Origin of the sequence: Arthrobacter gyeryongensis (assembly GCF_039543785.1) — a bacterium.
Taxonomy (GTDB): domain Bacteria; phylum Actinomycetota; class Actinomycetes; order Actinomycetales; family Micrococcaceae; genus Arthrobacter; species Arthrobacter gyeryongensis.
Genome location: NZ_BAABKK010000010.1, coordinates 514,141 through 562,876 on the forward strand (window position 1 = coordinate 514,141; position 48,736 = coordinate 562,876).

38 protein-coding genes and 1 tRNA gene (1 of these 39 cut by a window edge) are annotated in these 48,736 nt (G+C 63.5%); 23 read left to right on the forward strand and 16 right to left on the reverse strand.

The genetic code is table 11. The features are described from left to right. A protein-coding gene (locus ABEA18_RS09160; RefSeq protein WP_345449037.1) for an MFS transporter crosses the window boundary here: on the reverse strand, positions 1-90 show its 5' end (the start). 1,080 nt of this gene lie to the left of the window's left edge; only the first 90 of its 1,170 coding nucleotides appear in the window; it begins with the start codon at positions 88-90; the stop codon falls past the left edge of the window. Between the two features lie 421 nt (positions 91-511). Between ABEA18_RS09160 and acs the strand changes: the two genes are divergently transcribed. The 6 genes from acs to ABEA18_RS09190 all read left to right on the forward strand — a co-directional run bounded on the left by acs (position 512) and on the right by ABEA18_RS09190 (position 8,855). After that, a complete protein-coding gene (acs, locus tag ABEA18_RS09165) occupies positions 512-2,548 on the forward strand; it encodes an acetate--CoA ligase (protein WP_345449038.1) in 2,037 nt (678 codons plus the stop codon). Between the two features lie 197 nt (positions 2,549-2,745). After that, positions 2,746-4,062: an ABC transporter substrate-binding protein gene (locus ABEA18_RS09170; protein WP_306873382.1), complete on the forward strand. Its 1,317-nt coding sequence runs from the start codon at positions 2,746-2,748 to the stop codon at positions 4,060-4,062. Between the two features lie 14 nt (positions 4,063-4,076). Continuing rightward, complete coding sequence (locus ABEA18_RS09175; protein ID WP_345449039.1) at positions 4,077-5,081, forward strand: carbohydrate ABC transporter permease; 1,005 nt, start codon at positions 4,077-4,079, stop codon at positions 5,079-5,081. Continuing rightward, the gene (locus tag ABEA18_RS09180) at positions 5,078-5,986 is read left to right on the forward strand and encodes a carbohydrate ABC transporter permease (protein ID WP_345449040.1); all 909 of its coding nucleotides are present in this window, start codon (positions 5,078-5,080) and stop codon (positions 5,984-5,986) included. Before ABEA18_RS09175 ends, ABEA18_RS09180 begins: the two co-directional genes overlap by 4 nt. A gap of 5 nt (positions 5,987-5,991) precedes the next feature. Further along, entirely contained in the window at positions 5,992-8,046 is a 2,055-nt protein-coding gene (locus ABEA18_RS09185; RefSeq protein ID WP_345449041.1) for a beta-galactosidase, read from the forward strand. Positions 8,047-8,075: 29 nt separating this feature from the next. After that, complete coding sequence (locus ABEA18_RS09190) at positions 8,076-8,855, forward strand: DeoR/GlpR family DNA-binding transcription regulator (RefSeq protein WP_345449042.1); 780 nt, start codon at positions 8,076-8,078, stop codon at positions 8,853-8,855. A 12-nt stretch (positions 8,856-8,867) separates the two neighbouring features. Here the strand turns inward: ABEA18_RS09190 and ABEA18_RS09195 are convergent, their stop codons facing one another. Together ABEA18_RS09195 and ABEA18_RS09200 are read right to left on the reverse strand one after the other, a co-directional pair. Then, a complete protein-coding gene (locus tag ABEA18_RS09195) occupies positions 8,868-9,887 on the reverse strand; it encodes a LacI family DNA-binding transcriptional regulator (protein WP_345449043.1) in 1,020 nt (339 codons plus the stop codon). A 13-nt stretch (positions 9,888-9,900) separates the two neighbouring features. Continuing rightward, a complete protein-coding gene (locus ABEA18_RS09200; RefSeq protein WP_345449044.1) occupies positions 9,901-11,103 on the reverse strand; it encodes a Gfo/Idh/MocA family protein in 1,203 nt (400 codons plus the stop codon). Between the two features lie 227 nt (positions 11,104-11,330). Between ABEA18_RS09200 and ABEA18_RS09205 the strand changes: the two genes are divergently transcribed. The 5 genes from ABEA18_RS09205 (at position 11,331) to aroQ (ending at position 17,573) form a co-directional block, all read left to right on the forward strand. Further along, positions 11,331-12,302, forward strand: a complete 972-nt coding sequence (locus ABEA18_RS09205; protein WP_425550501.1) for a carbohydrate ABC transporter permease — start codon at positions 11,331-11,333, stop codon at positions 12,300-12,302. A gap of 9 nt (positions 12,303-12,311) precedes the next feature. Next, a complete protein-coding gene (locus tag ABEA18_RS09210; RefSeq protein ID WP_345449045.1) occupies positions 12,312-13,226 on the forward strand; it encodes a carbohydrate ABC transporter permease in 915 nt (304 codons plus the stop codon). Between the two features lie 74 nt (positions 13,227-13,300). Then, on the forward strand, positions 13,301-14,653 hold the full coding sequence (locus ABEA18_RS09215; protein ID WP_345449046.1) for an ABC transporter substrate-binding protein: 1,353 nt from the start codon (positions 13,301-13,303) through the stop codon (positions 14,651-14,653). A 168-nt stretch (positions 14,654-14,821) separates the two neighbouring features. Further along, positions 14,822-17,011, forward strand: coding sequence for an alpha-galactosidase (locus ABEA18_RS09220; protein WP_345449086.1), 2,190 nt, complete (start codon positions 14,822-14,824; stop codon positions 17,009-17,011). Positions 17,012-17,108: 97 nt separating this feature from the next. Next, entirely contained in the window at positions 17,109-17,573 is a 465-nt protein-coding gene (aroQ, locus tag ABEA18_RS09225; RefSeq protein WP_345449047.1) for a type II 3-dehydroquinate dehydratase, read from the forward strand. Positions 17,574-17,609: 36 nt separating this feature from the next. Here the strand turns inward: aroQ and ABEA18_RS09230 are convergent, their stop codons facing one another. After that, on the reverse strand, positions 17,610-18,794 hold the full coding sequence (locus tag ABEA18_RS09230; protein WP_345449048.1) for a MarP family serine protease: 1,185 nt from the start codon (positions 18,792-18,794) through the stop codon (positions 17,610-17,612). Between the two features lie 247 nt (positions 18,795-19,041). Here ABEA18_RS09230 and ABEA18_RS09235 point away from each other — a divergent pair, with 247 nt between their 5' ends. Then, complete coding sequence (locus ABEA18_RS09235; protein ID WP_011775987.1) at positions 19,042-19,719, forward strand: Crp/Fnr family transcriptional regulator; 678 nt, start codon at positions 19,042-19,044, stop codon at positions 19,717-19,719. Positions 19,720-19,817: 98 nt separating this feature from the next. Here ABEA18_RS09235 and ABEA18_RS09240 read toward each other — a convergent pair whose 3' ends face one another. The 3 genes from ABEA18_RS09240 to sp36 are packed head-to-tail and all read right to left on the reverse strand — an operon-like array spanning position 19,818 to position 21,441. Continuing rightward, on the reverse strand, positions 19,818-20,729 hold the full coding sequence (locus ABEA18_RS09240; RefSeq protein WP_345449049.1) for an NUDIX hydrolase: 912 nt from the start codon (positions 20,727-20,729) through the stop codon (positions 19,818-19,820). A gap of 17 nt (positions 20,730-20,746) precedes the next feature. Next, positions 20,747-21,283, reverse strand: coding sequence for a RidA family protein (locus ABEA18_RS09245; RefSeq protein ID WP_345449050.1), 537 nt, complete (start codon positions 21,281-21,283; stop codon positions 20,747-20,749). A gap of 2 nt (positions 21,284-21,285) precedes the next feature. After that, positions 21,286-21,441 carry a Sp36 family protein gene (sp36, locus tag ABEA18_RS09250; RefSeq protein WP_009359196.1) on the reverse strand — a complete coding sequence of 52 codons (156 nt, stop codon included), beginning with the start codon at positions 21,439-21,441 and terminating at the stop codon, positions 21,286-21,288. On the opposite strand from sp36, the gene ABEA18_RS09255 reads away from it, so the two are divergent. From ABEA18_RS09255 to ABEA18_RS09275, 5 genes are all read left to right on the forward strand, one after another. Beyond that, a complete protein-coding gene (locus ABEA18_RS09255; RefSeq protein ID WP_345449051.1) occupies positions 21,440-23,761 on the forward strand; it encodes a transglycosylase domain-containing protein in 2,322 nt (773 codons plus the stop codon). The genes sp36 and ABEA18_RS09255 overlap by 2 nt on opposite strands. Next, positions 23,754-24,716 carry a metallophosphoesterase gene (locus ABEA18_RS09260; RefSeq protein WP_345449052.1) on the forward strand — a complete coding sequence of 321 codons (963 nt, stop codon included), beginning with the start codon at positions 23,754-23,756 and terminating at the stop codon, positions 24,714-24,716. The genes ABEA18_RS09255 and ABEA18_RS09260 overlap by 8 nt, the downstream gene beginning before the upstream one ends. Positions 24,717-24,929: 213 nt before the next feature. Next, on the forward strand, positions 24,930-26,759 hold the full coding sequence (locus ABEA18_RS09265; RefSeq protein ID WP_345449053.1) for an ABC transporter ATP-binding protein: 1,830 nt from the start codon (positions 24,930-24,932) through the stop codon (positions 26,757-26,759). Next, positions 26,756-28,573 (forward strand): ABC transporter ATP-binding protein, encoded by a 1,818-nt coding sequence (locus ABEA18_RS09270; protein ID WP_345449054.1) that lies wholly within the window; start codon positions 26,756-26,758, stop codon positions 28,571-28,573. Before ABEA18_RS09265 ends, ABEA18_RS09270 begins: the two co-directional genes overlap by 4 nt. Positions 28,574-28,659: 86 nt before the next feature. After that, a tRNA-Pro gene (locus ABEA18_RS09275) sits at positions 28,660-28,736 on the forward strand. Between the two features lie 288 nt (positions 28,737-29,024). Here ABEA18_RS09275 and ABEA18_RS09280 read toward each other — a convergent pair. Next, positions 29,025-29,288 carry a hypothetical protein gene (locus ABEA18_RS09280; RefSeq protein ID WP_345449055.1) on the reverse strand — a complete coding sequence of 88 codons (264 nt, stop codon included), beginning with the start codon at positions 29,286-29,288 and terminating at the stop codon, positions 29,025-29,027. A 138-nt stretch (positions 29,289-29,426) separates the two neighbouring features. Here ABEA18_RS09280 and ABEA18_RS09285 point away from each other — a divergent pair, with 138 nt between their 5' ends. Beyond that, positions 29,427-30,713 carry a helix-turn-helix domain-containing protein gene (locus tag ABEA18_RS09285; protein WP_078107616.1) on the forward strand — a complete coding sequence of 429 codons (1,287 nt, stop codon included), beginning with the start codon at positions 29,427-29,429 and terminating at the stop codon, positions 30,711-30,713. Positions 30,714-30,776: 63 nt separating this feature from the next. On the opposite strand, the gene ABEA18_RS09290 is transcribed toward ABEA18_RS09285, so the two are convergent. Both ABEA18_RS09290 and purD read right to left on the reverse strand, forming a co-directional pair. Next, positions 30,777-31,712 (reverse strand): phosphoribosylaminoimidazolesuccinocarboxamide synthase, encoded by a 936-nt coding sequence (locus ABEA18_RS09290; protein WP_345449056.1) that lies wholly within the window; start codon positions 31,710-31,712, stop codon positions 30,777-30,779. Positions 31,713-31,715: 3 nt separating this feature from the next. Further along, positions 31,716-33,026 carry a phosphoribosylamine--glycine ligase gene (gene purD / locus ABEA18_RS09295; RefSeq protein ID WP_345449087.1) on the reverse strand — a complete coding sequence of 437 codons (1,311 nt, stop codon included), beginning with the start codon at positions 33,024-33,026 and terminating at the stop codon, positions 31,716-31,718. 133 nt (positions 33,027-33,159) lie between these two features. Here purD and ABEA18_RS09300 point away from each other — a divergent pair, with 133 nt between their 5' ends. Genes ABEA18_RS09300 through ABEA18_RS09310 form a run of 3 tightly spaced genes read left to right on the forward strand, consistent with a single transcriptional unit; the run spans position 33,160 to position 36,208 of the window. Further along, complete coding sequence (locus ABEA18_RS09300; RefSeq protein WP_345449057.1) at positions 33,160-34,737, forward strand: molybdopterin-dependent oxidoreductase; 1,578 nt, start codon at positions 33,160-33,162, stop codon at positions 34,735-34,737. A 36-nt stretch (positions 34,738-34,773) separates the two neighbouring features. Next, a complete protein-coding gene (locus tag ABEA18_RS09305) occupies positions 34,774-35,790 on the forward strand; it encodes an asparaginase (protein ID WP_345449058.1) in 1,017 nt (338 codons plus the stop codon). Between the two features lie 16 nt (positions 35,791-35,806). Then, the gene (locus ABEA18_RS09310; protein WP_345449059.1) at positions 35,807-36,208 is read left to right on the forward strand and encodes a sterol carrier family protein; all 402 of its coding nucleotides are present in this window, start codon (positions 35,807-35,809) and stop codon (positions 36,206-36,208) included. A gap of 64 nt (positions 36,209-36,272) precedes the next feature. Here ABEA18_RS09310 and ABEA18_RS09315 read toward each other — a convergent pair whose 3' ends face one another. The 3 genes from ABEA18_RS09315 to ABEA18_RS09325 form a co-directional block, all read right to left on the reverse strand. After that, positions 36,273-37,763, reverse strand: a complete 1,491-nt coding sequence (locus tag ABEA18_RS09315; RefSeq protein WP_345449061.1) for a cation:dicarboxylate symporter family transporter — start codon at positions 37,761-37,763, stop codon at positions 36,273-36,275. 123 nt (positions 37,764-37,886) lie between these two features. Next, entirely contained in the window at positions 37,887-40,667 is a 2,781-nt protein-coding gene (locus tag ABEA18_RS09320) for an aminotransferase class I/II-fold pyridoxal phosphate-dependent enzyme (RefSeq protein WP_345449063.1), read from the reverse strand. A gap of 41 nt (positions 40,668-40,708) precedes the next feature. After that, a complete protein-coding gene (locus ABEA18_RS09325) occupies positions 40,709-42,307 on the reverse strand; it encodes an amino acid permease (protein WP_345449064.1) in 1,599 nt (532 codons plus the stop codon). 272 nt (positions 42,308-42,579) lie between these two features. On the opposite strand from ABEA18_RS09325, the gene ABEA18_RS09330 reads away from it, so the two are divergent. Further along, entirely contained in the window at positions 42,580-44,196 is a 1,617-nt protein-coding gene (locus ABEA18_RS09330) for a PucR family transcriptional regulator (protein ID WP_345449065.1), read from the forward strand. A 5-nt stretch (positions 44,197-44,201) separates the two neighbouring features. Beyond that, positions 44,202-45,113, forward strand: coding sequence for a glutaminase (locus ABEA18_RS09335; RefSeq protein ID WP_345449066.1), 912 nt, complete (start codon positions 44,202-44,204; stop codon positions 45,111-45,113). A 27-nt stretch (positions 45,114-45,140) separates the two neighbouring features. On the opposite strand, the gene ABEA18_RS09340 is transcribed toward ABEA18_RS09335, so the two are convergent. From ABEA18_RS09340 to ABEA18_RS09350, 3 genes are all read right to left on the reverse strand, one after another. Then, positions 45,141-45,905 carry an SDR family oxidoreductase gene (locus ABEA18_RS09340; protein WP_345449068.1) on the reverse strand — a complete coding sequence of 255 codons (765 nt, stop codon included), beginning with the start codon at positions 45,903-45,905 and terminating at the stop codon, positions 45,141-45,143. 21 nt (positions 45,906-45,926) lie between these two features. Next, positions 45,927-46,685 (reverse strand): aspartate/glutamate racemase family protein, encoded by a 759-nt coding sequence (locus ABEA18_RS09345; RefSeq protein WP_345449069.1) that lies wholly within the window; start codon positions 46,683-46,685, stop codon positions 45,927-45,929. An 84-nt stretch (positions 46,686-46,769) separates the two neighbouring features. Then, positions 46,770-48,338, reverse strand: a complete 1,569-nt coding sequence (locus ABEA18_RS09350; protein WP_345449071.1) for an NCS1 family nucleobase:cation symporter-1 — start codon at positions 48,336-48,338, stop codon at positions 46,770-46,772. Positions 48,339-48,736 lie beyond the last annotated feature (398 nt).

Here is a 48,736-nt window from a genome sequence, read left to right on the forward strand (position 1 = left end):
GGGCTCTGGCGCCCCGGATCCAGCTGCTGCTTCGGGGGCCGATCCAGGCGCGATTGCACCGTATTTCGGACCTTGGCTCGTCTGGTTCATATGCAAATCTCCTTTGTACGGCGGTGCCCGGTACGCTGCCACCCGAGGCTGTACCCCGTGTTTTCGGGCCCCGCCAAGCGGCAAGTTTTCGCGTCTCCAGACGCCTTCAGCCTATGCCACGCGTCTGACAGTCCACTAGTTGGCACGGGCGCGGAGGCAGGCATGCTGCGCCGTAATATTCCCCGCGGTGGGCGCCAGGCGAAAGCCTTCAGCGCCGTTCGGCGCGAATCACCAGCCGCTCACGGTCCGGATTGTGACCGCGGACACCTGTTGTCGGCTCAAAACGCTAAGGTGGGTTCCGGAAAAGCTCTTTGCGGAATCCCGTGAGGCGCCGCAGCCCAACGTCGTGCAAGATTGGCAGGTGGGGCGGCCCCGCTACGGGACAACCGCGCGGCAGAGATCGATGAATGATGAGGTTCACATGTCCCAGGACGCCAATGGATCGACGACCACCGCTGCACCCGGATCTGACGGGGCAGGCAACGGCGACGCCCTCGAAAATCTTCTCCATGAGAACCGGAAGTTCGCGCCCACCCCTGAGTTCGCCGCCAACGCGGTAGTCGGCGCCGAAGTCTATGAGGAAGCGAATGCGGACCGTCCCGCGTTCTGGGCGAAGCAGGCCCGGGAACTGCTGAGTTGGGACACGGACTTCACCGAGGCCCTGGACTGGTCCGACCCGCCGTTCGCGAAGTGGTTCGTCGGCGGGCAGGTCAACGCCGCGTACAACGCCCTGGACCGGCACGTCGAGAACGGTCTCGGTGACCGGGTGGCCATCCATTTTGAAGGCGAACCGGGCGACACCCGCTCCTACACCTACGCCCAGCTCACCGACGAGGTGAAGAAGGCCGCGAACGCGTTCGAGTCCCTCGGCGTGGCCAAGGGTGACCGGGTGGCCGTGTACCTGCCGATGATCCCGGAAGCGGTGATCACGATGCTGGCCTGCGCACGCATCGGGGCCGTGCATTCGGTGGTGTTCGGCGGCTTCTCCGCCGATGCCCTGCGTTCGAGGATCGATGATGCCGAGGCCAAGCTCGTGGTCACCGCGGACGGCACGTACCGGCGCGGCAAGCCCAGCCCGCTCAAGCCGGCAGTGGACCAGGCCCTGTCCAGGGAGGGACATTCGGTCCGGAACGTCGTGGTGGTCAAGCGCAACGGCGAACCCGTGGACTGGCACGAGGGGCGGGACCACTGGTGGGAGGACACCGTCGGCGCCGCCTCGGGCGAGCACACCGCCGTCGGGCATGACGCCGAACACCCGCTCTTCATCCTCTACACCTCCGGGACCACGGGCAAGCCCAAGGGCATCCTGCACACCACCGGCGGCTACCTCACCCAGACCGCGTACACGCACAAGGCGGTCTTCGACCTGCACCCGGAGACGGATGTGTTCTGGTGCACCGCCGACGTCGGTTGGGTCACCGGCCACTCCTACGTCGCCTACGCCCCGCTCGTCAACGGCGCCACCCAGGTGATGTACGAGGGCACCCCGGACTCCCCGCACCAGGGCCGCTGGTGGGAAATCGTGGAGAAGTACAAGGTTTCCATCCTCTACACCGCCCCCACGGCGATCCGGACGTTCATGAAGTGGGGCCGGGAGATCCCGGGCAAGTACGATCTGTCCTCGATCCGGGTCCTGGGTTCGGTGGGTGAGCCCATCAACCCCGAGGCCTGGATGTGGTACCGGGACGTCATCGGCGCCAACGCCGGCAAGAACGGGGAAAAGAAGGATCACCCTGCCCCGATCGTGGACACCTGGTGGCAGACCGAGACCGGCGCCCAGATGATCGCCCCCCTGCCCGGGGTCACGGCGACCAAGCCAGGCTCCGCGCAGGTGGCGCTGCCGGGCATCGCGATCGACGTCGTGGACGAGGCCGGAGAGTCCGTCCCCGACGGGCACGGAGGCTACCTCGTGGTCCGCGAACCCTGGCCCGCGATGCTGCGCGGCATCTGGGGGGACCCGGAACGGTTCAAGGACACCTACTGGTCCCGCTTCGAGGGCATGTACTTCGCCGGGGACGGGGCCAAGAAGGACGAAGACGGCGACATCTGGCTCCTGGGCCGGGTGGATGACGTCATGAACATCTCCGGGCACCGGCTCTCCACCACCGAAATCGAATCCGCGCTCGTGTCCCACCCCTGGGTGGCGGAGGCCGCCGTCGTCGGGGCCTCCGACGAAACCACCGGCCAGGCCGTGGTCGCGTTCGTGATCCTGCGCGGGGACGCAGTAAACGACGGCGACGCCACCGTCGCCGAACTGCGCAACCACGTCGGCAAGGAAATCGGCCCCATCGCCAAACCCAAGCACATCCTCGTGGTTCCCGAACTGCCCAAGACCCGCTCGGGCAAGATCATGCGCCGCCTCCTCAAGGACGTTGCCGAAGGCCGCGAACCCGGTGACGCCACCACCCTCTCCGATCCCACCATCATGGCCCAGATCGCGCAGTCGCTGAAGAAGTAGGCTCACGCCCAAACCACGCGGCGCCACGCCACTACGCAAGGGCGGCGGTTCTCTGCAAAGAGGACCGCCGCTTTTTGTGTCAAAAACCCTCCGTCGCAAGGATGTTATATTTAGTTCTTTCATGTTCTCTTTTGAGCGGTTATAGTCGAGTTCTACGTGAGAAAACTCACAAGCACCACGCTTTCAAGGGAGAGAACATGGCAGCGAATCTTGACCCGTTCCAGTCGGCCCACAACGCTGGCCCTGGACGCCGCACCATCCTGAAGACGCTCGGTATCGGCGCTGCGGGGCTCGCCGGCATTCCGCTGCTGGCTGCCTGCACCGGTGGCTCCGGGCCGGCTCCCGGGGCCTCCTCGAACAGCCTGACCTTCGGCTCGGGCTCCTCGGACGATGTTCCCAAGGCCGCCTACAAAGCCGTGACCGATGCCTTCACCAAGAAGTCCGGCATCACGGTGGCCACCAACGTCGTCCCGCACAACGACTTCCAGAACAAGATCAACTCCTACCTCCAGGGCAGCCCGGACGACGCCTTCACTTGGTTCGCCGGCTACCGCATGCAGTACTACGCGGGCAAGGGCCTCCTGGCTCCCGTGGATGACGTGTGGGCAACGATCGGCAGCAACTTCTCCGACGCCATGAAGAAGGCCTCCACCGGGCCCGACGGCAAGATGTACCTGGTCCCCAACTACAACTACCCTTGGGGCTTCTTCTACCGGAAGAGCTTCTGGGCCGAAAAGGGCTACGCAGTCCCCAAGACGTTCGATGAGCTGAAGACCTTGGCCACCAAGATGAAGTCCGACGGCATCATCCCCATCGGCTTCGCCGACAAGGACGGCTGGCCCGCCATGGGCACCTTCGACTACATCAACATGCGCCTCAACGGCTACCAATTCCACGTGGACCTGACCGCCCACAAGGAAAGCTGGGACCAGAAGAAGGTCAGCGACGTCTTCGACACCTGGAAGGCCCTCCTGCCGTTCCAAGACCCCAATGCCCTCGGCCAGACCTGGCAGGACGCGGCCAAGGCCCTCGAAGCCAAAAAGACCGGTATGTACCTGCTGGGTTCGTTCGTGACCCAGCAATTCACGGATCCCGCCGTACTGGCGGACATCGACTTCTTCCCGTTCCCGGAAATCGCCGTGGAAGGCACCGACGCCGTCGAAGCCCCCATCGACGGACTGCTCCTGTCCAAGAAGGGCGGCGACAACAAGGCGGCGCACGACTTCCTGGCGTTCATGGGATCCGCCGAAGGCCAGAATGCCTACTCAGCCGTGGATGGCTCCAACATCGCCACCGTCAAGGGCGCCGACACGTCGAAGTTCACCCCGCTGAACAAGAAGTGCGCGGACACCATCGCCAATGCCAAGTACATCAGCCAGTTCCTGGACCGTGACGCCCTCCCTGCCATGGCCAACAACGTAATGATCCCCGCGCTGCAGTCCTTCATCAAGGACGGCACCGTGGACGTCAAGAACCTTGAAGCGCAGGCCAAGACCCTTTACGCAGCCCAGTAGCTGAAGGAATCCCCATGAGTACTACCGCCGAGAAACCGGCAGCACCGGACAGCGAGCCCGGTGCTGCCAGGCGAACGATTGCCGGCAAGAGCCGGCCCGGCACCGGCAGGCGGACCCGCAAAGCAGGCAGGGTCCGCCGCCTCACCCGCCGCGACAAATTCATCCTCGCGATCATGGTGGGCGTGCCTACCCTGATCCAGCTCCTGCTTGTCTGGCTGCCCACGCTCTTCTCCATTGCGCTGAGCTTCACCCGCTGGAACGGCCTGGACCTGAAGGACATCAAGGCCGCAGGGACGGACAACTACCGATACGTGGTCCAGGACTATCCTCCGTTCTGGCCGGCCATCCAACACAACGTCCTCTGGCTCGTCTTCCTGGCCCTGATCGCGACGCCCCTCGGCCTGCTGCTGGCCGTGCTCCTGGACCAGAAGATCCGCGGCAGCAAGATCTACCAGAGCATCTTCTTCACACCCGTCATGTTGTCCCTGGCCCTCATCGGCATCATCTGGCAGCTGTTCTACAACCGGGACAGCGGGCTGCTGAACTACCTCCTGGGCACGGCGGGCACACCGCAAGCCGTGGACTGGTTCGGAAATTCCAACGTCAACATCTGGGCGGCGATGGTTGCGGCAACCTGGCGTCACGCGGGCTACGTCATGATCCTGTACTTGGCCGGGCTGAAGGGCGTGGACCCCTCGCTGAAGGAAGCGGCGTCGATCGACGGCGCCAACGCGGCGCAGACGTTCTTCCGCATCGTCTTCCCGGCAATGCGCCCCGTGAACATCGTGATCGTGGTGATCACGATCATCGAGTCGCTGCGTGCCTTTGACATTGTGTACGTCATCAACCGAGGGACCAACGGGCTTGAATTGATCAGCGCCCTGGTGATCCAGAACTTGATCGGCGAAGGCCAGGTGATCGGAGTCGGTTCGTCCCTCGCGGTGATTCTCCTGGTCATCTCGCTGATTCCCATCGTCTTCTACCTCATCCGCACCTTCGGCAAGGAGAGCAAGGCATGAGCACCCTCGCCAACCCCATCCCGCGCACGGCAGCCGCAGGCGGAACCCGGACCTCCGGGAAGCGCCACTACGGGACCCATATTTTCCTGACTGTCATGGCAATAATGTGGCTGATTCCGCTGGGTTGGTCCTTGTTCACGGCGTTGCGTCCCAAGGCGGATACGGACAAATACGGCTACTTCAGCCTTGGCGGCACCTTCAATTTCGACAACTTCATCCAGGCCTGGACCCAAGGCGGATTCTCGAAGTACCTGCTGAACTCAGTGATCATCACGGTCCCGGCGGTGCTCCTGACCCTGTTCTTTGCCTCGATGATGGCATTCGCCGTCTCCAGGGTGAGTTGGAAGTTCAACGTCACCCTCCTGATCATGTTCACCGCCGGCAACCTCCTGCCCCCGCAGGTCCTGGCAGCCCCGTTGTTCGAGATGTTCAAACACGTCACGCTGCCCTACTCCTTCAGCGATTCGGGCAACCTGCTCAACACCTACATCTCGGTGATCGCGGTGGACACTGCGTTCCAGATCGGTTTTTGCACCTTCGTGCTCTCCAACTACATGAAGGCCCTCTCGTCCGATCTGACGGAGGCCGCACTGGTGGACGGTGCCGGGATCTGGCGGCAGTACTGGAATATCATCCTGCCGTTGTGCCGTCCGGCCCTCGCTGCGCTCGGGACCCTGGAAGTCATCTTCATCTACAACGATTTCTTCTGGCCGCTGCTCTTCATCCAAAGCGGCAACCGGCTGCCGATCACTACCGCCATCAATAACCTGCAGGGCGAATTCCTCAGCAACTACAACCTGCTGGCGGCCGGCGCCACCATCACCGTGATACCCACCCTGATCATCTACCTCGTGCTGCAGCGCCAATTCGTGGCCGGTCTCACGCTCGGTTCCAGCAAAGGATAAACCGCATGGCAATGGATTACATCGTGGACAAGCTGGGCGGCCGGATCGCGTTCGGCGGCGACTACAACCCGGAACAATGGCCCGAAGAGGTCTGGAAACACGACGTCGCCCTGATGAAGGAAGCCGGGGTGAACCTGGTTAGTGTCGGCATCTTCAGTTGGGCCCTTCTGGAGCCTGAGGAAGGACGGTACGAATTCGGCTGGCTCGACAGGATCCTGGACCTGCTCCACAGCAACGGCATCAGCGTGGACCTCGCGAACGCGAGTGCTTCTCCCCCGCCGTGGTTCAGCCGCAAGTACCCCGATTCACTCCCTGTGGATGCCGACGGCGTCCGGCAAAGTTACGGTTCGCGGCAGGCCTTCGCGGCGTGCTCGCCTGACTATCGCAGGGCGGCAGCAGCCCTGACGACGGCGATCGTGCAGCGCTACGCGGGGCACCCCGCCGTCGTGATGTGGCATGTCCACAACGAGTACGGCTGCCACAACCAACCGGACTTCGGCCCCCACGCCGAGCGTGGCTTCCGGGAATGGCTCCAGGCCAGGTACGGGGGCCTTGACGCGCTCAACGAGGCCTGGGGAACGGCCTTCTGGTCCCAGCATTACTACGACTGGGCCGAGATCCTGCCGCCGCGCCGCTCGGGAACGTGGGTGAACCCCACGCAGCAACTGGATTTCGCGAGGTTCTCTTCCGACGCCCTGCTTGAGTGCTTCAACGCAGAGGCAGACATCATCAGGGCACATTCGAAGCACCCGGTGACCACCAATTTCATGGGCTTCAACATGGGCCTGAACGCCCCTGTCGACTATTGGCGCTGGTCCGGACACATGGACGTCGTGTCCAATGACCACTATCTGATCGCCGCCGACGAACGCAACTTCCAGGATCTGGCCATGACGGCGGACCTCACGCGAGGCTGGGCTCAGGGCAAACCGTGGCTCCTGATGGAACACTCCACGTCGGCAGTCAACTGGCAACCCCGCAATGTGGCCAAAGCACCGGGCGAAATGCTGCGCAACTCCCTGCAGCACGTGGCCCGCGGAACCGATGGCGTGCTGTTCTTCCAATGGCGGGCCTCCCGCGCCGGGGCCGAAAAGTACCATTCCGGACTGGTCCCCCACGCCGGCCGCGACAGCAAAGTGTGGCGCGAAGTGGTGGAGCTGGGCCGTGCGCTCGAGAGCATTTCGGAGGTGGCCGGCTCAACGGTCCAGGCCGAAGCCTGCATCATCCACGACACCGACGCCCGCTGGGGCACCGAACTGGACTCGCACCCCAGCGAGGACGCCCGGAACCTCCCGGAAACGCGGCGCTGGCACGACGCCCTCTACCGGGCCGGAGTCACTACGGACATCAGGCAAAGCACCGATGACCTTTCCGGCTACAAACTGGTGATCGCGCCCATGCTGTACCTGGTCACGGATGAAGGGGCTGCGAAACTCCACGAGTATGTCGAGGCCGGCGGAACCCTGGTGATCACCTATTTCTCCGGAATCGTCGACCAGAACGACCACATCCGAATGGACCCTGTCAATGGCGGCGGCTATCCAGGGGCGTTCTCCGAGCTTCTCGGCGTGAGCATGGAGGAATTCTTCCCCCTGCGATCCGGCGACGCGGTCGGCTTGAGCCGCTTCGGCTCCGGGACGGTCTGGAGCGAGCTGGGTAAGGCAACCGCGGCGGAGGTTCTTGCCACGTTCGACGGCGGTGCAGCCACGGTCGGGTCCGGCGTCGGCGGCTCGCCGGCAGTGACCCGCCGAGCCGGATCCGCCGGACGCGGCGCCGCCTACTACGTGGCCACGAGTCTGGGCCGCGAGGGGCTTGCCGAACTGGTGCAGCTCCTCGCCTCGGACGCCGGGGTGGAGCCGGTCCTGGGTGTTCGGCCTCCGGAAGACGTGGAAATCGTCCGCAGGAGCAACGGCACCACGGACTGGACCTTCGTCATCAACCACAGTGCGCGGGACGCTGAGGTGGCGCTCGACGGCGTCGAGCTCCTGAGCGGGACACCCACCGGAGGTACGCTAAACCTTACTGCCGGAGGCGTCGCCGTCGTCGCCACTCCCGCCTAACCACCCTCCGTCCCTCCAGAAAGGCTCCGATGCTTCAGGCAGCCCGCCACACCGCCATTGTCGACGCCGTCCAGCGTGAACGGGTTGTCCGTGTATCGGATCTCGCGCAACTGCTGGGCGTCTCAGCCATGACCGTTCGGCGCGACATCGAGTCGCTCGAGGAGTCCGGACTTGTTGAGCGGATCCATGGCGGGGCCAAGATACCCGGCGATGCCCGGACTCACGAGCCCGGCTTCGAGCTCAAGTCCACCCAGCTGATCGAGGAAAAGCACGCGATCGCCGTCGAGGCCGCCACCCTGGTCCATGAGGGCATGGCCGTGGGCCTGAGCGCCGGAACCACCACCTACGAGCTCGCTAAGGTACTCCTGGAAGGGCCGCGGATCACGGTGGTGACGAACTCCATCAGGATTGCGGATCTCTTCCACAATGCCTCGGGTTCGCGGGAGGGTTTCCCGGTCATCGTGACCGGCGGCGAGCGCACGCCGTCGGACGCTTTGGTAGGTCCCATCGCGACGGCGGCGCTGAAGCAACTGCACCTGGACACCCTTTTCCTGGGCGTCCACGGCATGGATGCCGACGCGGGATTCACCACGCCCAACCTGCAGGAAGCCGAAACCAACAGGGCCTTCATCAGTGCGGCCCGCAACGTGGTGGTGTTGGCGGACCACAGCAAGTGGGGAACGGTGGGCATCGCCTCGATTGCCCAGTTGGAGGAAGCCGACGTACTCGTGACGGACTCGCACCTCGGCGAGGATGCCCGGCGCATCCTCGCCGACGGTGTCGGGAAGCTCAGGATCGCCTCGCCCTAGGGCGGGAACGCGCTATGGGCACCCGCACGATTGCCGGATGCGGAGCTGCGTGGGGAAGACCCTGTGCTGCGGGGGTTCGTTCCGGTTCTCGCCCACCAGTGCGGACACTGCGGCCTCTGCCATCTCCCACACGGGCTGCTCCACCGTGGTCAGGGCCGGCCAGCTGTATTCGGCCTCGATCGAACCGTCGAAGGACGCCACGGCGATATCGTCCGGAACGGACAAGCCAGCCTCGCGGATTGCCCGGAGGAGCCCGATTGCCTGCATATCGGAGCTGGCGAAGATCGCCGTCGGACGGTTGTCCGCGGCCAGGAGGCGTTGTCCGGCAGCATAGCCCCCGGGGCGGTCGAACCCGCCGCGGGCGAGCGGCCCGACCGGGAGTCCGGCAGCTTCGAGCGCCCGCTGCCAACCCTCCTCGCGCCCGTCAGCCTCGTTGTCCGCCGTGATGCCCATGGCGAGTCCGATGGTGGTGTGTCCGTGGCCGATCAAATGTTCCACGGCAAGGCGGGCACCGGCTTCAAGGTCCACGCCCACGCTGTTGAAACCAGGAGCGACCGAGGCATGGTTCAGCAGGACCGATCGGATTTCCGTGCCGAAAAGCTCCAGTAGATCGGGTTCGAACATGACGCTGGCCAGGACCACTCCATCAACCTGCCGGTCAGCGAGGTTGCGTATGTGGCGGCGTTCGGAGTCCAGGTTGTTGTCGGAATTCGTCAACAGCAGGGCATATCCGCGCTCGGCGGCCGCCACTTCCACCGCGTGTCCCAGCAGCGCCCAGAAGGGGTTGCTGGAGTCCGGAATCACGAGGCCGAGGGTTTGGTTGGAACCCATTTTGAGCGCACGCGCGGCGGCATTCGGCCGGTACCCCAGGATCCGGATGGCCTCCTGGACCTTCGCTTCCGTTGCCGGCGCCACCTTCTTGGGGCCGCCGTTCACCACATAGCTCACGACGGCGGTGCTCACCCCGGCGTACCGGGCCACGTCTTTGCGCGTCACCGGTCCGCGCGGGGTGTGCACTGCCGAAGTAGTCATTGGATCATGCTAGCTACAAAGCCTCCGGAGCATCGCCGAAATCGCGGATGGGAAGCCGCTCGCCGCCGCGGAGGGCGGACTCGTGGGCCACGACGCCGGGGAGCGTGAAGCGCGCCGCCACCCAGGCGTTGACCGGGGGAAGGCTTCGTTTGTTCACGGCCGTGACGAAGTCGTCCACGAGGAACTGGTGGCTGCCTTCGTGCCCGGTGGGAGCTCCCTCGAATTCAACCGGGAGCCGGCCGGCGTCGTGCACCGGAGCGAGGCCGGAGGTGAAGGCGCCGCGAAGTTCGGGTGCGACGTCCGCCAACGAGGGGTCGTCGGCCGACATGCTGGGCTTGGTCTCCACCTGGTCCGAGACGTCCAGGACCCCCTTCTTGTCCTGCCATAGCGTGGTGGTGGCCAGCTGTTCAAAGCTTGCCTCCGTGCCGAAGAAGCGGAAGCGCGATTCCCGGATGTGCGAGGGGTAGCCGACGCGGCGCATCTCGTTGGTGCGCATCACGCCGCCGTCGTTCATTTCGAACAGCGCAGTGGCGTTGGAGAAGTCATTGTCGAACATGCTGACTTCCTTGTCGAAGACGCCGTCGCCACGGTCGTCCTTGACGCCGATGCAGCTGACGCTCACGGCGTGGCCCGGTATGGCGCCCAGCACGCCTCCGATGGCGTGGGTGGGGTACAGCATGGGCGGGTAGCTGGCGGTTGCTTTCCAGTTTTCTCCGCCGCTGTACTGGTAGGCCTCGTAGAAGCCCAGGTCCATGTCGTGGACGTAGTCGCCTTCGGTGTAGAAGATGCGGCCGAACTTGCCGGCGGCGTGCTGCTTGCGGGCATAGACGGTGGAGGGGTTGTAGAAGCTGGTCTCTCCCATGGCATAGACAAGCTTGGTTTCACGCACGGCGTCGATGATTCCGGCGATCTGGTCCTCTGTGATTGCCATGGGAACGGCCGAATAGACGTGCTTCCCGGCGCGCAGCGCCTTGATCACCAGCGGCCCGTGCGTCCAGCGCTGCGTGAAGATAGCGACGGCGTCGACGTCGGAGGCCAGCAACTCGTCGAAACTGCCCATCGTGCCGTCGAGCCCCAGCTGTTCAACAGCTTTGGACGCGCGTTCAGGGAGCTCGTCCACTGCGTAGACCGCGGAAACCCCGGGGTGGAGCTTGAAGAGTTGGGCAAATTGGCCGCCGAACTGGCCGAGGCCTACTACTCCCATTGAAAACGTCATTGTTAGCCCTTCGATTCATGTGGGTGGCTTCAGAATGCCTTCGTCGCGCCGGGAGAGGCTCGACGAGGGACTCAGGCCAGTGAATCACTGGGATCTACTCGAGTCAACAAAAAGCAATAAATCCAAAATTATCGAACAAAACTTAACAATTTCACTTGACCCCTTCAGATCTACTCGTGTAGATTTCCATCAGTTGTAACTCACATCACAGTCAGGAAGGGTCGAAGATGACCACGCTCACCAAACATCCTGATCCGGAGCTCTCCGCTGCCGGCCGGTCGCGGAAGTTACGGAGATCGCAAAAAAGGGGAAAGCCCGGTGCAGGTTTCCGCGGCATCGGCGATCTCAAGATCGCGCTCCTCTTCATCGCCCCGGCGATGGTCGGCTTCGTGCTCTTCTACCTGGTGCCGACCATCCGCGGCATCTACCTGAGCTTCACCGAGTACAGCATCCTCGGGGACCCGGAATGGATAGGCGTCAAGAACTACCAACAGATCGCAAAGGATCCGCTCTTCTGGAACGCCCTCGGGGTCACGTCGGAATACGTCGTCATCAATATCGTGCTCCAGACGCTCCTGGCCCTCGGACTCGCAATCCTCATGCACCGGGTCGCCAAGTCAACCCTCATCCGCGGGGCACTTCTGCTTCCGTACCTCATGGCGAACGTCATCGCCGCACTTCTGTGGTTCTGGATGCTCGACTACCAGATCGGCATCGTCAACCAGTTCATTGAGTGGTTCGGGCTACCCCGCGTAGCCTTCTTCGGCAGCGAACAATGGGCTATCCCCACGCAGGCACTCATCAACACCTGGCGGCATATGGGTTACACCGCGCTGCTGATTTTCGCGGGGCTGCAAGCCATCCCCAACACGGTGTACGAAGCCGCCAGCATTGACGGGTCCAAGGCGGTCAGCACCTTCTGGCGGATCACCCTCCCGCTCCTGCGCCCCGTTCTCGCCCTGGTGCTCGTGGTGACCGTCATCGGTTCCTTCCAGGTCTTTGACACCGTTGCCGTCACCACCCAGGGCGGCCCCGTCAACGCAACCCGCGTGCTGCAGTACTACATCTACCAGCGCGCCTTCAACGAGCAAGACTTCGGCTATGGCTCGGCCCTCGCCGTGATCCTCTTCCTCATCCTCGCGATAGTCGCCTTCATCCAGATGAAGTTCCTGCGCGGCAACCAGTCGGACCTGGACTAAGGACACTCCATGACCACCATTTCCTCCCCCAAGGCGGGCACCCGTCGTCGTCCGTTCAACTGGCGCCGCACAAGCGCCTGGGTGCTGCTTGCCATCGCCATTGCCGTGAGCGTGCTGCCGTTCTATTGGGTTCTGCGTACGGCCTTCTCCACCAACGGATCCCTTGCCGCCAACTCGGCAAGCCTCCTCCCCGCCGATTTCAACCTAGGTGCTTTCAAGCGCGTCTTCGGCCTCCAGACCACCTCCGAAGCCATCGCCGAGGGCGGCTCCGGCGCCTCCATCAACTTTTGGCAATACCTGTTGAACTCCCTGCTCTTCTCGAGCATCACCACCGCGGGCGCCGTGTTCTTCAGTTCAATGGCTGCCTACGCCTTTGCCCGGCTGCGTTGGAAGGGCCGCGACGGCGTCTTCACGCTTTTCCTCGGCACCATGCTGGTCCCACCGATCTTCACCGCCCTGCCGAACTTCCTCCTCGTGAAAAACCTGGGCCTGCTCAACTCGATGCTCGGATTGGTCCTGCCCTATCTGTTCATGACCCCGTTCGCGATCTTCTTCATGCGCCAGTTCTTCCTCAACATGTCCCGCGAGGTGGAGGAAGCCGCAATGCTCGACGGCGCGAAGCACTGGCGGATCTTCTTCCAGATCGTCATGCCCAACGCGGCCGCCCCCATCGCGACCCTCGCCCTGCTCACCTTCATGGGCCAGTGGAACGAATACTTCTGGCCGCTCCTGGTCGGGACCTCCGAGGAATCGCGCGTGCTCACGGTGGGACTGGGCGTCTTCAAATCCCAGTCCCCGCAGGGCGCCCCGGACTGGTCCGGCCTGATGGCGGCAACCCTCATCTCCGCCCTTCCCGTCCTCATCCTGTTCGCGATCTTCGGCAAGAAGATCGTCAACTCGATCGGCTTCAGCGGCACCAAGTAGTCCCTCCTCCATCACGTCCCCAACGGGCCGGCTCATGCCGCGTGCCCAACCCTCCCCACCCGAAAGGTCCCACCATGAAAAAGAAACTACTCGGCGCCGTCGCCGCGGCCGCTGTGGCCACCCTGGCCCTCTCCGCCTGCGGGAGCGGAGGAGGCAGCAGTGCCGACTCTGCCAAGGGCGAGGTCAGCTATTGGCTCTGGGACGCGAACCAGCTTCCCGCCTACCAGCAGTGCGCGGATGACTTCCACAAGGCCAACCCGGACATCACGGTCAAGATCACCCAGACGGGCTGGGATGACTACTGGGGCAAGATCACCAACGGGATGGCCTCTGGAACCGCCCCCGACGTCTTCACCGACCACCTTTCCAAGTACCCGGAATTCATCAAGACCAAACAGCTCGTCGCACTCGATGACGCTGTGTCCAAGGACAAGGTGGACCTCGCCCAGTACAACGCTGGCCTCGCGGACCTCTGGGTGGGCCAAGACGGCAAGCGCTACGGCCTTCCGAAGGACTGGGACACTGTTGGCCTCTTCTATAACAAGAAGATGGCAGCCGACGCCGGCCTCTCGCCTGAGCAGATGGCCTCGCTGAGCTGGAACCCGCAGGACGGCGGAAGCTACGAGAAGGCGATCGCGCACCTCACCGTTGACAAGAACGGCAAGCGCGGCGACGAGCCCGGTTTCGACAAGAACAACGTCGCAGTGTTCGGGCTTGGGCTGCCCGGTTCCGACGCCGAAAACGCCGGACAGACCCAGTGGAGCTTCCTCTCAGCCACCACGGGCTGGAGCGCCACGGACAAGACCCCTTGGGGCTCGCACTTCAACTACGATGACAAGCGCGTCCAGGACACCATCGCCTGGTGGGCTTCACTGGCCCAGAAGGGCTACATGCCCAAGCTTGAGACCACAGTGGGGGCCAACGCACCTGACGCCTTCGGCGCCGGCAAGGCCGCCATCAACGCTAACGGCGACTGGATGATCGGCCAGTACAGCGGCTATAAGGGCATCGACCTGGGCATCGCCCCCACCCCGAAGGGCGTTGACGGCAAGAACGCCTCAATGTTCAACGGCTTGGCCGACTCCATCTGGGCCGGGACCAAGAAGAAGGACGCCTCCATCAAATGGGTAGAGTACCTCGGCTCCTCGGCCTGCCAGGACGTCGTAGCATCCAAGGCCGTTGTCTTCCCGGCAATCAAGACCTCCACCGACAAGGCCGCCGCCGCCTTCACGGCAAAGGGCATTGACGTCTCCGCCTTCACCCAGCACGTGAAGGACAAGTCCACCTTCCTGCTTCCGATTACCGACAACGCCGCCAAGGTATCGGGCATCATGAAGCCGGCCATGGACGCCGTTATCGCGGGCAAGGCACCGGCAAGCTCCCTCACTGCTGCCAACGACCAGGTCAACGCCCTCTTCTCGAAATAGTCCCTCGGCGAGAGCCCTTCAACGGCAGGGCTCCCGCTATCCTGATCAGCAACGCCGCAGCCCCCCAAACCGGTCCGGGCGCCGCCGCTTCACTCCTTTGACGGCGGCGCCCGGACTCTCCACTCCCTCGTAATGCACTCCCCCGACTCTCTGAAAGTGAACCAGCCCATGGACCCGCTCCACCTCCGTTCCGCCGGCACAAGCCTGGTGGTCAGTTTCGATAACGGAGAGGCCGAGGTCATCCATTGGGGTGCCGATCTTGGCAGCGCCCTCCCGGACCTCGCCATCCTGGGCGAACCCATCCCGCACTCCGCAGTCGACGCCAACGTACCGGCGGCGCTCCTCCCCCAAGGCTCCTCCGCCTGGCAGGGCCGCCCGGGCCTGCGCGGCCAGCGAATCGTCGACGGTGTCCCGGGACTGGACTTTTCGCTCCGGCTTCGCGTAGTGGATGTGCAGGCTGACGGCAGCTCCGCCGTCGCCTCTGCGGCGATTGTCCAGAAGGATCCCGACGCCGGAATCACCGTGACGTCCAGCCTCACCCTCCATCCCGGCGGCCTTCTCGAGCTGCGGCACACTGCCGTCAACGACGGCACGTCCCCCTTCCAGCTCGACGAACTGGCCACCGTCCTCCCGGTGGGGCCGGACGCCGTCGAACTCCTCGACCTCACCGGGCGCTGGTGCCGCGAACGGCACCCACAGCGCCGCGCCGTCCAACAAGGGACCTGGGTGCGGACGGGACGCCACGGGCGCACGGGGCACGATTCCTCGCTGCTTTTCGCGGCGGGTACCGCCGGATTCAGCAATCGCCACGGGAAGGTCTGGGCCACCCACCTGGCCTGGAGCGGCAACCACGAACAATTCGCCGACACCGTGGCCGATGGCCGTACCATGATCGGCGGCTCCGAGCTCCTGGGCCCGGCCGAAGTGGTGCTCCAGCCCGGCGAGGGCTACACCACGCCCGTTCTGTTTGCCGCCTACTCGGACCGCGGCCTGGACGGCATCAGCGAAGCCTTCTACAGCTGGTTCCGGTCCCGCCCGCACCACGTCCTTCCCGCTGCTTCCACGGGGCTCCCCGCCGGCAAGCCCCGCCCGGTGGTCCTGAACACCTGGGAAGCCGTGTACTTCGACCACAAGCTGGACACCCTGATCGAGCTCGCGGAGTCCGCCGCGGAACTGGGCGTTGAGCGCTTCGTGCTCGACGACGGCTGGTTCCGCGGGCGCCGTGACGACCACGCCGGCCTGGGCGATTGGTACGTCGACGAAACCCTTTGGCCCAATGGCCTGACGCCGCTCATCGAGGCCGTGAACTCGCACGGCATGGACTTCGGGCTCTGGGTGGAACCGGAAATGGTCAACCTGGATTCCGATGTTGCCCGGGCGCACCCCGACTGGATCGTGGGCCCCGCTGCGCTCTCCCACAAGAACGGCGGCCGCCTCCCCCTGGAATGGCGCCACCAGCACATCATCGACCTCGTCAACCCCGCGGCCTGGCAGTACGTGTTCGAACGGATCGACGCCCTGCTTGGGGAAAACAACATCAAGTATCTCAAATGGGACCAGAACCGGGACCTCAGCGAGCATGGCCATGCAGGCCGGGCATCCGTGCATGCGCAGACCCTTGCGGCCTACCGGCTCTTCGACGAGCTCCGCAAGGCCCACCCCGGTGTCGAGATCGAAAGCTGCTCTTCCGGCGGGGCCCGGGTGGACCTCGGCATCCTTGAGCGGACCGATCGTATCTGGGGATCGGACTGCAACGACGCCCTCGAGAGGCAGACCATCCAGCGCTGGACCGGCGTCGTGGTTCCACCGGAGCTGGTGGGCGGGCACATCGGACCCACCACCTCGCACACCACGGCCCGCACGCACGATCTCTCCTTCCGCGCCATCACCGCGATGTTCGGGCATTTCGGCATGGAATGGGATGTCCGCCAAGTGCAGGGCGCCGAACGCGAGGAACTCAAGCGCTTCATCGGCCTCTACAAGCAACACCGCGGGCTCATCCACAGCGGGCGGATGGTCCGTGCGGACGTCCCGGACGACTCGCTCATGCTGCACGGCGTGGTGTCCGACGACGGCGACGCTGGTTTGTTCGCCGTCGTCAGCACCCGGACGTCGTTCGCGGAACAACCCGGTCGCGTCGCTATTCCGGGCCTCGACCCCGAGCGGTCCTACTGGGTGCAAGCCATTTTCCCGGCCCCCGGCGATGCCGACTATGTCCGCACGTTCACCCAAGTGCAGCCGCCGGCATGGTTGCCATCCGGGGCCCAGGCGAGCGGCCGATTCCTTGCGGAGGTGGGGCTTCCGATGCCGGTCCTGAACCCGGAGCACGCGCTGCTGCTCAGCTGCACCGCGGTGTAGTTGCTATTTGGCGTTTTTTACGCTGTCCAGCGTCGCGGCGCAGCCGGGCAGCGTAAGAAACGCCGGACCGGCTCGGCGCACCGATAGATTGGGAGTCATGACTGAAGCTCCCACCGCCACCGAAGCCGGTCGCGGCACCATCCTCGTCCTCAATGGCCCCAACCTGAACCTGCTGGGCACGCGCGAGCCGGAAAAGTACGGCACTTCCACGTTGGCCGACGTCGAACAGCTCGCCATGGCGGCCGCCGTGGCCAACGGCTTCACAGTGGACTGCGTCCAGTCCAACCATGAGGGCGACCTCCTGGACGCCATACACGGAGCCCGCGGAACCGCCGTCGGGATCGTCATCAACGCTGGTGCCTACACACATACTTCCGTGGCACTGCGGGACGCCCTTGCAGCAGTGCAGCTTCCCGCCGTCGAGGTCCACATCACCAATGTGCACCAGCGCGAGGAATTCCGGCACCACTCCTACCTGTCGCCGGTGTGCTCCGCAGTGATCGTGGGCGCAGGAGTCCAGGGCTACAAGCTGGCCATCGACTACCTCGCCACCGCGGTCTAGATCCTCGGACGGAGCAGGGTTCCCTCGTGGACAGGGCTATTTCTTGGTGCACTGGCCCGACGACACCGCATCACTCAGGGATGGTGCTTGCTTGGCCACTGGCGAGAGCTCGTCCATGGTGAGGGCATAGCCAACTGCCACATCGGAAGTGGTCTTGGCGAAGACCACGCCGGCAACCTGCCCCTGGGTCGTCAGCAGCGGACCGCCCGAATTGCCCGGCTGCACGTCTCCGGCGAGCTTGTAGACCTGTTCCGGGGACGGGTTGTTGCCATAAATGTCCGGGACCAGCAGGGTCGAGATGCCCTCCACCGCGGCCGGCTTGGACTGGAACGGACCACCGTGGGGGTAGCCTGCGAAGGCCGCCGGCGAACCAGCCGGAAGGTCGGCGCTCAATTGGAGCGGCGCCGTCGGGAGACCGTCGACGGCGACCACGGCCAGATCGCGTTGGCTGTCGAAGTAGACCACTCGACCAGGCAACGCACCGCCGTCGGGGATTTCCACTACAGGCTGCGACACGCCCGCCACGACGTGCGCGTTGGTCACCACGCGGCCGGGGGAAACCACAAAGCCGGAACCCGTCTGGTTTTGGCCGCATTGGTAAGCGGTACCGGCAATCTTCAGCACGGATTGGGCCGCATTGTTGAGCGCGGGAGTGTCCGTGCTGGTGTTCGGAACGGGCACAGGAGCCACGGGGCCGATGCCCTCGATGAGCTGCGGAATGCCGTTGCCCATGACCGTGGAACGCAGTTGCGCCACGCTGGCTTTGACGGGTGTGGGCGTCATGGTGTCGATGAAGCGGATCACCTTGGAGTCGGCCAGCTGCTGCGAAACGAAGGGCACACCCAGAGAGCCGATACTGAACGCCAACATGGACATGACCAGTGCGGCAACAATCAAGCTGACGAAACCACCCAACACGCGGTCAAGTGCGTGCAATGGCTGGATGCGCACGGCTTTGCGGACCCTCTGGCCGATCCAGGTACCAAGCCCGTGCCCCAGGACAATGAGCACCACGGCGGAGCCGATAATGGCGGTCAGCCTCCAGCCACTGTCCTTCACCCAGTCGCCGACGAGCGGGACCGCAATAAAGGCAGCCGCTGCTCCGACTGCGAAGCCTGCGATTCCTCCGAGCGTCACGAAGAAGCCGTTGCGCAGTCCGTAGATCAGGTAGGAGAGAAGCGTCAAAATCAACGCCAGGTCCAATATGGTCAAGCCGAACACCAAAGCTCCTCACAGCCGAGTAAGCCCCAATTGTAGTTGCACAGACTGACAGCTTCCCTTCGGAAGCAAGCTGCCGTCCAGATCGCACAGCCGCCGCCCGGCAGGGCATTCCCGGCCGATCGAGGCGCGGATTTGGGGCTACTCCGCGTGATTTAGGGCGTTTCGGCTGCCAAGTACGTCACAGAGGCGACAAAATTCTGAAACAATGGCTGAAGCGCCCCAGCCGAACTTTTACTCAGGAGATTTCATGGATATCGAGGTATTGCGCCGCGCACCCCTCTTCGCCACCCTTGACGACGACGCTTTCCGTCTGCTGACGGACGAACTCACAGAGGTGGACCTTTCACGCGGAGCGTCCGTTTTCCGCGAGGGCGATCAGGGTGACCAGCTCTACTTCATCGTGTCCGGCAAGGTTAAGCTCGGCCGCACCTCTCCGGACGGCCGCGAATCCCTCCTGGCCATCCTCGGCCCGGGCGAGCTCTTCGGCGAGATGGCCCTGTTCGACCCCAGCCCGCGCACCGCGACAGCCACGGCCGTTTCCGAGACCCGCCTGGCAGGCCTGAAGAACGAAAGCCTCAACGCCCTGCTGCGCACTCGGCCCGAGGTGTCGGCACAATTGCTGCAGGCCCTAGCCCGCCGCCTGCGCCGCACCAACGATTCCCTGTCCGACCTCGTGTTCTCAGACGTCCCGGGCCGTGTCGCCAAGGCCTTGCTGGACCTCGCGGACCGCTTCGGCCGGCCCGCGACCGACGGCGTCCTGGTGGCCCACGAACTCACTCAGGAAGAATTGGCCCAGCTGGTCGGAGCCTCCCGCGAGACGGTCAACAAGGCCCTTGCCGAGTTCGTTCAGCGCGGTTGGCTCCGTCTGGAGGCCCGCGCAGTAGTCATCCTGGACATGCAGCGCCTCCGCCAGCGCTCCCGGTAATTTCTGCGACACAGAAAATGCCTGGCGACTCCGGAATTCCGGGGTCGCCAGGCATTTTTCGTATCGCCGGCGTCGTCCGTCGCCGGTCCCGCTCCTACTCAGCGCTCCCGCTGCGGCTCCCCCGAAACCGTCCGGGCAGCTTCGACTTCGAGCATGAGTGCGCCATCCTCTTCGACGAGCCGCGGCTGGTACATGTGTGGCTTCCGTTTGTAGCTGAGGTACGCAATGCAGCCTTGGGCAGCGGCCATCTTCTCGAGGATGATCTCCGAACCCGGCACCAGCAATTGGCCCAGTGGCAAGCCAACCGTGTTTTCCTGGCCGATTTCGTCCCCAAGCGCAGTGGTTTCGCGATCGGCCATGAGTTTGGAAACGCACACCCAACGCCCCCAGACACCCTTGCTGGCCAGCAGCGAGGGCTGTTGGTTAACCGGAAGGGTTGCCGCGAAGTAGCGGGTGTTGAAGCGACGGTGCGCGAAGTCCGGGCTGAGCCAGTTGACGAGTGGCTTGAGCAGGTCCGTCCGAAGGGACAGGCCACGCTTGGCAAGGACATCCGTGAAGGACTTGTCCTGCGCTGCTACGGCCTCGCGGGCCTTCATCCACTCGGGAGTGGAGGTCGCCTCCACTGTGGAGGACAGGTCAGGGCCGGCCAGAAGCACACCGGTTTCCTCGAACAGCTCGCGGATGGCGCCCACCACGTGGCGGCGGGCAAGTCCGACGTCGGCGGTCCCTAGCGTCTCAGCCCAATGCTGAGGCGACGGGCCGAGCCAACCGAGGGCGTCGTCGTCGGTGGGTTCCAGCGATCCGCCGGGAAACGCGACAACGCCCAGCGGCGAGGAACCGGGACGGTAACCCATCCACGTTTCCAGGCCGCTAGGCGAATCGCGGAGCAGGACAACAGATGATGCAAAACGCGCGGCGCGGGGGGCCCGTTCGCCGAGCTCAAGCCAATTCCGTGCAGCCCCTTCTAGTTCAGGGGGTAACGCAAACAGGCGTCGGGCTAGTTGTGGCAATTGAGTGAACCGGTTCCTTAGCTGAATTCAGCGATCAACTCGACCTCGACGGGAGAGTCGAGCGGAAGGACCGCAACGCCGACGGCGGAACGCGCGTGCTGCCCTTTGTCGCCGAAGACACGCCCGAGGAGCTCGGATGCACCATTGATTACACCGGGCTGGCCGGTGAAGGAGGTATCGGAGGCCACGAAGCCCACGACCTTCACGATGCGCGTGATGCGGTCGAGGTCCCCGATGACACTCTTGACGGCAGCCAAGGCATTGACTGCGCAGACGGCTGCATACATCTGCGCGTCTTCCGGAGACACCGTGGGCTCTTCCGAAAGGCCCTCTTCACCGCTGGAGACTTTGCCCGTAGCTTCGAGTTTGCCGTTAATGAAGGGCAGCTGTCCGGAGGTGTAGACGTGGTTGCCGGAGACGATGGCCGGAACATAGGCGGCCACCGGAGCTGCGACAGCCGGCAGGGTCAGTCCCAGTTCGGCAAGGCGCTGCTCGACGGCGGATGCCGGAGCTGTGGAATCCGCGCCAACGGCGGCTTCTGCGGGGGTTGTCATTGTTATTGCTTCTCCCTCTTCAAGTATGCAACAAGTCCGTTTCCGTCGGGTCCGGGGACAACCTGGACGAGCTCCCAGCCGTCCTCTCCCCACTGGTCCAGAATCTGCTTTGTGGCGTGAATGATGAGCGGAATCGTCGCGTACTCCCATTTGGTCATGAAAGAAAGACTAGCCCTTGCCGGTAAAGTGGTGAACATGGTGACTCGTAGGAACCCTCTATTCGACACTGCCACCACTCTTGGAAAGATCCTCGGATTCCTCGGTGTGAGCGCTATTTGTGGTGTCCTGGTGGCGGGCTTGCTCGTTCCCGCGGCCGCCGTTTCAGGCAGTGCGGCGAGTGGGTCCATTCAGTTCTTTGACACGCTGCCGGCGGAGCTTCAGGTGAACCCGCCCAGCCAGGCCACCACCATCCTCGCCGCGGATGGCAGCCAGATCGCCTCCATCTACTCCGAGAACCGCACGCGGGTCTCGCTCGACCAGATGAGTCCCTTTATCAAGGACGCGATCGTCTCGGTTGAGGACAGCCGTTTCTATGAGCACGGCGGCATCGACGCCACCGGCATCATGCGCGCCATCGTCAGCACAGCGCGCGGAAAACAGCAGGGTGCCTCCACCATCACACAGCAGTACGTGAACAACGTCATCAACGAGTCCCTCGTTTCCCAGGACAAGGCTTCCGACGTCAAGCTCAACGGCGTCAACAAGGGCGTCGGCGACAAACTCCGCGAAATGAAGCTGGCCATCGCGCTGGAGAAGAAGTTCTCCAAGCAGCAGATCCTTGAGGGTTACCTCAACATCGTCTTCTTCAATAAAGATGCTTACGGTATCGAGGCCGCCTCAAGGCTGTTCTTCAGCACCAGCGCCAAGGACCTCACCTTGCCGCAGGCCGCATTGCTGGCCGGCGTGGTCAACAGCCCGTCCTACTACGACCCGGTGACTAACCCGGACCACGCGAAACAGCGCCGCGACCTCGTGCTGGGCCTCATGCTGGACCAGGGAAAGATCAAGAAGGCTGACTATGACGCCGCCATCGCGACGCCGGTGACCACCAAGGTCACCCAGCCTCGCCAAGGCTGCGCATATGCCGCTACCGCCCCGTATTTCTGTGACTACGTACTTCACTTGCTCCTGAACAACCCGGCGTACGGCGCCACCCCGGTCGAGCGCGCCAACCGCGTCGCACGAGGTGGCCTGACTATCCAGACCACACTGGATCCCAAAGCCCAGAGCGTTGCCCAAAGCCAGGTTGATGCCACTACGGGGGCCAACCCGGATAAGTGGGGCGCCACGATCGTCTCGGTCCAGCCTGGCAGCGGAAAGATCGTATCCATGGCCCAGAACACCGTGTGGCTACCCGCACCGGGGAAGTTCGACCAGACGCAAAATTTCAACGTAGATGTGGTCGATCCACAGGGCAACGACCTTAACGGTTTGGGCGGATTCCAGCCCGGCTCTACCATGAAGCCCTTCACATTTGCCGAATGGCTCAATGAAGGCAAATCGATGAACACCACCATCAATGCGACTGTCCGCAAGTATCCGCAGAATTTCCCCTGGCGGAACACCTGCCCGACCCCTGAAAATGGCTTCTACGACGCCAACGTCACAGGGAGTTACGACCTCCAGAACTCCGATGACACCCACTACCGCTCGATGACGGTTCTTTACGGTCTGATGAACTCGATCAACACCGCGACCTTCGCCTCTGCATCGCAACTGGACCTTTGCGGCATCCAGAAGATTGTCGACGCAGTGGGCATCCACGGGGGAAACCCTGCACGCGACAAGTCCGGGGCGGTCACCGATGCCAATCCGAAGGTTCCCATGACGACGCTGGGTAACCTGATCGGTTCAACGCAGACCGCGCCGCTCACTATGGCTAGTGCCATGGCAACGTTCTCCAACAACGGCAAATACTGCGAGCCCATCGCTGTCACTTCCGTGACGGACCAGACAGGCGCAAAGCTTCCCGCCCAGTCCCCGAACTGCCGCGACGCAGTCTCTCCGGAGGTTGCCCACGGTGTTGCTTATGCCATGCAGGAGGTGCTTAACCAGGGTTCCGGTTCGCTGATCCAGCCCAGGATTTCCACCAAGACCAGTTTCCCGATCGCGGCCAAAACCGGAACCAATGACAGCAACGGCTCCACCTGGGTTGTTGGCTACACTTCCGGCCTCGCGACGGCCAGCTGGTTCGGCGATCCGCTGGGCGGCCAAACCCGCTTCGGCCGTAATATCACCGTAAACGGGAAGTTCTATCCCAGCATCGACGGTTACATGATCGCCGGCCCGCAGTTCTCCAACTACATGTCCCAGGTTGCTCCCGCTTATGGAACCAACCCGTTCCCGGCACCGCCGTCGAACCTGCTCGATCCGCCAGGGTACAAGCCGTCGACGCCGAGCAACAACACTCCGGGCAACACGACTCCGAACACTCAACCGAGCACTCAGCCGAGCGACAATGGAAAAAAGAATGGCTAACGGCCCCAAGCCCGCCATGGAATCGCTGGCAAGCCGCGTCCGAAGCATCGGACGCGGCTTTGCCGTAGCTGCAGGTGCGGGCGCAACTGCGGGCGTTGCCGGCTTCGCTTACGGCCTCTGGGAAAAGAACCAGTTCGTGCTCCGGGAGGAGACCGTTCCCATCCTGCCCGAAGGCTCGGCTCCCCTCCGGGTGCTGCACATAAGCGACATTCATTTCGTACCAAGCCAACGCAAAAAGGCCGAATGGTTGCGTTCGCTCGCGGCGCTTGAACCTGACCTCGTGGTGAACACGGGTGACAATCTCAGCCACCCCCACGCTGTCGTTCCGCTCTTGGATGCATTGCGGCCCCTGTTGAAGTTCCCGGGCGTCTTCGTCCCGGGCTCCAACGACTATTACGCCCCGCGGTTCAAGAACCCGGCCACCTATTTCCTCGGCCCTTCGCGGGTCAAGAACAATCCGGTCGAGCTCGATTGGCCGCGCCTTCGTTCGGGATTCGGGATGTCGGGCTGGATCGACCTCACCAACAGGCACCAGTCCCTGCCCATCAACGGAATCCGTTTCGATTTCTCCGGAGTGGACGACCCCCATCTGAATCGGGAACGCTACACCGGCTGGCCGCGCGGCACCGCCGGACAGGACTCCCGCCCACACCTGCGCGTAGCCGTCATCCACGCCCCCTACCAACGGGTCCTGGACCATTTCACGAACGACTCCGCAGATCTCATCCTCGCCGGACACACGCACGGCGGCCAGATCTGCATCCCCGGTTACGGTGCTTTGGTTGCCAATTGCGATCTCCCCACCTGGCGTGCCAAAGGCCTGCATGACTGGGAAAACAACGGACGCACGACGCCGGTCAACGTCTCGGGGGGCATCGGCACCTCACGCTTCGCCCCGGTCCGGATCGCGTGCAAGCCGGAAGCCGTGCTGCTGACACTGACGGCACGCCAATAGCCGGCCCCTCAACTGGACATGCCCATCCGGCAACACCAAAGATGGACATGTCCACCCCGGGGAGGGGCGGTTCCGAATACCTCGTATCACGGAACGCAATGGTGCTGTGAATCCTGTTACGCGATGGCATAGGGTAGTTGCTATAGGAAACTACCTCCGTGCATCGCGCCGGACAGGCGCGGAACGCCGGGACAAAGCTGTTGAGAAGCGGGCATGGCCAAACAGACTTCATTCTTCACCTCCGTCAAACGTCTCTATCCGCACGTTAAACCGATCCTCCCCCGGCTTTTCATGGGGCTGGTCAGCGCTTTGCTGGCCAGCATCATGGCGCTTGCCATCCCGCAGGTGCTGCGGGTCCTGATCAACGGCTCCCTCCACCCTGGCGGCCCTACCAACGCTGTCTGGGTTGCCGCCGTCGTGGTCCTGGCACTCGGCATCGCAGAAGCCGGGCTTGTGGCGCTGCGGCGCCAGTTCGTCATCAATCCCGCGACCACCGTGGAATCGAGGATGCGGGTGTCCCTCTACGGGCATCTGCAGGACCTCACCGTTTCCTTCCATGACCGTTGGGGCTCAGGACAGCTCTTGTCCCGCGCGATGACGGACTTGAACTTCCTGCGGCGTTGGATGGCCTTCGGCGCGATCATGCTGGTGGTGACCACCTTGACCGTGGTGATCGGCGTCGCCGTGATGTTCGCGATGAGCTGGCAGCTGGCGTTGATCTTCCTGGCCGCCGCGGTGCCCATCATGGTCTATTCCTTCCGTTTCCGCCGCCGCTTCAGCCTCGTGACCCGGCTGAGCCAGGACCAGGCCGGCGATCTCGCCACCATGGTGGAGGAGTCCGTTCACGGCATCCGCGTGCTCAAGGCCTTCGGTCGCAGCCGCGAAGCGCTGGAGAACTTCAACGAGCAGGCCGAGGAGCTGAGGCAGACCGAGATCGCCAAGGCCAAACACCAAGCCACCTTCACCCTCGTTGTGACGCTGCTGCCCGAGCTGGCGCTCGGCGTCGGGCTCGTGGCGGGCATCCTGCTCGTCTCCACGGGCCAACTCAGCATCGGTTCCCTGGTCGCGTTCTTCGGCACCGCGGCTGTTGTGGCAGCACCGGTGGAATTCTCGGGGACCCTCCTGGCCATGGCATTGACCGCCAAGACCGCGCTCGACCGCCACTTCGAGGTCATGGACACGCCCAACACCATCACCAGTCCGGCGAACCCTAGAACACCCAAGGAACTGCGCGGGGCTTTGAGCTTCAAGGGTGCCGCTTTCGGTTTCGACGACGGCGCCCGGCTCCTGAACGACATCACCCTGGACATCAGGCCCGGCGAAACCATGGCGCTTGTGGGCATTACGGGCAGCGGAAAGAGCGCCTTGCTCCAGCTGATACCCCGGCTCTATGACGTAACCGAAGGATCCGTGACCATTGACGGCGTGGATGTCCGCGACTTCAGCGTCGAGCAACTGAGGACCGTCGTAGCGGTCGCCTTCGAGGACACCACCCTGTTTTCCAGCTCCGTCCGGGACAACGTGCTGCTCGGCGCGCCCGACACGTCCGAGGAAGCCCTCGAGGAAGCGCTCGACGTCGCGCAGGCGCACTTCGCGTATTCCCTGCCCGACGGCGTCGGGACCCTCATCGGCGAGGAAGGCCTCAGTCTTTCCGGCGGCCAACGGCAGCGGATCGCGCTCGCCCGGGCCATCGCAGCCAAGCCCAAGGTCCTCGTGTTGGATGATCCGCTATCGGCCCTGGACGTGAACACTGAGGAACTCGTCGAAGCCAGGCTCCGCGAAGTCCTCCGGGACACCACCACGCTCATCGTCGCGCACAGGCCCTCGACCGTTGCCCTGGCCGACCGGGTGGCGCTGCTCGAAAACGGAAGCATCACCGCCGTCGGGACCCATACGGAACTGCTGGCCAACAACGCGCACTACCGCTACGTGATCGCAAGCCTCGACTCCGGTCCGAAGGACCTCGACCTCGAACTCGACGAGCTGGAACACCAGCTGGATTCGGAACAGCACATGGACCAAGCCGGGGAGGGCCGCCGATGAGCACGTTCGGAACCGCCAATGAAGACAACGCCCACCTGAGCCGCAGCGACAGCAAAGCAGTACGACGGCGGTCGGTCGCCTTGCTGGGATCGCTCATCCGCCCGGTGCGGCTGCGGTTCTGGCTGACGCTGGCCATGGTGGTGCTCTCGCAGGCCACCCGCGTCGCCGGACCGGCGATCATCGCCTTCGGCATCGACCACGCACTGCCCTCGCTGCTCGCCGGAAACAACATGCCCGTGGTCCAGGCCGGCGTCCTGTACCTGACAGCGGCCGTCGCAACGGCGATTCTGACGGCCCTCTACGTCACTTCCACGGCGAAGCTGAGCCAATCAATGCTCCTTGACCTGCGGCTGAGGGTTTTCCGGCACACCCAACGGCTCAGCTTGGAGTTCCACGAGAAGTACACGTCCGGCCGGATCATCGCGCGTCAGACTTCGGACCTTGAGGCGCTACGTGAACTCCTCGATTCGGGTGTCAGCTCGCTGGCATCCGGGATCCTGTTCATGCTGTTCACGGCATTTACCGTATTTGCCCTCGACTGGCGCAGCGGGCTACTCATGCTCGCCACCGGCGTGCCCGCGTACTTCCTGGCCCGCTGGTACCAGAAGCACTCGCAGATCGCCTTCCGCGAATCCCGGGTGGTGTCCGCCAGGCTGATTGTGCATTTCGTGGAGACCATGACCGGAATCCGGGCCATCAAGGCATTCCGCAAGGAGCCGGAGAACGCCCAGCGCTATGCCGAACTCTCCGAGGACTACCGCAAAGTCACCGTCCGCTCCATCAACCTCAACGGTGTCTTCCAACCGGGACTGGTCCTCATCGGCAACGTGTGCGTGGCAGTGGTCCTGCTCTTCGGCGGCTTCCGGGTGCTCTCCGGAGACCTGGCGGTGGGCGTGCTCCTGGCACTGATCCTTTCAACGAAGCGCTTCTTCCAGCCCGTGGACCAGATGGCCATGTTCTACAACTCCTTCCAGAGCGCCCAGGCCGCGCTCGAGAAGGTGTCCGGCCTGCTCGAAGAAGTCCCGACGGTCCGGCCGCCCAAGAACCCTGTGCCCTTGCCCCATGCCCGCGGGGAAATCGACTTCCGTGGCGTCGAGTTCGGCTACGGGAACGGCAAGGTGGTGGTCCCCAAGCTGGACCTTCACATTCCCGCCGGACAGACCATAGCGCTCGTCGGACAGACCGGTGCCGGCAAATCGACCTTCGCCAAGCTGATCGCCCGCTTCTACGATGTCACCGAAGGCTCATTGACCCTCGACGGCGTCGACCTCCGGGAGCTCTCGACGGCGGACCTGCGCCGCGCCGTCGTGATGGTCACCCAGGAAGCCTTCCTCTTTAGCGGCTCCGTAGCGGACAACATCGTCTTGGGGCGGCCTGAAGCTACCCGCGCGGAGATCGAAGAAGCTGCGAAGGCCGTCGGTGCGCACGACTTCATCTCCGCCTTGCCTGACGGCTACGACACGGACGTCAACAAACGCGGCGGCCGTGTCTCCGCCGGGCAACGGCAGCTGATCGGCTTTGCCCGGGCATTCATCGCGGCCCCGGCAGTGCTCATCCTGGACGAAGCGACATCTTCGCTTGATATCCCCTCCGAACGGCTGGTGCAGGCCGGCCTCAGCAGGCTGTTGTCCGGAACGGACTCCGAGCGGACCGCGATCATCATCGCCCACCGGCTCTCTACTGTGGAGACCGCAGACCGGGTGCTGGTGGTGCACGAGGGACGCATCGTTGAAGACGGCACGCCTGCCGAACTCATCGGCGGAGGAGGACGCTTCGCCCGCTTACACGGCGCCTGGAAGGACTCGCTGGTCTGAGGTTGTTGTTCCCCGGGGGCGGCTTCCTTCGATTTCGCATCCGGGGAGGGATCGGCTATTCTTGAACAGTTGCTTTCGCAGCGGATCGGGATGTAGCGCAGCTTGGTAGCGCGCTTCGTTCGGGACGAAGAGGTCGCAGGTTCAAATCCTGTCATCCCGACCAATTGGTAGAAGACCTTCCACTCGGAAGGTCTTCTACTTTATTTAACGAGCTTTTCGGACGCCCCGGAAAACCGGAGAAACATTCCCCTGACCGGTTTTCCTCACCCGCCCAAGGTTTAGAGACAAGTGTTGTTAACAACCGCCGCACAATGACCAGGGGTATATCACGGTCCACGCCGAACTTGGCGCAAAAGAAATCCCCGGTGTGTCGATTTCAGACTACCGGGGATTTCTTCACTTCATTTGAATTATCCAGCGCCTGCCGGGATCTCCGGGAGCCGCCGTCGAGCTACACGGGATCGGGCCAGTTGCCGATAGCCTGCGAGACCTTCATCGGGTCAGGCCAGTTACCGATAGCCTGAGAAACCACACCCATCGGATCAGGCCAGTTACCGATAGCCTGCGAGATCCTCATCGGATCTGGCCAGTTACCAATGCTGAGCACCGTACTGACGGTGTCTGCCACAGGGGCTGCCGAAACCACGGCTGGCGCCGCGGCGGAGAATGCAAGAGCGCCGGCCAAGGCCACTGCTGCAGCAATCTTCTTCAACATAATTTTTCCTCAATGCGAGTCGGATTCGTTACGGAAATTTAGCGGTCCCTGTTGACATTCATTGTAAAATGTTTTCCACAGCGACTGTCAAGCTTTAGGCGTAAAGACAGCGCAAAGACAAGCCTCTAGGAGGAACCTGTGGGGAACGGATTCGGAGAAAAGCTCCGTGCCGAACGGCTCGAACGTGGGCTGACCCAGGCTGAATTGGGCAGGGACCTTTACTCGCCCAGCTACATTTCGCTTCTTGAAACCGGACGGCGGGAGCCCACGGCCGAAGTCATTGAAGAACTCGCCCGCCGTCTGGAGCTGGCACCAAAAGCTTTGGAAGCCTGGAGCCAGCCCGTATCCGTCAGTGACGCCGAATACGTGCTCGCAGGGCTGTACGCCAGGCAAGCTTGGGACCTCAGGGACTACCCGCTTGCCGCAAGCCACGCATCAACCGCCGCCCAAATCGCGCTCGAGGCAAAGAACACCAGCGCCTGGTGGAACATGACCTACATGCAGGCCGAATGCCTCATGAAGCAGGGGCAATTGAAGGAATGCCAGCAGATCATCCAGCATCTCCTGGAACATCCCATGGCTACCGAATCCGCAGGCCTCGGAGTCCGTGCCCGGCAGATGCTTGCCGCCGTCTGCCACGGACAAGGGCAGCTTGCCACCGCCGTCGAGCACGCCAAGGAAGCCGTAAGGCTATCCGAGCAGCTGCCCAAAGGCTCAACGTTGATCATCGGGGCGCACCGCGCTCTGATCGGTGCATTGGCCGAGAGTGGCAGGTTGGACGAAGCCTGGACATATTGCCAGGCCATGAACAACCAGATGGACGACCATTCGATGTCGCAGCTTGCAGGCGAAGTGGCCTGGGTGGTGGGAAACGTGGCCTTCATGCGCCACGACTATGTTGAAGGCATCAAGCATCACGAGCGCGCCGCAAAGCTGCTCTCCCCGGCCAATGACATTGAGCTGTGGGCCCGTTTCAACAAGGCATCGGCGGCCGTCCGGCTGTCCTCGGGAATCGTGGAGCCGGAGACGCTCTCAGCTATCGAACGCGCTGAACTCGCTCTGTCGATTGTGGGCGGAAACAAGACGGACCAGCTCGAAGTTGCCTTTATCCGCGCCCGCTGGCTGTACTTGACGGGCGACATCCCGGCCGCCATCACCAAGCTGCGCGAAATCCACGCGGACCGCGATGTACTCGCCCGGCACACTGCAGGCGAAGTCGCTTTCCTCCTTGGCAAAGCACTCAAAGCGGCCGGCGAAAACACGGACGCACTGGTCCATCTAGAAGAAGCCCAGCGCGATTTCACCGCCGCCGGCGCCGCCGACCGCGTCCAGCAGGCCATGGACTCCGTACTGGAGATCAGGCTGGCGGAACGTCGGGCAGCGTCGGGCCATGGCGGGAGCGCGCAGTCTTCCCGCGCAAGCTAGCGCGAACCCAACTGACCAGCAGTTGTTGTCGTTTAGCCGCGGCTAAACGACAACAACTGCTAGTCAGACGAAAGTCCGGCCGGTCAGCTTTTCGTAGGCCTCCACATAGCGGGCACGCGTCTTCTCCACGACGTCGGCCGGCAGCGCGGGCGGCGGCGTGTCACTCGAGCGGTCCCAGCCCGATTCCGCGGAAGTCAGCCAGTCACGCACAAACTGCTTGTCGAACGATGGCTGCGCCTTGCCCGGCTCGTAAGTGGACGCATCCCAGAAGCGTGAGGAATCCGGCGTCAGGACCTCATCGCCCAAGGTGATGACGCCCGTGTTGACGTCGATACCGAATTCAACCTTCGTGTCGGCCAGGATGATTCCGCGACCCCGGGCGATCTCTTCCGCGCGGGTGTAGATCTTCAACGTGAGTTCACTCAGGCGTGCGGCGATATCGTCGCCCACCATCGCGACGACGTCGTCGTAGGTGATGTTCTCGTCGTGCTCGCCGACTTCAGCCTTGGCAGAAGGCGTGAAGATGGCGTGGCCGAGGCGTGAGCCGTCAACCAGCCCCTCGGGCAAGGGGATGTCGCAGACGGTGCCTGATTGGCGGTACTCGGCGAGGCCGGAGCCCGTGAGATACCCGCGGGCGATGCATTCCACGGGGAACATCTCCAGCCGCTTGCAGATCATCGCCCGGCCCTCAACTTCTGCGGGCACACCCTCGGCGGCTGTGGATGCAAGGACGTGGTGCTCCACGCCAAGCTGTTCGAACCACCACAGGCTCAGTTGGGTGAGGACCCGGCCCTTGTCCGGGATCTCGCTGCTCAAGACATGGTCGTAGGCGCTGATGCGGTCGCTGGCCACCACCAAGACACGGTCCTGGCCGGATGCGGCCCCCTCGAGATCATCCGCCGGAACGTAGAGGTCGCGGACTTTGCCCGAGTAGAAGTGCTTCCATCCCGGGAGGTCGAGGGTTTCGGTCTGCAGGCCGTTTGCGTTGTTTTCAGGCATGGTTCAGGCTTTCACATTCGGGATCGAGCCGGTGGCCGGGGAGACCACATGGATCTCGCCGCGGGCTGCCTTGCCGGCGATATCGGTACGGAACTGTCCGCCGTCGAGCTGGACCAGCTCCACGCCGTCGTAAGCCCGCTCGCGGGCCTCCACGAGGTCCGTTCCCAGCGCGACAACCGCCAGTACGCGGCCGCCGGCGGAGACAAGCCGGCCTTCTTCATCCAGTTTGGTGCCGGCATGGATGACGTGGACGCCTTCCAGCGCGTCCACCTTGTTCAGGCCGCGGATGCGGTCCCCCGTGCGGGGCGTGTCCGGGTAGTTTTCGGCGGCGACGACGACGGCGACCGCCGACTCCTTCGACCAGCGCAGCTCTTCAGCCTGGTCCAGTTCGCCCTTGGCGGCTGCCAGCAGGAGGGCGCCGAGCGGGGTCTTGAGCCGGGCCAGGACTGCCTGGGTTTCGGGATCGCCGAAACGGACGTTGAATTCGATGACGCGCGTGCCGCGGGAAGTCAGGGCCAGGCCACAGTAGAGGACGCCGACGAACGGAGTTCCACGGCTGGCCATCTCGTCCACGGTGGGCTGGGCCACCCGGTCGATGACTTCCTGGACCAGGCCAACAGGTGCCCAGTCAAGAGGGGTGTAGGCGCCCATGCCGCCGGTGTTGGGGCCCTCGTCATTGTCGAAAATCCGCTTGAAGTCCTGAGCCGGGGACAGCGGCACGGTGGTGCGGCCGTCGCACAGCACGAACAGGGAGACTTCGGGTCCGTCCAGGAACTCCTCGATCACCACGGTTCCACCAGCGTCGAAACAAGCCTGCGCGTGGGCGAGAGCTTCCTCGCGATCATTGGTGACCACGACGCCCTTGCCGGCGGCCAGCCCGTCATCCTTGACCACATGCGGAGCGCCGAAAGTGTCCAGTGCGTCAGCAGCCTCTGCGGCGTTTGTTGCCACGCGGGCCATGGCGGTGGGCACGCCGGCCTCGGCCATGACTTCCTTGGCGAACGCTTTGGAGGCTTCGAGCTGCGCCGCGGCCTTGCTGGGGCCGAAGACCGGAATGCCGGTTTCGCGGACGGCGTCGGATACGCCCGCCGCGAGTGGGGCTTCGGGGCCGACCACAACCAGGTCAACCGCCAGCTTCGTCGCGAGCGCTGCGACGGCGCCGGGGTTGTTCCCGTCGATCGCGTACGTGGGGACCAGCTTGGCGATGCCCGCGTTGCCCGGAGCCGCATGGACCTCGGAAACGTTGGGATCCTTGAGCAAGGAGCGGACAATTGCGTGTTCGCGGCCGCCGGGGCCAATGACGAGTACCTTCACAGTCTTCAAGGGTACTTTGTGCGGGGGCAGGACTCCTAAGCTGTCTCCACCATTGGACATGCCCACCTTGGCCACAAGCCAAGAGGGAGCATGTCCAACCCATCTTGGCGGCCTCCGGCTACGAACAACCTGCATGAAGAAGCTCAGGAACTGGCTCAGGGGACCCACCGCATTGGCTGCACTGGCCGGGGTGGCTGCTGCCGCCGTCGTACTTTCCGTTGCGGAACTGATCGGCGCCTTCTTTACGGCCCGGGCAACTCCTGTGATTGCGTTGGGGTCCACCTTCATCGACTTCACACCGCCGTGGATGAAGGACTTTGCCGTCACCACGTTCGGCACCAATGACAAAGCCGCGCTGTTTGTGGGCATGGCCCTGACCATCTTCGTGCTCGCTTGCGTGCTGGGTATCGTGGCCTTCCGCAATTGGGCGCTGGGCGTGTTGGGTGTTCTCGGTATGGGTGCGGTGATCGTGGCCGCTGTGGTGACCCGGGCCAGCGTGAAACCTGTGGATTCCATACCGAGCCTGATCGGCACGGTGGCTGGGCTCGTGGTTCTCCGCCTCTTGGTGGCCCGGCTCTGGCGGCTGAACTCGTTCCCTGACGCCCCTGCCGACACCGCGGCGAAAGGCATCGAGCGTCCCGCCACGTCGCGCCGAACCTTCTTCGCCGCCACCGGTATCACCGTTGCCGCAGCCGCCATCGCAGCCGGCGGCGGCCGGTTCCTGAGCGCCGCACGCAGCAATGTGGCCAAGGCACGGGATTCCTTGAAACTCCCCGCTCCCGCCCGGGCCGCCGCTCCCGTTCCCGCGGGCGTCCAGTCCCCGACGCCGGGAGTCACCCCCTGGCTCACCCCGTCCAAGGACTTTTACAGGATCGACACCGCCTTGAGCGTGCCTGAGATCAACGCCCAGGAATGGGAGCTCCGGATCCACGGACTGGTGGAGCAGGAGGTCCGGCTGAAGTTTCAGGATCTGCTCGACGCCCAACTGATCGAAACCCACGTCTCGCTCACGTGTGTGTCCAACCCCGTAGGCGGGAACCTGGCCGGCAACGCCAAATGGCTGGGCATGCCCATCCGTGACGCGCTCAAACAAGCCCGACCCAAACCCGGAGCAGACATGGTCCTCTCCACCTCGATCGACGGCTTCAGCGCCTCCACCCCCCTGGAAGTGCTCCAGGACGGCAGGGATGCCATCCTGGCCATCGGTATGAACGGCGAACCCCTACCGCTCGAACACGGCTACCCCGTGCGCATGGTGGTTCCTGGTCTTTACGGCTTCGTCTCCGCGACCAAGTGGGTGGTGGATCTGGAAGTCACCCGATTCGCGGACAGCAAAGCCTATTGGACCACCCGCGGATGGTCCGAGCGGGGTCCGATCAAGACCATGGCCCGCCTTGAAGTTCCCAAGTCCTTCGCCAAGGTGCCCGCCGGCAGGGTCGCTTTGGGCGGCACGGCCTGGGCCCAGACCCGCGGCATCAAGAAGGTGGAGGTCCAGATAGACAACGGCCCATGGGTCGAAGCCACCCTTGCCGCGGAGGCATCTGTTGTCACGTGGCGGCAGTGGTCCTTCAATTGGGACGCCACTCCGGGACCCCACTACATCAAGGTCCGGGCCACGGACGGAACCGGCGAAGTGCAGACCGAAAAGCGCGCGGATCCTGTGCCTGACGGTGCCTCGGGATGGCAGTCCGTCATGGTGACCGTGGAGTAGCCCGGGAAGACGGTTCGTTCACCCTAGACTTGCATCATGCCATTGAGCTCGCATGAAACCTTTAGCGTTGAGTCCGCCGTCGAACTGGCAGTGATCGAACGCAGCGGCTTCATCGAATCGCGCCACATCGGTTCCGCAGTGGTTCTTTCCGGTGACGGCTCCGTGGTGACCCGGCTCGGCGACATCGCGACGCCCATCTACGCCCGCTCCGCGCTCAAGCCTTTCCAGGCCCTCGCGTCGATGCAGTCGGGGGTTCCCTTGCGCGGCGCCCAGGTGGCTTTGGCGTGTGCCAGCCATGTGGGCTCGCTGGATCACATGGACGTAGTGGAAGGCATGCTGAAAGCCGCGGGCGTCCGTGAAGAACAGCTGCAATGCCCCTCGGAGTGGCCACAGGACGAAGTTGCCCGCAATTGGTTGATCCGTTCTGAGCACGGCAAGTCCAAATTGGCTTCCAATTGTTCAGGCAAGCACGCTGCGTTCCTCTGGGCCTGCACCGAGAACGGCTGGGACACGCACAGTTACCTGGAGCCGAACCATCCCTTGCAGCACCGAGTGCGGACCGTTATCGAGGAATACAGCGGCGAGAAAATCGCCCATCTTGGGATTGATGGCTGCGGGGCACCGGTCGCCGCGCTTTCCCTGACCGGGCTGGCGCGGGCGTACTCGCGCCTTGCCCAGGCCCCGCGGGACCAGAGTTCCAACGCCCGCGCGGCAACCATCGCCACATCCATGTTGGATTACCCGTGGGCAGTACAGGGCCGCGGCGAGGCGAACACCATCGTCATGGACGAACTCGAAGTGCTTGCCAAGGGCGGAGCGGAAGGCGTCCTGGTCTTGGCAACCCCCACAGGCGCCTCCGTCGCAGTGAAGATCCTCGACGGGAATCCCCGCGCAGCCACCCTGGTTGGACTCACGCTTCTCGCGGTTGCCGGCGCCGTCGATATTCCCGGTGTCTCGAGCGTGCTCGAAAAGGTCGTGGAGCCCGTCCTCGGCGGCGGACACTCGGTTGGCAGGATCCGCCTCGGCCACGCCGTTTCGGCGCTGCTGGACTGATTGGAACCGGCGAACCATGGCAATTGCACGACGCCGGATCGACCTTGCGGAAGGCCGCGCGGCACTGGCCGCTTGGCAGGCCGCCGTCGGGCAGGGCACTGTCGGACCAGAAACGGTGCCGGGGACACCGCCTTCGCGCACTGTGCTGGCCACCGCGGTGCGTTACTCGCTCGAGGAACTCACCGCCCGCGCTCCCGGCAATTCGGTTGAAGTCAGGGTGCCGCCCTTCGGCGTCACCCAGTGCGTGGAGGGACCCCGGCATACGCGCGGCACCCCGCCCAACGTCATAGAGTGCGACGCCGCCACTTGGCTGGCGATGGTCACCGGCCGCTTGGCCTGGTCCGACGCCGTCGACGCCGGACGGGTAGCCGCGTCGGGCCTGCGCGCCGATTTGTCGGAGCTGCTGCCGCTGCTCTGAGCGCTTAAATGGTTGATCGCCCCACGGCGCCGTGGGGCGATCAACCGGAATGGTGCGTGGTGCCTTAGTCCGGACTGACGGAGGGGCTCCGGTGTTGGCCCGGTTTGGTCATTTCGAACTGCGGAATCGCATCGGGGTTCGGGCCGCCGCGGAACTTCGGTGAAGGCTCGCGGCCTTCGCTGAGGCGCTCGATTTCCTGTTCCTCGAAGACGTCTTCGGCTCCGAGCATGATGGCGGAATCCTCGTTGGTGATCTCGCCCCTGAAGGCGCGGAGCATGACCGAACGGTCGAACTGGCCTTCCCATTTCGCGACGACGAACGTAGCCACGCAGTTGCCCAGGAGGTTGACGACGACGCGCATGGAGTCCATGAGGCGGTCTGCACCGAGGAGCAGCGCGACGCCGGCGACCGGGAAGATGCCCAGTGCCGCGGCCGTGGCCGAGAGAGCCAGGAACGACGAGCCCGGGACGCCCGCCATGCCTTTGGACGTGAGGAGCAGGACACCCAGGGCTGCCAGCTGCTGGCCGAGGTCGAGGTGGTGGCCGAAGGCCTGGGCCAGGAACAGCAGCGAGATCGAAAGGTAGATCGCGGCGCCGTCGAGGTTGAAGGAGTAGCCAGTCGGGACAACCAGGCCGGTGGTGGCCCGGGAGCAACCAGCGTTGGTCAGCTTGGTCATGATCCGGGGCATGACCGCCTCGGTGGAAGCGGTGCCGAGTGCGAGGAGGAATTCCTCACGGGTGTACTTCAGGAACTGCCACAGGGGCACCCGGGCGAAGCTCCAGGCGACGAGGAACAGTAGGCCGATGAAGACAATGGCCGCCCCGTAACAGGAGGCGATCAGGAGCGCATACGTCCCGAGGGTGTCCAGTCCGTACTGGCCGATGATGAACGCCATGGCGCCAAAGGCACCGATGGGTGCCACCTTCATGATCCAGGACATGATCTTGAAGATCAGTTCCAGGACGGTTTCCATGAGGCTGATGACCGGTAGGCACCGCTCGCGTCCGATGACGACGATTGCCGCGCCGAAGAAGACCGAGAAGAACAGGACCTGGAGCAGGCTGTTGCTGGCGAACGCGCCGATCACCGAGGTGGGAATGATGTCCAGGAGGAAGGAAGCCGCATCCTTGGGCGGCGCAGTCCCGGTCTTTGCGTTCAGCGCGTCCTGGGACAGGGTGCTCGGATCGATGTGCAGTCCGGCGCCGGGCTGGACGAGGTTTCCCACGATCAGGCCGAAAACCAGTGCGAAAAGCGTGGCGCCGGTGAAGTATAGGAGGGCCTTGACCCCGACCCTTCCGACCGCCTTGACGTCGCCCACTGCCGAGATACCCGTGACGATCACGAGGAAGATCAGCGGAGCGATGATCATTTTGATGAGTTGGATGAAACCATCGCCCAGTGGCCGGAGGGCGGACCCGATGTTCGGCCAAAAATGGCCGATGAGTACACCTGCGACGACGGCGATCAGAATTTGGAAGAAGAGCGACTTGTACAGTGGCTTCTTCTTCCGCGGGGCCGAACTCGCCTTCAGCGCCGCAGAGTCTGGGAACTTCATTGATCTGAACCAATCAGTTTGGGAACAGCCCCGATTTTCGGGGATGAATTCAATGTAATCCCGATCACACCATTCCACAAGGGGGAATTCAAATTTCACAATGTGGAATCGACTGATTCAGTGCTACGCGTCCCTGACCGCCTTGACCGCCTTGTCCGCGAAGATCCGGAACCCGCGCCCTGAGTCGAAGCCGTGGATTTCACGCGTGTCCAATGCAGCCATGAACGCCAACGTCTGGCTGGTGATGACCTGACCCGGAACGAGGATAGGGAACCCCGGAGGGTAGGGCGTGACGAATCCGGCCGACACAACTTCCTCGCCCGCCGCGATCCTGGCCTTGAGCTCGTCGGCCGCCAGGTACGCGGTTGATCCATCCTTGTAGCTCTCGAAATAGGCGGCCCGGATGTCCCCATCGGGACTGAGCGGATCGCCCCGGTAGCGGTCCGCGAACCTGCTGAAGTCCGGCAAGGGCGGAGTGGCTCCCGTGAGGCCCACGTCGAGACCGGCGTCCGCCGTTTTCCGTGCCGCCCGTTCCTCCTCGAACGACTCGGCCAGCTTGACCAGGACTTCGATCAGGTAGGCGACGGCGCTGCGGGAAGTGCCGATGTTGGTCATGAAGAGCACAGTGTTACGTGATGTCTTGTTGACTTGGATCCCGTGTTTGTCGGCGAGATAGCGGTGCCGGAATGTGTCGCCGTCGATCCCTGTCCGGCTGATATCCAGCGTGAGGCGGCTGGGGTCGACGACGAACTCGTCGTGCCGCCAGGCGTCCGCCAGGGCTGCCAGCCCGTCCCGGAGCGGCATGGCGCTGCCCGTTTCCCGATAAGGCGCCGCAATGAGGTCCGTCGACGTGAGGACCCGGAAGTACTTCTTCAGCAAGGTGTGGCGGGCCACAGCCTGGGCGACGCTGGTTGCCAGATCCGCCTGTTTCTGAACCAGGCCGAAACCCTCAAGTTCTATCTGGCGGCGCCCGATGTCGAGAGAAGCGAGGATCTGGTAATTGGGCGATGTCGAAGTATGGGTCATATACGCTTCGCGGAACGCCTCCTGGTTATGCTCGCTGAAGTCCTGATCGAAGATATGGATCATGGACCCCTGGCGCAACGAAGTGAGGGTCTTGTGGGTGGACTGCGTGGCGTAGACGCGCAGTCGCGCTTTCGCTGGATCCGGGATCAGCCGGGTCTTCAGCCAGAGTTCATCATCGGCGGGCGCGCCCGTCACCGCGTCGTGGAGCGATGCCGCTTGTTCAGCATGCCTGCCCGCGTAGTCGGGATCACCGAAAGAAGCCTCAAGCGTCCTCGCCGCTGCCATGGCCGTCCTGCGTCGGAAGACGGGGTGGGACCGGGCGAAGGCGAACCAGGCCTCGTCCCAAAGGAAGACCAGGTCGGGTTTGATGGCCAGGCATTCTTCCATGACCCGTTCGACGTCATAGACGATGCCGTCGAAGGTGCAGTTGGTCAGAGTGATCATTTTGACTGCGTCCAGGCGCCCGGCACGTCGGTAGGCCAGCAACCGGGCCTTGATGCTGGCGAGGGGTACGGCGCCGTAGAACGCGTACTGGTCCAGCGGGTAGGCATCCAGGTAGGAAACCTGGGCCCCGGCGAGGACGAAAGCGTAATGGTGGGATTTGTGGCAGTTGCGGTCGGCGAGGACCACATCCCCTGGAGCAAGGATGGACTGATGAACGATCTTGTTGGCGGTGGATGTTCCATTCGTGACGAAGAAGGTCTTTTGGGCGCCGAAAGCCCGCGCCGCCAAGTCCTGGGCCTCCTTGATCGATCCGTGCGGATCCAACAGCGAATCGAGGCCCCCCGAAGTCGCAGACGTCTCGGCCAAGAGAAGATTCATCCCGTAAAAATCAACCATGTCGCGGATCCACGGCGAATTACCCACCGAGCCGCCGCGAGAGATCGGCAAGGCGTGGAAGACGCTGGCCGGCCGCCGGCTGTATTCCTGCAGCGCTGTGAAAAACGGGGTCCTGTACCGCTCAGCGACGCCCGACAACAGCGATAGGTGCAGGTCAAGACTGTCCTGCCTGCGGAAAATCCTCCGGAACCGCTTCGTCAGCGAACCCGCGAGGCTCTCCATGGCGACACCGGCTACCAGGTACACATCCAGTTCAGGGCGTAACTCGGAGATCTGCTCGGCCAGGCTAAGGAACCTGCCCAGCGGTGGCATTCCGGCAAGTTCAGGGCCAACCAGGCCGGCAACGTATTTCCTCAAGTCGCGGCCAAGCGGCTGGCTGCTGCCGATGGTGAATCCCGGGCGGAGAATGCAGGCCTGGATGGCAGGGTTCAGGACCAAAGCAACCAGCGCATCCTCGTAGCTGGGAACCACGATGAGTTCATAGGTGAAGGCATCCGACGGCCTCCGCTGGGCCAGCATGTCCGCTTTCAGCGCTTCGGCTTCTTGTTCGGTGATGTCGTCGACAAACAGGACCTCGAACCGTGGCCGCTCCCTCGCTGGCCGTTGCTCCCCGGAGCCCTCGTCCTGAACACCCGAAATGGAGCGCTCCGGCCCGGAGTGACCTGGTTCCGGACTGACTGGTCCCGGGCCGACGGAAGGCATCAGGTGGGACATTCCGCGGATCATCTCCAGTCCGGCGTCGTAATCACCCGAATCCACGCAGTCGAGTAACGGCGCCAACGCGGCCAGCCCCGGCGCCGCCCAATACAGTTCCACGGCCTGCAGCAGGCCCAGGGCCTGGATGGCCTGGTCCTGCAGACCGGAATGCGACCGCGTTCCCGGGCCGCCCTTTGCCAGCTGCTTGAACGCGTACCCGAGAAACTCCCACGCGTCGGCGCGCGAACGCCACGCGCTGCTGGGCGTGCCGATGTCCCGCAGGCTTCGCTTGCACAGGGTGGTTTGCTGGGTCAGGGTGGCGCTGTTGTTTCGCGACGTCATGCCGGGCAAGGTAATTCCGCTTTCCATCAATTCGTTGTGCATCAGGAGCGTTGGCCGCCCTGGGAGAAGGAACCGGCGACGACGGGCAGGTCGCCCGTGTGGCCGCGTCGGGCCTCGGCTGCCTCCAGGATCCGTTTGCGGCAAGCGAACCAGCCGGCAATGAGCAGGGGTATCAGGAGCAGCAGGGAAGCGAGCACCCAGCGCCCGGTCTCCGAGAAGCCCATCGTGACGAGAACGAAGGCAAGGAAGGCGAGCGTGAGGTATGAGGTGAAGGGGGCTCCGAAGAGTCGGAATGACGGACGAACGGCCTTGCCGAGCCTGACCCAGGTCTGAAGCTTGATGTGGCACAGGATGATGGTTGCCCAGCCGCCGATGATCCCGATCGCAGACACCTCGAGAACGATCTCGAAGACTTGGGACGGCACCAGGGCATTCAGGCCGACGCCAAGAAGAGTGATCACCGCTGTCAGCAGGATTCCGCCATACGGCACCCCCGATTTGCTCATCCTGGCGGTGAACTGTGGCGCGGAGCCATTGACCGCCATGGACCTCAGGATCCGGCCCGTGGAATAGAGGCCGGCGTTGAGACTCGACAATGCCGCTGTCAGGACAACGAAGTTCATCACCGATGCCGAAACAGCCGCGGCATGGGGATCTCCGAGATGGGAGAAGAAGGTAACGAAGGGCGATTCGCCGGATTTGTACGCCGTGAACGGCAAGAGCAGCGAGAGGAGCACCACGGAACCGACATAGAAGAGTGCGATCCGGAAGACCACCGTGTTGACGGCCTTGGGCATCACCTTTTCCGGGTTGGCAGTTTCGCCTGCAGCCGTACCAACAAGTTCAATCGCGGCATACGCGAACACGACGCCGCTGATCGCGAGCAGGGGCGCTACGGCACCGGTCGGGAAAGCTCCGCCGTGGTCCAGGATCACGCCCATCCCGGGAACGCCGATGTCGGTCTTCCCACCAAAGACGATGAAGCAGACCCCGACGACGAGGAAAGCTACCAGCGCAGTCACCTTGATCATGGCGAACCAGAATTCCATCTCGCCGAAGATTTTCACGGAGACGAGGTTGAGGGCCAGGACAATGACGAGGGCGCAAAGCGCGATAAGCCATTGTGGGATTGTTTGCAGCGGCACCCAGAATTGCCCCCAGAATTTGACGTAAAGCGCCACGGCGGTGACATCGACAATCGAGGTCATGGCCCAGTTGAGGAAGTACAACCAGCCGGCCGCGTAGGCAAGCTTCTCACCATAGAACTCCCTGGCATAGGACACGAACGAACCCGAGGATGGCCTGTGGAGAACCAGTTCGCCGAGGGCGCGCAGAATCAGGAACGCAAAGAACCCGCAGAGCGCGTAGACGAAGATCAAGGCCGGACCGGAACTATTCAATCGGCCACCCGCCCCCATGAAGAGGCCCGTTCCGATCGCACCCCCGATCGCTATCATTTGGATCTGCCGGGGTTTGAGGGTCTTGTGGTAACCGGCGTCCTCGCTTGAAAAATCCTGCGCAGCGCTCGAACGGTCGCCAAGAAGCTCCAGGTTGTTTTCCAGCGAATCAGCGGGATCAAGCCCGGCAATCTTAGCCCCGGCGATCGGGCTCGGCGCAGGCGGGTTCAGTGTGCGTTTCATTCCAGGGGTCTCCTTTGACTCCGGTTCCGCGGGTGCGGCTGCATGCTCCAGAACTTGTCCCCCTGCTGACACGTGGAATCACAGCTACACTGCTGGATCGTCAGAGGAGGGGACGCAAACAACTTTAGGTTCCGGCGGAAGGGAAGGAACTGTCTGGCCAGCTAAATTCGCCCGACCCCCGTTGTGCGCGAATGACAACTTCGTTCCGCCAGAGTGCGAGTAGTGTTCAAGGCTGTGAGCGCGGCTAAGCCGCTTAGAGGAAGTGAATACGGGTGGCACCCCATGAATCTGCCGAGCATGTCATTGGCGCCATGCTCAGCGACATACTTGAAGACATTGGCGTCGACAACGGGCAACTGCTTGTTCCTCCCGGAACGGACAACGGCACGGTTCGTGAAACGGTGATCGTGGACGCCGAGGACGAGGCGCCGGTCCAACGCGGGAGCTTGGTCCTGCTGATCGGAGTCCGGGGTCGCGCTGCACTGCCCGGCATCCGGAAGCTGATTCCGGACTACCCCGCAGCCGTCGCGGTGAAAGGGAACGAGGAGGACCTGGACGCCGTCCGGGAAGTGCTGTTTCCCACCGGAATCGGCCTGATCGCAGTGTCTCCGGCAATGAACTGGGGAACGCTGGAAAGCATCGCCAAGAACCGCATCCAGGAGCCTGCACTTTCCACCGACGCGTCCACGATCATTCACCGGGATCTTTTTGCGATCGCCCAGACCACCGCGACCCTGGCCAACGGCCACGTGGTCATTGAGGATCCGGCAAACCGCGTCCTGGCGTACTCGCCGGCCTCCAACGACGTCGATGAACTCCGCAGGCTCTCCATCCTGGCCCGGCGTGGACCGGAGCGTTACCAAAAACTGTTGAAGGAGTCAGGGGTCTACAAGCACCTGCAAGCGGCCGAGGCTCCCATCCACATGGAAGCCAACCCGACGGAAGGTCTCCGGGAACGGGTGGCGATAGGTATCCACGCAGGCAACAGGATCCTGGGGTACATCTGGCTTCAGGAAGGGAAGGAACCCCTCGCTCGCAACACGGACAAGCTCATGGTTGGAGCGGCACGGCACGCGGCCATAGAGCTGGTCCGGCACCGCAACGAGCAATCCCAGGCACTACGGCGCGACAGGATATCCAGCCTGCTCAGCGGCACTCCCCAGATCCACTCCCAGGCACAGTCCGCGGGCATCGATCCATCCAAGCCGGCAGCCCTCGTCCTGATTTCCGCCCAAGGCGACGACGAGACGGCAGCGGGCTTGCAACTGCGGCGTGGCGAGTTGGCCAATGTGGCATCGATCCATGCGGCCGCCTACCGTCCCGGTGCCGTGGTGGGAGCCATCGGCCTGGAAATAGCCATGATTCTTCCTGACCTTGACCCCATAAAGTCTCCGCCGGCCATCAACCGCCTCATCAACGTCATTGTCCGGGACGCAAGAGTACACCTGCACTGCCAGGTGCAGGCCGCCGTCGGGCCCGTCGTCGAACGCCTCGACGCATTGCATGGAACGCTGGAGCACGTCCGCAGCGTATTGAAGGTTCTGGAAAGCACTCCCTCGATCCATGTGGCGTCCTACGCAGACGTGGAAACGACGGTTCTGACGAAGGAATTGCTGGAGCTTCTGGCTTCGAGGACCGACCTTCGGCATGGTGGCATCTCCCTGCTTTGCGACAAGTACCCGGAGTTCGCCACTACGCTGTTGACGTACCTTGAATTCTTCGGTGATGTGAACCGGTGCGCTGAAGAACTGGCCGTCCACCGGAATACGGTCCATTACCGGCTGCGGCGAGCCTGCGAAGTGGCCGGCATCGACCTCCACTCCGCAGAGCAACGGCTGCTCGCGCATCTTCAGCTCAGGCTGTGGACCCACTCCGAAGGACGGCACTAAGAAACATGGACCTCCAGAATCTCCTTGACGACATTGTCGGCACGGTTCAGCCCTTGCTCGGCCAAGGAGCGCCTGCGGACTACATCCCGAGCCTGGCCGCGGTGGATACCAAGCAATTCGGCATTTCCGTGGCAACGGCCAACGGCGATGTGTTCTCCTCCGGAGACGCTGACGTGCCTTTCTCCATCCAAAGCATTTCGAAGGTCTACGCCCTCGCCCTGGTGCTGGCCGGGGATGGCGACCGGATCTGGAAGCGCGTGTTCCGGGAGCCCTCCGGCAATCCGTTCAATTCCTTGGTGCAGCTCGAACACGAAGACGGAATTCCGCGGAATCCGTTCATCAATGCCGGTGCCCTGGTTGTCACCGACAGGCTGCTCAGCATCGTGGGCAACTCGCCATCTCCCGTCCGGGAATTGCTCCGGCAGGAAAGCGGCAACAGCTCGATCGACGCCGACCCCGAGGTCGCAGCTTCAGAGGCCACGCACAGTCACCGCAACGCCGCGCTGGCGCACTTCCTGGCCAGCTACGGAAACCTCGAAAACCCCGTGGACTCGGTCCTCGAGGCATACATCAACCAGTGCGCGCTTGAAATGAGCTGCACTGATTTGGCCCTCGCGAGCAGGTTCCTGGCCAACAACGGGTTGCGCGGGAACGGCACGGCGCTGCTGTCCCCCTCGCAGACCAAGAGAATCAACGCCGTGATGCTCACCTGCGGCACCTACGACGCCGCCGGCGAATTCGCCTACCGGGTGGGGCTCCCTGGAAAGAGCGGGGTGGGTGGCGGAATTGTGGCCGTGGTGCCCAACAAATGCACCATCTGCGTCTGGAGCCCCGGCCTGGGACGATCCGGGAATTCACTCGCGGGCGTTGCCGCCCTCGATGAGTTCACCACCCGCACAGGCTGGTCGATCTTCTAGCGGCGCCGGGCTTCCAGCAGCTGCCAGCTAGCCGCGGCCCACGAACGGCATCCCGGCGGCGGTCACCACCATGGAACCAACATTGGCCGACGCCGGCATGTTGGCCATCATGAGCACAGCGCGGGCAGCATCCTCGACGGGAAACATGGGCTCGACTCGCCGGCTGCCATCGGCCTGGAGCGCCCCCGAGCCCACGCCGATGGTGTCCATGATCTCGGTACGGGTGTTGCCAATATCGATCTGCCCGCAGGTAATTCCGAACGGACGCCCGTCCAGCTCGATGCTCTTGGTCAGGCCGCTCAGGGCGTGCTTGCTCACGGTGTACGCGACGGACAATGGCCGCGGCGAATGGGCGGAGATGGAGCCGTTGTTGATGATGCGGCCGCCTTGCGGTTCCTGCGATTTCATGGTGCGCACGGCCTCGGCCGCGCACAACATGGAACCGGTGACATTCACGGCCAAAGTCGCATCCCAATCGGCCACGCCGATCTCGTCCACGCCGCCGGAAGGACCGAAGATGCCCGCATTGTTGAACAGGACATCAACCCTCCCCCAGCGCTCGCGGGCCGCCGCGAAAAGGCGCGCGACGTCGTCGGGCACCGTCACATCGCACGGCACCGCCAGCGCCTCGGCGTGGCCGTCGGCAGTTTCGAGAAGCTGCGCTTCCCGCCGTCCGGCGAGGGCAACGCGGTAGCCTTCGGCCAACAGAAGGCGGGCAACCGCCCGCCCGATCCCGGAACCGGCTCCGGTGACGACGGCGACCCGGGGCCGGGTAGGGATGGTTTCGCTCACGCGGTTCTCCTGTTTGTCGGGCTAGTGCGCGGCGGGAGCATCCGCCGTCGTCGTGTCCGTTGTGGTCAGGGGCCAGCCTATGACGGTCTTGGGCCGCGGTGTGGCGTAGGTCCGGACCTTGGACGTGGACAGTCCCAGGCGGACGAGCGACTCGGCAATGGTCACGGCGGCTGCGACGCCATCCACCACCGGAACGCCGCAGCGCAGGCGGATCTGTTCGTCGAGGCCTGCCATGCCGCCGCAGCCGAGGACGATGACTTCGGCTTTGTCGTCACGCACGGCGCGTTCGGCCTGTTCCACGATGGCTTCGACTGCGCGTTCCGGGTATTCCTCGAGTTCCAGCACTGCCATCCCGCTCGCGCGGACGGAGGCGCAGCGGTCGTCGAGCCCGGCGAGCTTGAGGCGGTCTTCGATGAGCGGGACGGCGCGGTCCAAAGTGGTGACCACGGAGTATTTGTGGCCGAGGAACATCGCGGTGCTGGCCGCGGCCTCTGTGATGTCGACCACCGGAACGTCGAGGAGCTCCTGGAGTCCCTCGCGGCCGTGCTCGCCATAGCCGGCCTGGATGACGGCGTCGAACGGTTCGGGGTAGTTGACCACGCGGTCCATCACTGCGATGGCGGCGAGGTAGCTTTCAAAGTTCCCTTCGCAGGAATCGGCGCCGAACCGCGGGGTGATGCCGATGATCTCGGTGCCCGGAGCCGCCACGCTTCGCGCCTGGGCTGCGATGGAGTCGGTCATGGATTGGGTGGTGTTGACGTTTGCGACGAGGATGCGCATGTGTTTTCCTTCCGGCCGGTTAGCCCAACTGGTCCCCACCGCCACCCTCGCTTCGCAAGCTCGGCGGTGGGGACCAGTTGAGTATTAGTGGTTGCTGACGACGGCGATCGGCTCGCCGGAGACGTCGGTGTGCTGCTGCTTCTTGTCCGCGAACACGTAGTAGCACAACGCTCCGATGCCTGCTCCGAAGAACCAGGCGAACGGCGCCACGGCCTCAAGAGCCGGAACGAACGCAATGAGGACGGCGACGACGGCGGCCGGAACCATTGCGGCGATCGCCCGGGGGTTGACGCCGCGCTTGTAGAAGTAGGTGCCCGAAGGGTGGTCCGTGTAGAGGTCAAGGATGTTGACCTTGCCGCGGCGCAGGAGCCAGTAGTCGGCCATGACGACGCCGAACAGCGGGCCGAGCAGGGCGCCGAGTCCGCCCAGGAAGTACACGATTACCAAGGGGTTGTTGTAGAGGTTCCACGGCAGGATGACCAGGCCGATGGTGCCGCTGACCCAGGCTGCCTTGCGGAAGTTCAAGTGCTTGGGGAAGAGGTTGGTCAGTGCGTAAACGGGTGCCACGAAGTTCGCCATGAGGTTCACTGCGATGGTCAGGATCAGCAAGGCGAGGCAGGCCAGGACAAGGAAGAGCGTGTTGGGGATGCTCTGCACGATGTCCGAGGGGCTTTCAATGATCTTGCCGTTGATCTTGTACTGGCCGCCGGCCATGATGACCACGATTGCGCCGAACAGGAGCATGTTGATGGGGATGCCCCAGAAGTTGCCGCGGACAATGGACTTCTTGGACACCGAGGAACGGGTGAAGTCGCAGAAGTTCAGGACGAACGTGCCGTAAATGGAGACCCAGAGGGCGCCGCCGGCAAAGATCGTGCGCCACATCTCCCCGCCTTCGAGGCCCTTGATGCCGGACCACTGGATGGCGCCCCCGGCCTCCACGAAGACCCAGATGGCAATGGCCAGCATGGTGGCGAGAATGATGGGCCCAGCGAAGGCCTCGTACTTGCGGATCATTTCCATGCCGAAGCTGACGATGACCAACTGGACAATCCAGAGCGATACGAAGGCGATCCAGCCAAGGGTGGACAGGCCAAGGATCGAGTTGGCGTCCATGTCTTTGAGTCCAGGGAACATCGCGACAAGCATGACGCGAAGCACCACGGAGGCAAGGTAGGTCTGGATTCCGAACCAGGCGATGGCCACCGCCCCGCGGACGAGGCTGGCCAGCTGGGCGCCCCGGATACCGAAGCTGATCCGGCTCATCACCGGGAAAGGGACGCCGGTCTTCTGGCCCATGAAACCGGAGAAGGTCAAAAGGGTGAACAGCAAGACCGCGCCGATGCCCAGGGCCACGAGGATTTGCCACCCGCCCAGGCCAAGCGAAAAGAGGCCGATGGCGAAAGCGTAGTTGCCAAGGCTGTGGACGTCGTTGGCCCAGAGGGTGAAGATGCTGTAGCTGGTCCAGCGCCTACCCTCCTTCTTCGTGGGGGCGAGGTCGAGGTTATAGAGGCTGGGGCTGATGTCGCGGCCTGCTGCGACGGACGCTACATCGCACAGGGTTTCATTTCCTACTGACGGATGGACCGAACTGCCTGGCAGTACGGTCTGCTCCGGAGCCGTTGTGACGCCGACTGGGGGAGTCGATTGCATCGTGGATCTCCACTTCTTTGTGGTGCTGCAACTAGGCTTCCGAGACGCTGTGAGAGGAGTTGAAGCTTTTTCGCATCGTGGAATCTAGTTATTGAATAGTGAAATAACTGTATGAGCTAGGTCACGTTTGGTCAAGGGCCGCGCTCCCGACGACGGTCACAAACGGCAGCGTGGGGCCGCGAGGCCTTGCGGGCGCTAGCCTCCGCAGCGCGAGATTGACGCTCGGCGAACGCATGGCTAATCTCGAATTACAGAATTTTATTCTCACAATACGAAATTTCTATGCACGTTTCAGCGCGCACCACAGTGCAAGCGCCCAGACATTCAAGGAAGAGAGGTTGGACGTGGCTGCAGGAGAAGAGACCTCACACATCCTTAGCGGGTTGACTTCCCAGCTG

Coding starts and splice junctions, on each gene's coding strand:
- ABEA18_RS09195 (WP_345449043.1), bottom strand. CDS start 9,887: ATGACTACTTCGGCAGTGCACACCCCGCGCGGACCGGTGACGCGCAAA.
- ABEA18_RS09255 (WP_345449051.1), top strand. CDS start 21,440: ATGAAAGAAAGACTAGCCCTTGCCGGTAAAGTGGTGAACATGGTGACT.
- ABEA18_RS09215 (WP_345449046.1), top strand. CDS start 13,301: ATGAAAAAGAAACTACTCGGCGCCGTCGCCGCGGCCGCTGTGGCCACC.
- ABEA18_RS09245 (WP_345449050.1), bottom strand. CDS start 21,283: ATGACAACCCCCGCAGAAGCCGCCGTTGGCGCGGATTCCACAGCTCCG.
- ABEA18_RS09320 (WP_345449063.1), bottom strand. CDS start 40,667: ATGACGTCGCGAAACAACAGCGCCACCCTGACCCAGCAAACCACCCTG.
- ABEA18_RS09220 (WP_345449086.1), top strand. CDS start 14,822: ATGGACCCGCTCCACCTCCGTTCCGCCGGCACAAGCCTGGTGGTCAGT.
- ABEA18_RS09175 (WP_345449039.1), top strand. CDS start 4,077: ATGAGTACTACCGCCGAGAAACCGGCAGCACCGGACAGCGAGCCCGGT.
- ABEA18_RS09310 (WP_345449059.1), top strand. CDS start 35,807: ATGGCAATTGCACGACGCCGGATCGACCTTGCGGAAGGCCGCGCGGCA.
- ABEA18_RS09280 (WP_345449055.1), bottom strand. CDS start 29,288: ATGTTGAAGAAGATTGCTGCAGCAGTGGCCTTGGCCGGCGCTCTTGCA.
- ABEA18_RS09205 (WP_425550501.1), top strand. CDS start 11,331: ATGACCACGCTCACCAAACATCCTGATCCGGAGCTCTCCGCTGCCGGC.
- ABEA18_RS09235 (WP_011775987.1), top strand. CDS start 19,042: ATGGATATCGAGGTATTGCGCCGCGCACCCCTCTTCGCCACCCTTGAC.
- ABEA18_RS09335 (WP_345449066.1), top strand. CDS start 44,202: ATGGACCTCCAGAATCTCCTTGACGACATTGTCGGCACGGTTCAGCCC.
- ABEA18_RS09185 (WP_345449041.1), top strand. CDS start 5,992: ATGGCAATGGATTACATCGTGGACAAGCTGGGCGGCCGGATCGCGTTC.
- ABEA18_RS09260 (WP_345449052.1), top strand. CDS start 23,754: ATGGCTAACGGCCCCAAGCCCGCCATGGAATCGCTGGCAAGCCGCGTC.
- ABEA18_RS09315 (WP_345449061.1), bottom strand. CDS start 37,763: ATGAAGTTCCCAGACTCTGCGGCGCTGAAGGCGAGTTCGGCCCCGCGG.
- ABEA18_RS09170 (WP_306873382.1), top strand. CDS start 2,746: ATGGCAGCGAATCTTGACCCGTTCCAGTCGGCCCACAACGCTGGCCCT.
- ABEA18_RS09325 (WP_345449064.1), bottom strand. CDS start 42,307: ATGAAACGCACACTGAACCCGCCTGCGCCGAGCCCGATCGCCGGGGCT.
- ABEA18_RS09305 (WP_345449058.1), top strand. CDS start 34,774: ATGCCATTGAGCTCGCATGAAACCTTTAGCGTTGAGTCCGCCGTCGAA.
- ABEA18_RS09270 (WP_345449054.1), top strand. CDS start 26,756: ATGAGCACGTTCGGAACCGCCAATGAAGACAACGCCCACCTGAGCCGC.
- aroQ (WP_345449047.1), top strand. CDS start 17,109: ATGACTGAAGCTCCCACCGCCACCGAAGCCGGTCGCGGCACCATCCTC.
- acs (WP_345449038.1), top strand. CDS start 512: ATGTCCCAGGACGCCAATGGATCGACGACCACCGCTGCACCCGGATCT.
- ABEA18_RS09190 (WP_345449042.1), top strand. CDS start 8,076: ATGCTTCAGGCAGCCCGCCACACCGCCATTGTCGACGCCGTCCAGCGT.
- ABEA18_RS09265 (WP_345449053.1), top strand. CDS start 24,930: ATGGCCAAACAGACTTCATTCTTCACCTCCGTCAAACGTCTCTATCCG.
- ABEA18_RS09200 (WP_345449044.1), bottom strand. CDS start 11,103: ATGACGTTTTCAATGGGAGTAGTAGGCCTCGGCCAGTTCGGCGGCCAA.
- ABEA18_RS09180 (WP_345449040.1), top strand. CDS start 5,078: ATGAGCACCCTCGCCAACCCCATCCCGCGCACGGCAGCCGCAGGCGGA.
- ABEA18_RS09290 (WP_345449056.1), bottom strand. CDS start 31,712: ATGCCTGAAAACAACGCAAACGGCCTGCAGACCGAAACCCTCGACCTC.
- ABEA18_RS09350 (WP_345449071.1), bottom strand. CDS start 48,338: ATGCAATCGACTCCCCCAGTCGGCGTCACAACGGCTCCGGAGCAGACC.
- ABEA18_RS09210 (WP_345449045.1), top strand. CDS start 12,312: ATGACCACCATTTCCTCCCCCAAGGCGGGCACCCGTCGTCGTCCGTTC.
- sp36 (WP_009359196.1), bottom strand. CDS start 21,441: ATGACCAAATGGGAGTACGCGACGATTCCGCTCATCATTCACGCCACA.
- ABEA18_RS09345 (WP_345449069.1), bottom strand. CDS start 46,685: ATGCGCATCCTCGTCGCAAACGTCAACACCACCCAATCCATGACCGAC.
- ABEA18_RS09300 (WP_345449057.1), top strand. CDS start 33,160: ATGAAGAAGCTCAGGAACTGGCTCAGGGGACCCACCGCATTGGCTGCA.